A 55,841-nucleotide genomic window follows, 5' to 3' on the forward strand; every position below is an offset into this window, starting at 1 on the left:
CAGCCGCAGGTGTGATCGAACTGCTCCGATTCGAGAAGGAGTTTGCGCACGATGCGGAGGCGGAGCGGATCGCTCAGCGCCGCCAGGACCGTCTCCAGGCGGATGTTCGCCACGGTCGGCTCCGGGAGCGGGGGCGGGAGGTCCGGGGGGTCGGGGAGTGCCGTGATGGCGGGGCGTCCGTTTTCGGTGGTCCGGGGGGTCATGGATGGGTCCTGGGGGTCCTCGGTGCGTGGCTCTTTGTACGAGTCCAATCGTACTGCATGTTAAGTTCGACTCAAGTCGTACTGAGCGTTTGCCGGGAGGAGCTGTCGTGGTGGGGAGTCGGGCGAGGGCGGTCTCGGGTGCGCGGGAGGCCGATGGAGGGGCAGGCGGCGTCGCCACCCGGTGGGTGTGGACCGCCGCGTGGCCGGTGACCGCGGTGTTCGTTCTGTCGAACGCGGCCACGCCGCTGTATGTGCGGTGGCAGCGCGAGATCGGGTTCTCCAAGGGCACCCTGACGGTGATCTTCGCCTGCTACATCGTCGGGCTGATCGGTTCGCTGCTGGTCTCGGGCGTGGTCTCGGACCGGGTGGGGCGGAAGCCCGTGCTGCTGCCCGCGCTCGGGCTCGCGCTGGCGGCGTGCGCGATCTTCGCGAGTGCGTCGAGCGTGGCCGCGCTGATCGTGGCGCGGCTGTTCAGCGGGATCGCGGTCGGCGCCGTCGTCTCCGCCGGGATGGCGGCGGTGACCGATGTGGCCGGGCCGGAGCGGCGGCGGCTGGCGGCGCTGCTGGCCTCGTGCGCCATGGTGTTCGGGGCCGGGCTGGGGCCGTTGCTCGCGGGGGTGTTGGGCGAGGGCGTGTTCGTCCTGGAGGCGCTGCTGCTGGTGGCGGCGGTCCTGGTGGTGGTGCGGATGCCGTTGCGTGGTGCTTCGGCCGCGCCCGCACAGTCCGTGCCCGCGAGGCCTGCGCCTGCGAGGTCTGCGCCCGCACAGTCCGTGCCTGCGAGGTCTGCGCCCGCACAGTCCGCGCCCGGGAGGTTCGCGCCCGCGAGCGGCGCCTGGGTGCGGATTCCCGGGGTGCCTCGGGGGAGTGGTGGGGACCTCCTCATGGGGATCGCCGTCTTCGCGCCCGGCATCACCGCCACCTCCTTCGTGCTCTCCCTCGGGCCGTCGCTGCTCGCGGGGTTGCTGGACACCACCAGCCCGGTGGTCGCGGGAGCCATGGCCTTCGTGATGTTCCTCACCGCGACCGGTGCGCAGTTCGCGGTTCAGCGGCTGGACCGGCGGACGATCCTCCTCGCCGGTGCCGTAAGTACGACGATCGGCATGGCCGCGCTCATCGCCGCCGTCCGTGCGTCCTCCGTGCCGCTGCTCGTCGCCGCCGCGCTGCTGGCCGGGGCGGGGCAGGGGATGGGGCAGCTCGGCGGGTTGTCGCTGCTCAACTCCAGTGTTCCGCCGAGCCGTCTGGCGGAGGCCAACGCGGCGCTCAACGTCGGTGGCTATGTGCCCGCGGGCGTACTGCCGGTAACGGCGGGCTACCTCAGCGACGCGGTGGGGCTGACGGCGGGGGCGACTGTCTTCGGGGCCGTGCTCATGGCATTGGCCCTCGTCGGGGGCCTGGTGGTCCGCGCCGGCCCGCCGTCTGCCCAAAGGAAAGAGGCATGAGGGCATGGAGGGTGGGTAGACGGGACCCCAATCAGCCTATGCATGCAGCCGATACAGGGAGTGCGACGGTGAACGACACGGCACCCGCGACGATGTCGATGCTGACAGCAGCGGAAGCTGAGCAGGCACATGACGTTCGCGTAAGTGACATCGCAGTGAATGGAGTTGAGACCGCCGGTCCCGTCGACCTGCCCACGGTGGACGATCCGGCGAAGGTGGCGCCCAAGGACGCGCGGGCGCTGACCAAGACGTTCCTGGATCGGCTGACGGAGCTGGAAGAGGGGACGCACGAGTACCAGTACGTGCGGAACACCCTCATCGAGCTCAATCTGTCGCTGGTCCGGTACGCCGCCCGGCGGTTCCACAACCGCTCGGTGGAGATGGAGGACATCGTCCAGGTCGGCACCATAGGGCTGATCAAGGCGATCGACCGGTTCGACCTGACCCGTGAGGTGGAGTTCACGACCTTCGCCGTTCCGTACATCGTCGGCGAGATCAAGCGGTTCTTCCGCGACACCAGCTGGGCGGTGCATGTCCCCCGCCGGCTCCAGGAACTGCGGATCGACCTCGCCAAGGCGAACGAGGAGCTGTTCCAGCGGCTGGACCGGTCGCCCACCACGGCCGAGCTCGCGGAGCATCTGCGGTTGAGCGAGGACGAGGTCGTCGACGGACTGGTGGCCAGCAACGGCTATCTCACCACCTCGCTGGACGCGCCCGCGGACCAGGAGGGTGGCGCCGCGCGCGTGACCACGTACGCGGACCGGTTCGGCGACGTCGACCCGGCCATGGAGGCCGTGGAGAACCTGCAGGCGCTCAAGCCGCTGGTGGAGCAGCTCGGTGAGCGGGACCGCCGCATTCTGCAGATGCGGTTCGGCGAGGAGTTGACGCAGTCGGAGATCGGCGCCGAGCTCGGCGTCTCCCAGATGCATGTCTCCCGGCTGCTCAGCCGTGCGCTCGGCCGACTGCGGCGCGGAATGCTCACCGAGGAGTAGGCCCGCCAGGAGCAGGCCCGCGTACGAAGCGGAGTAGGTCCGCGTACGCAAGGGCACTGCCGCCGCGCTGCTGATCACAAGGCCGCTGATCACAGCCGATCACAACAGAACACGACCGAAGGGGCCCGGCCGGAGATTTCTCCGGCCGGGCCCCTTCGGTCTGTGCTGTGGTTTATCCGTACCGTCTTCGGGTTACCAGCGGTACCACCGTCCTCGCCGCCCGCCGACTGTCGGCCGGGCGATGAAGCCGATCAGCCAGACGGCGAGCACGATGACCGCGATCCACCACAGAGCCTTCAGCGCGAATCCGGCGCCGAAGAGCAGCAGAGCGAGAAGAAGAACGACAAGCAGGGGGACCATGATTACCAACCTCCTCGCCGCGCCGGGTACCCCATCGGGAATCCGGCACACCTGATCAATTCATGCTGTTTCGAACACTCGGTTACTCCTGGTGGCCGGATGGCGTGGCGTCCCACGGTGAGCGGAGGCAGGCTGGAAGGGCAGAGGTCAGAGGGTGATATGTCATGATCCAGCCAGCCGATATCCGTGAGTGGCGCGACCAGGATGTCGTCGATGAGCAGGGCCGCAAGATCGGGGTGCTCGAGGCGATCTACGTGGCCACGTCCACCGACGAACCCGCCATGGCCACCGTCCGCACCGGGCTGCCCACCCGTCACCGTCTGGTGTTCGTCCCCGTGGACGACGCGGTGGTGGGGCCGGGCTATGTGAAGGTCTCCTACGCGCGGTCGCTGGTGAAGAAGGCACCCTCGCTCGGCGTGGACGATGTGCTGCCCGCGGAGCGGGAGGGGGCGATCTTCCAGCACTACGGGAAGACGTACCAGTCCGGTCCGGGTGGCGGGCGGCAGCTCGCGCGCCGCTGATGGCCGAGGACGCTTGACGACCGAGACGACCGAGACGACCGAGACGACCGAGACGACCGAGACGACCGAGACGACCGAGACGACCGAGACGACCGAGACGATCGAGGAGAGGTGTCGACGGTGGCGCTCTTCCTGTTCCTGGTGATCGTGGCCATCGCGCTCGGCCTCATCGGCTGGGTGGTGCACGGGCTGGGCTATCTGCTGATCATCGGCGTGGTGGTGCTGGTGGTCGACATCGTCCTCGGGCTGGTGCGGCTGGCACGGCGGGGCCGGCGGCGTCGGCTCCGATGACGGGACGCGCCGAGGCCCGCGTCCCGTTCGGGGCGCATGCCATCCCGTACGCCCCCGGCACGCTCCGGCCCTCCTGCGACGGCGACCCGGCGGCGGCCGACCGGCGGGTCCTGGAGCACTACCGGCTGTGGAAGACGTACTTCCTGCGGTCGGGCGACGAGGCGGGCGGCCGGGGCCGCCGCGCGGTGTTCACCCCCGACGCGGCGCACCCGTTCGTGGCCGAGGCCCAGGGCTACGGACTGGTGATCACCGCGCTGATGGCGGGCGCCGACCCCGACGCCCACGCCCTCTTCGACGGCATCCTCCGGCATGTCCTGGCCCACCCCTCCGTGAACCACCCCGATCTGCACGCCGCCCAGCAGGACGCCGAGGGCCGGGACGTCGGGGGAGGGGACTCGGCGACCGACGGCGACCTCGACATCGCGTACGGGCTGCTGCTCGCGGCCCGGCAGTGGGGCGGCGGCCACGGCGGCTACGACGGCTACGGCGGCCACGACGGCTACGACGGCCGCGGCGGCCACGACGGTTACGACTACGAGGCGCTCGCGGTACGGCGGATCGACGCCGTCATGGAGTGCGAGGTGCACCCCACCACCCGGCTGACCAAGCTCGGCGACTGGTCCTCGGGCCGCTATGACGAGATCTCCCGTACGTCGGACTGGATGCCGGACCACTTCCGGGCGTTCCGGGCGGCCACGGGCGATCCGCGGTGGGACGAGGTGCTGGACGCGCATCTGTCGCTGGCCGGGGCGCTGCGCGCCCGCCATGCCCCGGCCACCGGGCTGCTCCCCGACTTCGTCGTGGACACCACGTCCGGCGAGCCGAGGCCCGCGCCGGGGCAGGTCCTGGAGAGCCCGCACGACGGCGACTACCACTGGAATGCCTGCCGCGACCCCTGGCGGCTCGGCGCCGACGCGGTGACCAGCGGCGACGTACGCACCCGGGCGGCCGCGCGCGAGCTCAGCCGCTGGGCGAGGGCGGCGACGGGCGGTGATCCCGGGCGGATCCGGAGCGGATACCGGCTCGACGGCACGGCCTATGGGGACCCGGGCTCGCCCGCCTTCTTCGCACCCTTCGCGGTCGCCGCGCTGACGGAGGGTGAGGGCGAGGGTGAGGACGAGGGCGGGGACGAGGGCGAGGGCGACTCAGGGGCCGAGGGGGCGCAGGGCTGGCTGGACGCGCTGTGGGCGCGGATGTGCGCCTCCCCGCCCGATCCGGCCCGCGCCTACGCGGAGGGGGCGCGGCTCCAGTCGATGCTGGTGGTCAGCCACAACTACTGGGTGCCGTAGGCGCGGCCACCGTCTCGCACAGCGACTCCAGGGCGTCCCGCGCCGGGCAGTCGGGCAGCGCGGAGAGGGCCGCGCGGGCGGCGTCGGCCTGACGGGCGGTCTCCTCGCGGGCCCCGTCCAGGACCGGATGGGTGCGCAGCCGCGCCACCGCCTCCGCGCGCCCCGCCCGCCCGGCGGGCCCGGTGAGCAGCTCGTAAAGCTCCCGGTCCGAGGGGGCCGAGGGGTCCGCGGGGTCCGCAGGGTCCGAGGGGTCCGCGTCCCGTGCCAGCAGCAGGACGGGCAGGGTGGGGCGGCGGGCGGTGGGGGTCGCCACCTCGTCGGCGAGATGGCTCGCCACGCCCAGCCGTTCGCCGTACCGCGCAAGTGCGTCCGCGACTCTCGGGTCCGCGCCCGAGGCCAGTGCGCCCAGCTGTCCCGAGACGGCGGTCAGTGAGCCGGTCCGGCTCGCCAGTACGTCCAGATGGTGCTCGACGGGGTCGCGGCCGTCGCGCGGTCCGGTCGTCTCCAGGATCTGGCCGGTGACCTGCCGCCGGAACGCCTGGGCCTGGATCCGTACGGCCTCCGGCCCCAGGTCGGCCAGGATGTGCGAGGCACGGGCGAAGAGGAAGTCGCCGGTGAGCACCGCCACCGTGTTGTCCCAGTTGGCGTCCGGGCGCGGGGCGTCACGCCGTACGGCCGCCTCGTCCCGGACGTCGTCGTGGTAGTGCGTGGCCAGATGGGTCAGTTCGACGACCACGGCGGCGGGCACCACGCCCGGGGCGCCGGGGTCGCCGAACCGCGCCGCCAGCAGCACCAGCAGCGGCCGGAGCCGTCGCCCGGCCGTGCGCGTCAGTTCCCGCGCGGTCTCGGTGATGAACGGCACATCGCTCTTGGTGGCCCGCAACAGGCCCTCTTCCACCGCCGCTTGGCCGGCCCGGAGGCCGTCCGCCAGCGCGTGGTCCCGCACGGTCGGCTGCATGGACAGAAATGTCTCATATGTCGCCACTGGCGGGCTTGAGGGCGTGTCATCGGCGGCTGGTTTCAGGACGTCGTCGGTAAGTGGTCCCAGGACGACGGATCAGGGGTCCGGCGCGGCCGGGATCCTGGCCCGGATGCGGCTTCCCTGGCCGGGGCGGCTGTCCACGTTGAGCGTGCCGCCCACCTCGCGGGCCCGCTCCCGCATGGAGAGCAGCCCGAGATGGCCGGGGAAGGAGCCCTTGCAGTCGAAGCCCACTCCGTCGTCGGCGACCGTCAAGGTGACGGCGCCCGGCTCGTTGAGTAGATGGAGCCGTACGTTCCGGGCCTGCGAATGCTTGGCGACGTTGTGCAGCGACTCCTGGGCGATCCGGTACAGGGCGTGTTTGGCCTCCGGTGTGGTCTCCGGTTCGGCGTCCAGCTTCGCCTCGGTGGCGATTCCGTACCGGGCCCGGAGCGCCTCGACATGCTGGGTGAGCGCGGCGACCAGCCCCTCGGTCTCCAGCGATTCGGGCCGCAGCCGGCACAGCAGGGTCCGGGTCTCGGCGATCGCGGCGTCCGCGAGCCGCCGTATGTACTCGATGGGCTCGGCGAGTTCGGCCAGCTCGGCGAGGTCCACGACCTCCCCGGCGGTCTCGTGCCCCGCCACCGGATCGACCCGACCCGGTGCTTCCGCATGACTCGCCGTCCCGGTCCGGCCTTCCACCGGCTCCGCGCTGTCGATGTCGCGCTCCAGCATCTCGCGGGCCGTACGGGCGCCCAGCGCGATGCCGTAGAGCGCCTGTGAGACCGAGTCGTGGAGCTCGCGCGAGATGCGATGCCGCTCCTCATGGACGGCCTTGTCCTGGGTGGCCGCCCGCTGCCGGTCGTTCTCCACCGCGCAGGACGCATGCCCCGCGATCACCTCCAGGAGGGTGATGTCCGCCTCGCCGGGGTCGCGGCCGGGCGGGAAGTGGCAGCACATCGCGCCGATCGCGGTGGATTCGCGCAGCAGCGGCCAGGCGGCCACCGCGCCCCGCGCGGGGCCCTCGCCGTCCGCGCCGGTACGGCCGCCGCCGTGGATGACGGGCGCGGCCCCGCCGATCGCCTCCAGCGCCGGTTTGCGCGACGGCGGGGTGTGGCCGTGGCCGCCGCCGACCAGGCGCAGATTCGCCGACGGGCCGGGCTCCAGCAGATAGACCGTGCAGCTCGCGGCGCCCGTACGGGCCACCGCGCCCGCGGCCAGGGAGTCCAGGGTCCGCCGTACGCAGGGGCCGGAGGAACGGGGGAACACCGAGGGGCCGGACGAACCCCAAGGGGAACCGGAGGGCCCAGCGGACCCCGAAGTACCAGCGGCCCCAGTAGTCCCAGAGGCTCCGGCGGCTCCGGCGACCCCAGCAGTCCCAGCGGCCCCGGCGACCCCAGCGGCCCCGGCGACCCCAGCGGCCCTGGCGGCCCCAGCGGCCCCGGCGAACCCCGGCGGCCCCAAGGACCCCGAAGCCCCTGACGCCCCGGCGAACCCCGAAGGCCGCACGGCCCCCGGCGCCCCTGATGCCCCCGGTGCCCCCGGTGCCCCCGGTGCCCCCGGTGCCCCCGGTGCCCCCGGTGCCCCCGGAGCCTCCGGAAGTCCCGAAGACCCCAAGGACTGCAAGGACCCCGAAGACCCCAAGGACAAGCCCCCGGAACCGTTGGTGCCCGGCCCGGCCGCCGCCGACGCCAGCCGCCGCAGATGCTCCCGGTGCCGGATCTGGGCGACCGCATGGCCCGCGGCCGCCGCGAAGAGCCCCACGGTGCTCACGTCGGCGTGGGTGAGCCGGCGCCCGCCGCCGCGGTTCGCCACCTCGATCACCCCCACCGGGTGGCCGCGCACCAGCAGCGGCGCGTCCAGCACCGAGGCGGGGACCGCGTGCCGGGGGTTCCGGCCGCGCCGGCGCGGCCGCCGTTCGTCGCCGGAGACCGTGGGCCGGCCGGCGCGGATCGCCTGGCGGGCGGGGGAGGAGCCGCCGGGCGTCAGCGGTCCGCTCGGCGCGGTCCACGGGGCGCCGTCGGTGGCCCGTATCGTCAGGACGTCGCCCGGCTCCAGCACCATCACCCGGGCCATATCGGCGCCCAGGAGCTCCCGCACCCGGCGGGCGATCAGCCGGAGCGTCGCGTCGGCGGTCTCGCCCGCCAGGATGTGTTGGGTGACCTCGGCGAGCGCGGTGCCGCTCCGTCTCCGCCGGGTCGGGGTCCACCGTGTACTGATCACGCCGACCACCACTGCTCCCTCGTCGTCGACTCCACTGCTTCCGGAGGAGTGAGCTCACCCGCGGGCACCAGGCCGGACTGCACCGCGTAGACCGCCGCCTGGGTCCGGCTGTGCACCCCGAGCTTGGTCAGGATGTGGCTCACATACGTCTTCACCGTCTGCTGGCCGATCCGCAGATCGTGGGCGATCTCCTTGTTGGCCTTGCCGCGCGCGAGCATGGTCAGCACCTCGGTTTCCCGCTCGGTGAGCTGCTCCGGGCCGCTGGGCTCCCTGACCTGGCCCATCAGCCGGGAGATCGCGGCGGGGGAGACATGGATCTGGCCCGCGGCCGCGGCCTTCACCGCGTTGCGGAGGTCGTCGGCCTCGGCGTTCTTCAGCAGAAAGCCGATGGCGCCCGCCCGGACGGCGCCCATGACCATGGCGTCGTCGAGGGAGCTGGTCAGCGCCACCACCTCGACCTCGGGGAGGTCCTGGCGGATCTCCGCCGTGGCCGATACGCCGTCCATCACCGGCATCAGCAGGTCCATCAGGACGACGTCGGGGCACAGCTCCCGGGCCAGCCGTACGGCTTCCCGGCCGTTGGTCGTCTCGCCGACCACCTTGATGTCGTTGTCGAGGCCAAGGATCATGCGCAGGCCCTGCCGGACCACCGCATGGTCGTCTGCGATCAGCACGCGAAGCGCCACTTGGTTCACCTGCCCATGGAGTACCCCGCCGCACGAGCGGAGACATACGCGGAAACGGTCGCGATCAGCGGTTCGAAGAGGGGAAGGGCCAGCAGGACGAGGACGCCCGCCGCCCATCCGCCCAGGACGTCACTCACCCAGTGGGTGCCCAGATAGACGGTGGTCAGACCGACGCCGACGGCCATCACGCAGGCGACCAGCGCGCCCGTCCGCCGGTGGTGACCGGCGAGATAGGCGAGGGTGCCCCAGACGACGACGGCGTTGGCGGCGTGACCGGAGGGGAAGACCATGCCGCCGTGGAAGAGCTCGGCGGACCCGGGGGTCCGGGCGTCGTACGGGCCCAGCCGCCCGGTGAGGATCTTGACGGCGCCGACGCTCGTGTTGAGCAGCAGCAGCGCCACTCCCAGGACCAGCGGCGGACGCGGGCTCCGGGTCCGGCCGCCGCGCCAGACGGCCCAGGCCAGGGCGGCCAGGGCGGTGGGGCCGCGCTGGCCCGCGATGACGAAGGCGTCCAGCGCCGGCCGGACCCGCGGCCACTGTTCGTACGGCTTGAACAGGGCCACCTGCCAGTCGAACCGGACGAGCTGCGAGCCGGTGAGGACGGCCGTGAGGACCGCCGCGTAACAGGCGGCGGCCACCAGGAAGGCGATCGTGCGCCCGCGGCTCAGCGGGCATCGGATCCGTCCAGGGATTCGCATGAGGAGGGAACCCGTCTCGGTAGCTCCGCGATTCCATCCGAAGGGGGATTTGTCATTCCATTTGGCCCCCGGCCAACCCGCCCCGGATGGTCCCGCCCCCGGCCAACCCGCCCCGGATGGTCCCGCCCCAGGTGGTCCCGCCCCAGATGGTCGCCCCCATCCGTACGGGCTCATCCAGGTGAACCCGGCCCGTAGGCGAAACGTGAAACGCAAACGGCCCCCGCACCAGAGGGGGCCACCGCCGCACCCGAGGGGGCCACCGCCGTACCGAAGGCGGGCACGGGTCAGATCAGCCCGTCACTCACTCCTCCGGCCCCTCCGGCTGCGCGGGTTTGAAGCCGAATTCGGCGGCCTTCGCGACCGCCTCCAGCTGCGAGCGCGCCTCCAGCTTCTCCAGGATCCTGCGCACATGCGTGCGCACGGTGGCGTAGCTGATGCTCAGCCGCTCCGCGACGGCCCGATTGTCCAGGCCGTGGCTCATCAGCGTGAGGATCTCCTGCTCGCGCGGGGTCAGGCTCTCCAGACGCCCGGTCTGCTCGGCGGTGGACCGCGCGTCCTCGCGGTGCCGTGCCAGCACCTCCACCAGCGTGCTGGCCGGGATGAGGGTCTCGCCCTCGGCGGCCGAGCGGATGGCGGACGCGATCTCGTCGCCGCTCGCCGACTTCAGCAGATAGCCGCAGGCGCCCGCCTCCACGGCGGCCAGCAGCGCCGAGTCGCTGGCGTCGGCGCTGAGGATCACGATGGCGACGGACGGGTCATGGGCCCGGATGCCGCCGGCCGCGTCGGCCCCGGTGCCGTCGGGCAGCCGGAAGTCGACCAGCGCCACATCGGGCTTCATCTCCTTGGCCATCGGCACGGTCTCGGCGACCGAGTCGGCCCAGCCGACCACCGTCAGATCCGAGTACTCGGCCAGCAGGGCCCACAGCCCCTCGGCCACCACCCGGTGGTCCTCGACGATCAGCACCTTCGTCAATTCGGGAGGTGCGGTCACGGCTGCGGGTCCCCTTCGGGGGAGTCGGGGGAGTCGGGGGTGGCGAGCGGCGCGCCCGGGGGAGTGCCGAGCGGCACCCAGAACTCCACGGTGGTGCCGGAGCCGGGTTCGCTCTCGATCCGGCACCAGCCGCCCGCGATCTGGGCCCGCTCCTGGATCAGGGAGAGCCCGAGGTGGCCGGGGCGGGACTCCACCTCGAGCGGGTTGTAGCCCTCGCCGTCGTCGACGATCCGCACCAGGCAGCCGTCGTCGAGCCCGAGCAGCTGCACATGGACCGTCTTGGCGTGGGCGTGCTTGCGCACGTTCACCAGCGCTTCCTGGGCGGTCCGGTAGATCAGCGCCATCGTCTCGGCCGGGGGGTGGGCGGTGAGCCGGTCCTCCAGCCGGTAGGTGACGCCGGTCTCGGTGCGCATCTGCTCCAGCAGGCCGCGCAGCGCCCCGGCCAGGCAGCCGTGCTCCAGGCTGGACGGCCGCAGGTCGAAGATCAGCTGGCGCAGCCGGCTGAGCGAGAGCTTCAGGGTCTCGTCCAGCTTGTCCATCACCCGCTGCTCGTCCGGGTCCCGCAGCCGCCGGCGCAGCTGCTGGAGGCGGAGGCTGGCGGCGGTGATCACCTGGATGGTGTCGTCGTGGATGTCGGCGGCGATCCGGCCGCGCTCGGCCTCCTGGGCGTGGACCAGATGGCTGAGCAGCGCCTGGCGGTCGCGGTCGGTGACCTCCAGCAGCTCCAGGCTGCGCTCCAGGACGAACTGGGCGCGCTGCACCTCGGTGATGTCGCGGATGGTCAGGACGGTGAGCAGGCCTTCCTCCGTACGCAGCGGACTGATGCTGACGTCGGCGGGGAACTGCTTGGCGTCGCTGCGCCGCCCGACCAGCTCCATGCTGTGGCCGACCGGCTCCTCGAGGCTGTCGTCCCATTCGCGCAGCGAGACGGTGAGCGGCTGGTCGGGCAGCAGCGCCTCCACAGCCCGGCCGATCAGATGGTCGCGGTCGTAGCCGAAGAGCGCCTCGGTGCGGTGGTTGGCCGCCTGGATCCGGCCGCTGGTGTCCACGATCAGCATCGCGTCCGGGGAGGACTCGATGAGCTGGCGGAACCGGCTCTCGGCCGCCCGCAGCTGGCTGAGGTCGGCGACGAACACCACCCCGCGGGGCTGCCGGCCCTGCAGATGGCCGCCGCTGAACTGGGCGGGGAACTCGCCGCCGTCGCGACGGCGGCCGCTCATCGCGGACGGCGTGGTGAAGACCCGGCCGATCAGCTGCTCGGAGGCGGTGCGGTAGCGCTCGGGGACGAGGTCCCGCAGCCGCTTGTCGCGCAGCTCCGCCGAGCTGTAGCCGAACATGTGCCGGATGTGGGCGTTGGCGTACTCGATCCGGCCGCGCGGGCCGACCACGAGCACTCCGCAGGGGGCGTGGCTGAGCAGCTCCAGGTACGAGTCCTCCAGGCGGTTGCCGACCAGGTCCTCGAACCGCCAGGAGGCGCGCTCGGCGCGGCGCAGCGGTTCGGCGCAGTCGGCGAGCAGCTCCGCGGACATGCTGAACTGATCGCGGGCGGCCCGGATGATCGCCTCGAGGATCTCCTCGGCGGGGGTGCCCTTGACCAGATAGCCGCTGGCCCCGACGGCGAGCATGTTCAGCACGGTCTCGCGTTCGCCGTGGGCGGACAGCGCCACCACCCGGGCCTCGGGGACCTGGTCGCGGATGGCCCGGACGCTGCCGGGGGCGTCGCCCCGGGGCATGTGCACATCCATGATCACGACTTGCGGGCGGTGGTCCACCGCCGCGCGCACGGCCTGCTCATGGTTGATGGCCAGGCCCACCAGCTCCAGGTCCGGGTGGGAGTCGATGAGGTCGGCGAGCGCCTCGCGGACGGCCGGGTCGTCATCGGCCACCACAACGGCGATCCGGTTGTCGCCCATCGCTACCCACCTCCCTTGAGGACGGCGCCCTGCAGCTCGCGGGGCTCGAGTTCATCGCGCCGGCAGTGCGCCAGCGACGGCATGACCGCGGCCAGCGGCGCGACCAGCACGTTGTAGTGGCTTCCGATGCGGTCGCAGACGGCCACCGCGGTCGCGGCGTCCCAGACCGCGGCCCAGAAGGCCCAGTCGTGTTTCTTGTGGTTCCGCGCGGCGTCCAGGGCGGCCCGGCGCGCCACCGAGGCGGCGACCAGAATCCGGTACCGCTCCTCGGGCGTGGTGGTGCGGTGGACCACTGCCCAGCCCTCGGCGCGGGTCTGGCTGGACGTCTGCTTCCACAGATCGGCCACCCGGTCGATCTCCTCCGGGGAGAGGTCCTCGATATGGGTCAGGAATTGTAGGACTCTTCGTGAGTTAGGGCCGAAAACTACGCTCATAGGACACTCCAGGACGCATGGTACATCTACGGAACTGGTGAGCCGCCCGGGTGAGCCGCCCCGAGGCCGTCGGCGGCCGGTCGCTCCCTGGAACGTGGGCCTGTCCCGCCGCCGTGTCCGCCGCTTCCCGCCGCTTCCCGCCGCTTCCCGGCGGGCGGCCCGGCCCGGCCCACGTTCTCCCTCGGCGCCACTCGCGGTCCCTAATCCCCGCGGCCCTGGGACATGTTGATGCTCGCCCTGGCGACGCCACCGCTCTTCTGGCCGATGAGCTGGAAGGACACACCGCTCTCATCCGCCGGAGTGATCTTGTACGAGCCCACGGCCGCAGCCTTGCCCCGGCTGTCCACCTGGAAGGTCCCGATCTTGCGCTGGGCCTTCGAGCCCGAACCGGCGTAGGCGGTCACCGTCTCGCCCGGGGCGAACCCCGCGACATAGAAGCTGAGCGTGGTGCCCGCCCTGCCGCCGAAGGCGCTGGGCTCGGCGGACGGGCTGTACGGCAGCACGGTGAAGCCCGAGCGGACCACGGCCCGGCTCTGGTCGCCGATCGCCATCAGCGTCTGCCGCCCCTTGAGGCCGAACGGCACGTTGAACGCCACGTCGCGGATCTGGCCCATGCCGTTGGCCTGGGCGGTGAAGGCCGGCAGACCGCCGGTGGAGTTGATGTAGACCAGCACCCGTTCGCCGGGCGCGAACTTGTTGGCGGACAGCGTGATCCGCTGGCCGGCCTTGAGCGCGTACGGCTTGGACTTCATCGACGGGTACATGGCCAGCATCTGGAAGGGTGCGGTGGCCGTGGTCTTGCTGCGCTTGCCCACCAGGACCAGGGTGCTGGAGCCGGTCGGGGCCACGCCCACCTTGATCGCCGCATGGGCGACGCCGCCGCTGCCGTCGGTGCGCAGCGTGGTGACGGGGATGCCGGTGGTCCGTCCCCAGAAGACGTCGATCGGCTCACCCGGGCGGAAGCCGCGGGCCGAGACCGTCACCACGTCGCCGGGGCGGCCCACCAACTTGTTGATCTTGGCGGTGCCGACCGCGCCACCGGTGATCACCTTGGCCTCCGCCGTCTTGCTGCTGCCGCGCTGCTGGGCGACCAGCGTCGCGGGCCGGTTGCCCGCGGTATCGGGCATGGTGAACCGGGCGTAGATCGACCCGAACCGGTCCGAGCGCACACTGCCGATGGCGCGGCCCTTGGTGTCCGACTTCCGGGCCTTGATCAGGATGTCCACGGTGGCCTTCTTGTCGAAGCCACCGCCCTCGACCGCGGCGCTGCCGCCGGGGGTGACCAGACCCGGGTTGATCACGATGATCGGGCCGGACGCCTGGGGGACCCGCTGATTGCCCAGCTTGATGGTCTTGGGCTGCTTGGGCGGGCGTATCTCCTGCTCCTGCCGGGAGTGCTGCTCCTTCTTCGGGGCGCTGCCGCCTCCGCTGCCGGTGGTGTTCAGGGCGCCTCCGAAGCCGCCGCGCGCGACCACCTGGACGAGCGATCCGACGATCGCGAAGACCACGAGTGCGAGCAGGACGGTCTTCCAGGTGAGCTTTTTCTTCTTCTCACCGTCGGGGGTGTTCTCCTCGTTCTCGGGATCATCCCTGTCCTCCGGAACATCCCAGTCGTCGTCGTACTCAGGCATGGCCTTCACCTCCTCTTCCCATGGCTACTGCACACGGTAGATTTCCAGCTTGATATTGCCCTGGGTTTCCGACCAGACGCGGGTGGAATTGCGCAGCGCCTGGAGAATCCAGTTCTCCCGGCCGTCGGAGTTGTTGGTCATCATCGATTTGCGCATCTTGTTCGACATGATGATGTAGTCGACGTTCTGCCATTTCTTCTTGAAGAGCTTGTCGCGCACATCCGGGTCCGACGAGGCGTTCCAGTGGGAATGCGCGTACGGGTAGAACGGGCGTACATCGTGCAGTTCACCCCACAGGTCGTCGTCCATGATGATGCGCGAATTCGGCGGTACGTGCTTGCGCACCCAGGCGATCTGGGCATGCTGCATTCCGGTGAGGTTGATCTTGGACTGGTATTGGTCGGCGATCTGCGTACGGCCCTCGGTATTGGTGTGGACGAGATATCCGGAGGCCGGTGACACCAGCAGCAGAACGGCGACGAACGACGGTACGGCGACCCGGGTCAGAGAATGCGCGCCGCGCATGAACCGATTGGCGAACGAGCCCTTGAGCAGCCGGTCGGTGATCATGCCGATATTGAGCGCGAGCATCGGGATCAGCGGAGTGACGTAGAAGTCCAGCACCACGCTGCCGCGCACCAGGTAGAAGGCGTATCCGAAGGCCAGCGTCCCTGCGATCAGGAAGCCCAGGTTGCGCCTGCGGTCCCGGGTGCCGATCCACAGGCACATCACCATCGCGCACACCCCGGCGATCAGCAGGAACTTGTCCCGGACCAGCCAGCTGGTCTGCAGCAGACCGGTGTGGCTGAAGAGGGTGCCCTGGTTGCGGTTGAGCTGCCACCACAGGGTGTAGAGCAGCGAGACATGGTCCGCGGGCGGGTTGTTCAGGTCGAAGTCGAAACCGCTCGGCAGCAGCTCGTTCTTGAGCAGTGCGTAGGTCACGTAGGCGCCGATCGGGGTGGCCGCGGCGAACGGCCAGAGGGTGCTGGTGAACCGGCTGCTGGCCGACCCCTTGACCCTTCGGTAGAGCAGATACATGAAGCTGGGCACGAAGAAGATCGCGTTCTCCTTGGTGATCAGCGCGATCCCCAGCGCCAGTCCGCCGCCGAACACCGATCTGATCGTGACTTCTCGCCTGAGCAGCATGAACAGGCTCAGCAGCAGCCAGAGCATCATCAGGTTGTCCAGCAGGACCTGCCGCTGGAAGTAGACCGCGATCGGCGAGACGTTGAAGAGGAACGAGGTGACGGTGGCGGCCAGCACACTGCCGGACAGCCGCCGGGTGATCTCGAACAGCAGATAGACGGCGACCACATGCACCAGCAGCATCAGGAACCGTCCGGTGTTGATCGCGTTCCCGAAGGTCTCGAACTGCTTCGGCAGCGGGAAGATCCACCCGGCCAGGGTGATCCAGCCCAGCGGGGCGTGGTCGTAGTCGTAGGTGTACGGGGACAGGCTGGTCTCCCGCACCACGGACCACGCCCGCTGCATGTAGATGCCCTCGTCGGTGAGGTAGAGGGGGTAGCGGAACAGGTGGTAGCCGTGGGTGAGCAGCCCGGTCAGCAGGGAGGCGACCAGGGCGATCCTGCCCTTGTTCCCCAGCGGCGGGAACCAGCCGCGCTCCACGGAGAACCGCGGACGGCGGCGGCGCGGACGCCGCGCGGGGGCCTCGGTGTTCTTGTCCGCGGCGGTGTGCTTGTCCGCCTCGGTGTTCTTGTCCGCGGTGTTCCGGCCTTCCGCGTCGACGGCCGCCGGCCGCGAGGGCGTGGGGTTATCCGACACGCGACTCCGCCTCCTCGGTGGTGGCCCGGTGGGCGCCTACGTGCTGTGTCTTCTCCCAGTCGTGGCGGCCGAGCATCTCCCGCCGCATGGCCCGCAGCGCGGCGTACGCCAGCACCATCTGGAAGGGGAACCAGGCGATGGCCATGCGCACGATGGCCTTCGGCGAGGCCTCGAGGCCGTGGGCACCGGTGAACTCGTACAGGCCGACCGCCTGGACCAGAAAGTGCGCGGCCAGCAGCAGAACGGGCAGATAGGAGCAGAGCGCGATCAGCACCGGCACCTTGAGGATCAGAATCATGCCGAGCGAGATCGGCAGATAGATGCCCAACAGCGCCTGTCCGCGCGGGAACGCCAGGACGTAGAAGGCGAGCCAGCGCTGTTTGCGCGTCGGCATCTTCTTCCAGGTGCCCTTCTTCAGGGTCTGCATGAAGCCCTGGCTCCAGCGGGTGCGCTGGCGGATGAAGTGGCCGAGGGTCGGCGGGGTCTCCTCCTTGGTCACATACCGGTCGTCGTAGACGACGCGCACCCGCTCGCCCATGGCGGATATCCGCAGCCCCATGTCGGCGTCCTCGGTGAGGTTGCGGTCGTCCCAGCCGCCGAGCCGCAGCAGCAGCTCACGGGCGAAGAAGACGGTGTTGCCGCCGAGCGGGATCGAGCCGTAGTGGGCGTGGTAGTGCAGCCGGCTCTTGAACCAGAAGAAGTACTCCAGGACATTGAGCGTCGAGTACCAGTTGGACTCGTAGTTCATCAGCTGCACACCGGCCTGGACCACCTTGACCTTCTCCTGGACCATCACGGTGTTCACCAGGGAGAAGATCTCGGGGTGGATGTCGTCCTCCGCGTCGAAGATCGTCACCACTTGGTTGGCGGTGTGCGGAAGGGCCGTGTTGAGGCCGTGCGGCTTGTTGATCGGCTTGTCGTCGAACACCACGACCCGCACATTGTGCAGCCCTTTCCGCTTCAGGTCGTCGATCTTCTCCTCGGCCTTTTTGATCGTGCCGTCGTCGTCCTGTGAGCAGATCACGAAGACCTCCAGCAGTTCGGCCGGATAGTTGGCCCGCACCACGCGCTCGATGGTGCTCTGGATGACGTCTTCCTCATGCCGGGCGGGCAGCAGGACACTGAAGGAGATCTGGGGCGGCAGGAATTCATCCGGCGCCCGAGCCTTCCGTTCGGCGTCCGCCCGGTCCCAGGTGTAGAGCATGAGATAGAGGACATGGGCCGACTGCACGGTGAGCAGGATTGAGACCACGATCAGCACCAGGTAGACGATGGCGACAATCATCGGCTCCGCCTCCCCCAGACCCAGCCGGTACTCGACGCGAAGTTGACCGCGAAAGCCGCCGCGATGCCGAGGCCGTTCGCCAGCAGCAGATGCATTCCGGTGCGCACCAGTGACCAGACGATGAGCACATTGACCCCGAGCCCGCCCAGGACCGAGACATTGAACTTGATGAATCGTCCGAGGGATGGCGTGGCCACCGCGAAGGTCCACCGGTCGTTCAGCAGGTAGTTGTGAACGACGGCGATTTCCACCGCTATCGACGACGCCACCAGCAGCGGCAGTCCGGCCCAGTGATAGAGGACGAAGAGGACCACCGTGTTCACGACCACACCGCCCCCGCCGACCACCGCGAAACGCAGGGCCAGACCGGGCATGCCCGCCATCGGGTTCCGGACCTGGCGGACTCGGAACAGCATTCCGGCCCGCCTGCGGGCATTACGGTCGGTGCTGTCCGCCTCTTCGCCCGGCTCTCCGGTGCGCTCGCTGAACGTTCGGAAACGCTGCATCGCGACTCCCTCGACAGGAGGCTCTTATCGCCGTTGACCCAAGAGTGCGTCACCCGAAAAGGAGGTAGTACCCGCGCCCGGGGGAGCGGGTGGTACACCTTCGGCGGACCCGTCCTATCCCCCGTATTGGGGAGAGCCGGGGCCGGGGTATCCGGACCGGTCCCCCAAAGAAGGGACGGGACGCTCACCCTCTCGCGGGTGCCAGTACCTGCGGGGGATGCCCAAAGATGAAATGGGCCGGACGGCCTTGCGTCCCGTGCGAGGAGAGTAGGTGACGTAATGTCAGGTCACGTGATGTCACGCCATCCATTCGCCGGCCGGGCCGGAGCGGTCATCGCCGTGATGACACTCGCACTGGCCACGCCGGCTGCGGCAAGTGATTCCGATTCCAGTGGGTTGCACGATTCCGGTGGGCTGCACGATTCCGAATGGGCGCTGACCGCGCTCAAGGCGGAGCGCGCCTGGAAATTCAGCAAAGGGGCCGGAGTGACCGTGGCGGTCATCGGCACCGGGGTCGACGCCTCCCATCCGGATCTGCGCGGCCGCGTGGTCCGCGGAAAGGATTTCGCGGGCGGCACCGGCGGCTTCGGCACCCGGGACGGCGGCAAGTCGGCCGAGCAGTCCACCCATGCCGCCGGAATCATCGCCGGCACCGGCCGCAATTACCGCGGCGACGGGGTGTACGGGCTCGCGCCCAAGGCCAAGGTGATGCCGCTCGGCGTCTACCGCGACGGAAAGCCCCTCGCCGACCCCACCGCGAAGGCCATCCGGCACGCGGTGGACCATGGCGTGCGCGTCATCGACCTGGCCGTCAACTTCAAGCGGCCGACCCCCGCACTGCGGTCCGCGGTGAAGTACGCCGTCGGCAAGGACGCCGTGATCGTGGCCGGTGCGGGCGACAACGGCAAGATCGGCAACCGGCCCACCTATCCGGCCGCCCTCCCCGGAGTGGTCGCCGTGGTGGCCACCGACAAGAAGGGCGCCGTCTGGACCTCCTCCCACCACGGCGGGAAGACCCTCCTGGCCGCCCCCGGCGTCGCCATCCTCACCACCTCCGGCGACAACGACTACTGGACCGGCGACGGCACCGGCTTCGCGGCGCCCTGGGTCGCGGCGGGAGCCGCGCTGCTGCGCTCGGAGCACCCCCGCTGGAACGCCAACCAGGTGGTCCAGAAGCTGATCGACACCGCCGACCGCAAGGGCTCCTCGGGCCATGACCCGCGCTATGGGTACGGGGTGATCGCCCCGGCCAAGGCGCTGGCGGACCGGGCCGCGCCCCCCGCCTCGACCGAGCTCTCCGCGCCCCGCCGCCATCCGTCCGCCACCCCGGACTCCGCCGCCCCCAAAACCGAGGGGGATGAATCCGCCCTGGTCACGATAGGTGTGGTGGCCGGGGTCCTGGTGCTGCTCGCGATCCTGGCGGTGGTGCTCATCAGCCGCCGCAGGCCGCCCGACAACTCCCACCGCGGCTGAGGCCGGGCAGGACTCGCCATGATCACGAAACTGTGCGGCCGCGACCGCCGCCCCCGCCCGCCGGTGCGTGCCCGCACCTCCCGGTGGGCGGGGCGGGGTGTCGCCCAGCTGATCGTGATGGTGCTGGTGGTCGAGGTGGTGATGGCGGCGACCGCCGTGCAGGCCCTGTTCGTGGGCCCGGTGCGGCCGTCCGCCACCAAGCCGTCGCTCCCCGTGGCCAAGCCGTTCTTCCCGGCCACGACGCGCTTCTACGTCGACCCCCACAACCCGGCCGCGACCTGGGTACGGGACCATCCGCACGACCGGCGGGCGGCGGCCATCGCCCGGCGGATCGCCGCCGAGCCCCAGGCCGCCTGGCTCACCGAGACCAATGAGTCTCTGATCGAGGAGCGGGCCCGCAACCTCGTCCGCACCGCCGCCGCCCAGCGACGGCTGCCGGTGCTGGTCCCGTACACCATCCCCCAGCGCGACTGCCAGCAACTGAGCTCCGGCGGCGCCGGGGACACGGACGCCTACCGGCGCTGGAGTGACGCCCTCACCCGGGGTATAGGGAACGGGCGCGCCATCGTCATCCTCGAACCGGACGCGCTCGCGCATATGAGCTGTCTCAAGCGGCGGCAGCAGGCGGATCGGTTCGCGGCGCTGGCGTACGCGGCGCGGGCGCTCCAGCGGGGCGCGCCCCGCGCCCGGGTCTACTACGACGCCGGGAACTCCGGCTGGCAGCCAGCGCGGACCATGGCCGAGCGGCTGCGGCGCGCCGGTATAGAGCGGTACGGGGACGGGATAGCGGTCAACGTCTCCAACTTCAACGCCACCGCCGACGAGGTGCGCTACGGGCTGTCCGTGATCCGGGAGCTGCGCCGGCCCCGGCTGGGGGTCGTGGTGGACACCAGCCGTAACGGGGCGGGGCCCACGCGTAATCATCGTTTCTGCGATCCGCCGGGCCGCAAGCTGGGCAGGCCCCCCACCGCCGCCACGGGCATCCCCGGGGTCGATGCCTTCCTGTGGGTCAAGCAGCCGGGCCAGGCGGACGGCTGTGCCGCCGGTGCGGGGATGTTCGTCCCCCGCTACGCGTACCGCCTGACGCGCTGACGCTCCCCCGGCCCCTCCTGACCAGACCAGGGGCGAGTCCGGCGGATAGTGACGCCTGCGGCGGCCTGCTCCCCTCCCCGCCCCTCCCCAAAACCGGGTCTCCGTCCCAGCCCCCGGGGTCCAGGGGCGGAGCCCCTGGTGACGGGAAGGGGCGGGGAGGGGGCAGATCTGCCGGACACCCCCTAAGGCGCCGGTCACTTCGTGATCGGCGCCTTTTGCATGCCCTGAGGGCTGCCTGGGCGGTCCCTGGGCGGCTGCTGAGGGCTGCCTGGGGCCTCCAGAGCAGCTCCTGAGCCCTCAGGCCACCCGCCTAAAACGGACATAACCCATATAAAACGGCCGAATTCCTCTACCTCAACTGAGGTAGGCGGAATTCGGCCGTTTGGTGTGCCCGGAATTCCCGCAATTGAGGTACGCAGATTTCAGCCAGGTGTACGGCGATTCCGACCGCGGTCACTCCCTAATGTCGTGAAGCGAAAGGACAAGCCCCGAAGGAGCTCCAATCGATGCACAGAGTTCTCGTCGTGGAGCACCACCCATTGGTGTTGAGTGCTCTCGCCGATCTCGTTGTCGAGGAGCCCGGACTGGAGCTATCCGGAATTGCAGGGTCGGCCCGAGAAGCAATTTCTCTGGCCAACCACATGCAGCCGGATGTGGTGCTGATCGACGTGGATGAGCCCAGCTGGCAAGCGCAGCGGTTGGTCCGCCTGATCGGCGAACTCCTACCGTCCGCGCGGATTGTCCGGCTGACCGCAGTCTCCGACCCGCAGATGGAATGTCTGGAATCTCCGACGAACAACCCCAGCGTCCTGAAAACCGCAGTACCCGATTTGCTCAGGAGCATCTCCGAATGAATTCCCCCATGGACCAGAACAACGCCCCGACCACCGAGACCAAGCGTGCGCCGCGCTCGCAGCGTCTCCGCTTCGGTATCGCCGCGGCCGTCGTCGCTGCTGCTGCCGTGGGTGGCACGGTCACCGCTTTCGCGGTGAACAACTCCGACGGCCAGTCGGCCACCACCACCTCCGCTGCCAAGGCTTCCGGCGCGGGCGCCGAGGGCCCCCTGTCCACCAAGAAGGGCGACATCGTCGACTCCGACGGTAAGAAGGTCGTCCTGACCGGTGTGAACTGGTTCGGTTTCGAGACCGGCACCTACGCGCCGCACGGCCTGTGGACCCGTAGCTGGGAGTCGATGCTGGACCAGATGGCCAAGCAGGGCTTCAACACCATGCGTCTGCCGTACGCGAACGACATGTTCAAGTCGTCCGCCAAGCCCGACGGCATCGACTACCACAAGAACCCCGATCTGAAGGGCCTCACCCCCCAGCAGATCATGGACAAGATCGTCAAGGGTGCCACCGACCGTGGTATCCGGGTGATCCTGGACCAGCACCGTCCGGACCAGTACGGCCAGAGCGAGCTGTGGCACTCCCAGAGCCTCTCCGAGAAGCAGTGGATGGACGACTGGGTCAAGCTGGCCAAGCGCTACAAGAACAACGACCGGGTGATCGGCGCCGACCTGCACAATGAGCCGCGTGGCCAGGCCACGTGGGGCGACGGCAACCCGAAGACCGACTGGCAGCTGGCGGCCACCAAGGCCGGTAACGCCATCCACAAGGTCAACAAGAACTGGCTGATCTTCGTCGAGGGCACGGACCGCCACAAGAACGAGCAGTTCTGGTGGGGCGGCGACCTCCAGGGTGTGAAGAAGCACCCGGTGAAGCTCAAGGAGTCGAACAAGGTCGTCTACTCGGCCCACGACTACGGTCCGGGCGTCTACAACCAGAACTGGTTCATGGCGAAGGACTTCCCGAAGAACATGCCGGCCATCTGGGAGAAGCACTGGGCGTACATCAAGAAGCAGAACATCGCCCCGCTGCTGCTCGGTGAGTTCGGTGGTAAGAAGACCGCCGGTAAGAGCTCCGAGGCCGTCTGGCAGAACGCCCTGATGGACTACCTCAAGAAGCACCAGATCAGCTACACCTACTGGACCTGGAACCCGGACTCGGGTGACACCGGCGGTGTGCTGAAGAACGACTGGAAGACGATCGACAAGAACAAGATGAAGATGCTGGCCAAGTACCAGACGCCGCTCCTGGAGGCGAAGAAGGGGAAGTAAGTCGGAGTAACCCCTTCGGTACACCGCCGATGACCACATAGCTGATCACGGCGTTGGCAAGCAGCGAGGGCCCGCAGGCAGTGCCGCCTGCGGGCCCTCGTCTTGTGTTTTTCCCCGGAAGGGAAGCGGGGCGGCCGCCCGGCGGGTTTCCTTCCCGGGCCGCGGACCGCGCCCGCGGACCGGCCCCCACCCCAGGGAGGCCGATGATGAAGCCCCATCCGGCGACCGGCCGGCTGCTCTTCCCCCTGGTCGCGCTCGCCGTGATCGCGGCCGATCAGCTGAGCAAGGCGATGGCGCTGGCCGCCTGGAGCGGCACCGTGGGGCCGCAGGCCCGGTTCGGGCCGTTCTGCGCGCTGCTGGTGCGCAACACCGGGGTGGCCTTCGGGCTGGGCCAGAGCCGGCCCGCGCTGATCGTGGTGATCACGCTCGCGGGCGCGGTGGCCACGCTGGGCGCGGCCGGTGCCGGACTGCGGGTCCGCGGCCGGGGCGCGGCGCTGGGCCTGGGGCTGATCGCCGGGGGAGCGATGGGCAACGGCGCCGACCGGATGGTCCGGTCCCCGGGCCCGCTGCGCGGCGCCGTCATCGACTGGATCACGCTGGACGCGCGCGGGCCGGTCTTCAACCTCGCCGATGTGGCCCTGATCACCGGGACCCTGCTCACCGCGGCCCTGCTGCTGCGCAGACCCTCGCGCGCGTACGAACGGACCGCCCGCCCGGACACGAGCGGTCCGGGTGCGGGGCTCGATCCGGTGGCGGTCAGCCTCCCGCCTTGTGCACCGCGCCCTGATCGGCGTCCCGATCCGCCCCCGGCGCCGTCCCGGGGACCGTCTCCGTCTCCATCGCCTCGGCCGGGATCGTCTCCGTCCCCGGGATCGCCTCGTTCGGCATCGCCTCGGCCGGGATCGTCTCGGTCGGCATCGCCTCCGGCGGCACCGTCTCCGTCCCAGGGATCGGCTCCTGCGGCGCCCCCTCCGCCCCCGGCTCCCGGCTCTCCCGCTCCGCGAGGGACTCCGCGAAGTCCCTGAGCCGGTCCAGCACCGCCTCGTCGATCGTCGCGTGGGCGGCCAGCGCCTCGCTGATCCGCTGGTAGACGGCGAGCTCCCGGGCGCAGCGGTGGCACTCGGCCACATGGGTGCGCACCAGGGCCGCGGCCGGGGCGTCCAGCTCCCCGTCCAGATACGACTGGAGCATCGGCGCGCCCAGGGGACAGCGTGGGGTCCGGGGCCCGGCGTTCCGCGTGGTCCCCGTGGTGCGTGTGGTCCGCCACCATGTCCATCTGCTCATGCGCCACCTCGCTCCGATTCCACTCCCGCGGCCAGCAGCTGGTTCCGGATCCGCTTGCGCGCCCGGTGCAGCCTGCTCATCACCGTCCCCTTGGGGACGTCCAGCACCTGTGCGGCCTCCGCGTACGACAGTCCGTCCACATGCACCAGCCGCACCACCTGCTGGTCCCGCAGCGGAAGCGCCGTGAACGCGGCGTCCACTGCCTCGTCGAACGTCGTGTCCACCACCAGCTCCTCCGGTGTCGCGTCCCGGGCCGGGATCAGCCGCTCCAGCTCCGTGTCCGGGTCGTCGAGCAGCCGGGGCCGGCGCTGGCGGCGCCGGCTGACCTCCGCATGCCGCATGATCGTCAGCAGCCAGGCCCGTGGATGTCTCCCGTCAAAACGGCCGACTGCCCGGTACGCCCGTAGTAACGTGTCCTGCACGAGATCCTCGGCGTCGGCTCGCTGAGTGGTCAGTGACATGGCCACGCGCAGCAGCACCTCGACCTCGGGCAGCACATACTGAGCGAACATGCGCTGCTGATGGGCGTCCGGGTCAGCCACGGGGTGCCTCCTCGGATCCGGATCCCCCGGGGACGCGAAGCACGACATATCACACTCTGTGTAACATCTCGCTCACCGCGCCGCATGGGTTGATCGGCGATCCGAGTGGCAGGTCAGACGTTCGGGTGGCAGCTCAGACGTTCAGGGAGACCAGGCGCTTTCCGTCGGCCGTACGGACCTCGAAGCGTTCGATGTCGGAGCGCTTCATGCCCGCGCCGCCGTGCGCCCACAGCGGACCTCTCGCCTCCGCCTTGGGGCTGTCCTCGATCCCGTAGCCCCACTCGGGCACGGACCAGGTCATCATCGTCTGCTCATGGCCGTCCTTGGAGACCGCGATCAGGCTGCAGTCCAGGGGGCCCTTGAGGTTCTTCAGCCGGAGGACGGCGTCGGTGCCCCACATCTTGTCCTCCAGCGCGACCGCCGCGTTCACCTTGGTGCCCGGGTCGGTGCCCTGCACCTTGTCGGGCATTCCGGCGAAGAGGGCGCTCTCGCTGGGGGCGGCCGTGACGGAGCTGTCCGAGCCGCCGGAGGTGACCGCGATCGTGCCGACCGGGCCGCCGACGATCAGCACGGCCGCCGCCGCGACCAGGTAAAGACCGCGCCGCCGCCGCTTGGCGCGGGACGCGGCGACCTCGCCGACCATGCGGTTGAACAGGGCCGGACCGGGGCGCGCGGTGAGGGTCTCGATGGCGTTGGGAGTGGCGCTGAAGGCATGCGGAGTGTGGCCCGTGAGCTGGGTCCGCCCGGGGCTGCCGTGGATCCCGGGGATGTCGGCGGCCAGATCGGCCAGCAGTGGTTCCAGTCCGGTCAGCTCGTCCAGCTGCCGTCCGCACTGGTCGCAGCCGGCCAGATGCTCCTCGAAATAGGTGGCGTCCGCCTCGTCGAGCACGCCGAGCACATACGCGCCAACGGCGTCATGTCCCGGGTGGTGCGTCTGCGCTGTCATGCCGTTACTCCTCTCTCCTCGAGCGCGAGCTTCATCGAGCGCAGCGCGTAGAAGACCCGGGACCGTACCGTCCCGCTGGGTATGCCGAGGGTCTGGGCCGCCTCGTTGACGGTCCGCCCCTTGAAGTAGGTCTCGACCAGCACCTCGCGATGGGCGTCGCTGAGGTCCTGCATCGCGTCGGTCAGGGTCATGAGCCGCAGTGCACGGTCGATCTCGTCCTCCGCGGGCATGAGTTCCAACGGGGAGGGGTCGACCTCCTGCGGCCGGGCCTGCCGGCTGCGGTGTCCGTCGATCACGATCCGCCGGGCGACGGTGACCAGCCAGGGCCGGATGGAGCCGGTGGCCCGGGACAGCTGGTCGGCGTTCCGCCAGGCGCGCACCAGGGTCTCCTGGACGACGTCCTCCGCACGGTGCCGGTCGCCCGCGACCAGACGCAGTACGAACGCGAGCAACGGCCCGGCGTGCTCCTCGTAGAGCGCGCGCATGAGTCGCTCGTCCGGCGTACCACGCCTGGATCTTGACGGACGCTCATCGGCCACGGCGGCGTCGTCGTGCACCTGAACCTCCAGGACCTGACCTGAGTTGGACAACATCAACGGACGACTCCCGGTCTGAGCCCCGGGGGGGATCGGCGGCCATGTCGGCCTCTTCCCCCTTCACTACGCACGGGGGGAGGCAGCCGCTCAACGCGTCGCGAAGAATTTCCGATCAGGCGTCAGGGGGCGGGTGTCAGGCGCCAGGGGTCAGGGGTCAGCGGTGAGGTACGGGCGCGGAGAGGGGTCAGGAGACCATCGCGTTCAGCAGCAGGGGCTGCACCTTGCCGTCGAGCATCGCGCCGAGCCCCTCGACCGCGCAGACGTCGGGGTGGTCGGCGATGTTCAGCGGCATCCCGGTGGCCTCGCGCAGCATCGTGTCGAACCCGGGCAGCACCGCGCTGCCGCCCGCCAGCATGATGCCGCGGTCGGCGAGGTCGGCCACCAGATCGGGCGGACAGCGGCGCAGTACGGTGCCGATGGCGTCCAGCACCCCGGTCAGCGGGGTACGGATGGCGGTCCGTACGCCCTCGACATCGATCCGTACGGTCCGGGCGAGCCCCGTGGCCACGTCCCGGCCGTGCACCTCGGTGCTCTGTACGGCCTGGGCGCCGTCCGCGCCGCCCGCGCCGTCCTTGACGATCAGATGCAGCGGGCGGACGGCCTGGCTGGGCAGCATCAGCGCGTGCTCGTTGCGCAGATGCTGGATGACGGCGTGGTCCACGGTCTCGCCGCCCACCGGCACCCGCTCGGCGGCCACGATCGAGCCCAGCGACAGGACCGCGACCTGGGTGGTGGCCGCGCCGCACACCACGATCATCGTCGCCTCGGGCTGTTCCACCGGAAGACCGCAGCCCACGGCGGCGGCGATCAGGGTGTCGACCAGCTCGACCCGCTTGGCGCCGATCCCGGTGAGCGTCTCCATGGCGGCGCGCTGGGCGAGCGGATCGGCGTCGTGCTGGACGCAGACGGCGGCGCTCACCAGCGGACGGCGCCGCCATGCGCGGCGCAGCTTGTTGCCCAGCAGCAGCCGCAGCATCCGCTGGGCCATCTCGATGTCCACGACGGTGCCGTTGGAGACCGGCCGGACCACCCGGATATGCGCGGGCGTCCGCCCGGTCATCCGCTGCGCCAGCGCGCCGACCGCGATCAGCCCGCCGGTGTGGGTGTTCACGGCGGCCACGGTCGGCTCGTCGACGATGAGCCCGGTGCGCCTGAGGTAGACGCGCGTCCTGGCCGCGCCGAGGTCGACGGCGATGGAGCAGCGGCGCAGTGCCTCGAGGCTGATGGTCATGGCAGGTCTCCCCTGTGGGCGGCGTGGCGGGCCGCCGCCCGGCGGCCCTCCGCTCTCATCGTGTGGGGACGATCAGGCCCGCTGCCCGTGGGGCTGAGCCGGTCGGGGGAGCGACTGCCCCCTGGGCTCCGCGCGGTGGATCTTCGCGGGCCCGCGACTCCTGGCGCGGCGCGCCCCCGGTTACGGCCGGCCCGCTGTGGCCGCGCCCCGCATCGGATGCCGGATGCCGGATGCCCCGGGCGTCAGCCGCTGATGTCGCGGGCGCGAAGATCCACCGGCGAGGACCCGGGCCGTCTACTTCGCGTCCGCGTAGCACTCCACCGCCGCCATGGTGAAGGGGAACCGCACCGGGGTCGGTCCGAAGGCGATCCGGCCGGCCGTCTCGCCCGCCTCCGCGATCGCCTCCCGGACCGCGTCGGCCTCCGTCTCGGGGCAGTGCACGATCACCTCGTCGTGCTGGAAGAAGACGATCTCCGCGCGCAGCCCCGCCCCGGTCAGCGACCGCCGCAGCGCGGCGAGCATCAGCAGGGCCCAGTCGGCGGCGCTGCCCTGCACCACGAAGTTCCGGGTGAAGCGGCCCCGGGCGCGGGCGCTCGCCGTGCTGCCGTACGACGGCTCCTCCTGGTCCCGCGGCAGCCCCGCCTCGTCGGCCGTCTCCTCGGCGGCGCCGCCCACGGGCGGGCAGGTGCGGCCCAGCCAGGTGCGCACCAGCCGGCCCTCCTCACCCGCGCGGGCCGCGTCGTCCACGTACGCCACCGCCGCCGGGAAGCGCCGCCGCAGGGCCGCGAGGTGCTTCAGGCCGTCGCCGGAGGTCTGGCCGTAGACCGCGCCCAGCAGTGCCAGCTTGGCCTGGTCGCGCCGGCCGGAGAAGGCGCGGTCGGACAGCGTCGCGTACAGGTCCCGGCCGCTGCCCGCGACCTCCATCAGACCGGGGTCGCGGGAGATCGCGGCGAGCACCCGGGGCTCCATCTGGTCGGCGTCGGCCACCACCAGCCGCCACCCCGGATCCGCCACCACCGCGCGCCGCACCACCTTGGGGATCTGCAGCGCTCCGCCGCCGTTGGTGGTCCAGCGGCCGGAGACGGTGCCGCCGGGCAGATACTCGGGGCGGAAGCGGCCCTCGCGCACCCAGGACTGGAGCCAGGCCCAGCCGTGGGCGGTGTGCAGCCGGTAGAGCTTCTTGTAGCGCAGCAGCGGCTCCACGGCGGGGTGGTCGATCCGCTCCAGCTCCCAGGCGCGGGTCGAGCCGAGCGCGATGCCCGCGCGGGCGAACGCCTTGACGACCTCGGCGGGCAGATCGGGCCGCACCCGGGTGCCGAAGGCGCGCGACACCTCGTCGGCCAGCTCGGCCAGCCGCCGCGGCTCCAGACCGCCCGGATAGCGCTCGCCGAGCAGCTCGTCCAGCAGCTCCCGGTGGCGGTCGGCCCGCCACGGCACCCCGGCGCGCCGCATCTCGGCGGCGATCAGCATCCCGGCGGACTCGGCGGTGGTCAGCAGCCGCATCCGGTCCGGGTACTCGGCCGCGTCCGTACGGACCAGCTGGCCCGCGTACACCTCGAGCAGCGCGTCCAGCGGATCGGTGCCCGGCGGCAGCGGCGGCGGACCGGGCTCGAACAGCGACGGCTGGCCCCCGGCCGCCCGGGGCGGCGGGTCCTCGGGGACGGGCAGCCCGCGCAGCCGCGCACGGGCGGCGGCGAGTGACCGCGGCGCGCCCGAGCGCCCCTCATGGCCGAGGAGCAGCGCCTCGGCCGCCTCGATGTCATAGGCCCGCTCGACCCGGACCCCGGCGGCCAGCAGCCGTGGATAGACCTCGGCGGTGGACCGCCACACCCACCGGTCGGCCTCGGGGCGGGACCGCACGGCCTCGGCGATCCCGCCCTGCTCCGCCGTGACCTCGACGACCGGTCCGGCGGCCCTTCCCCCGGGGTCGAGCGGGCAGAGACGAACACCCCCGTGGTCCGTCTCCGCCGCCGCCCATCTCATGCCCGGGATTCTGGCAGGGGGGTGTGACATCGCTCCGATGTCCGAGGCCCGCTCAACCCTGAGGGGGACCCGGACGTCATTCATGACGACTGCTCTTCTTCACTCCGGGCAGAAGATCCCGGGTGTCGGGTGATCATGCCGATACGCATGGTGCACGTGCATCTGCCTGTGCATCTACCTGCGCATACGCAGATGCATTTGCCCATGCGTTCGCAAAGGAACGCAGCTATGATCCCGGACAGTTGACAGCTGCACGCATGCACGAACAGTGGAGAAGCCCTGTGCGCGACCACCCCTACAACGGCATGGCGGCCGCGGACCTCCGGGGAGTCGTCTGGCAGAAGAGCAGACACAGCAACTCCCAGGGGTCGTGTGTCGAGTTCGCCAAGCTGCCCGGTGGGGACGTGGCCGTCCGCAACTCCCGGTTCCCCGACGGACCGGCGCTGATCTACACCCCGGCCGAGGTCGAGGCGATGCTGCTCGGGGCGAAGGACGGCGAGTTCGACCATCTGGCGCACGATCCGGCAGGTCTGGGCTGATCGCCGCGGACGCGCGACACTGGTAGTGGCGATCGGGGGGACCCGACCCATGTGAGACGGCGATGAACGGCTCGGTCCGTGTCGGACGTGTACTCGGGGTACCACTGCGGATGCACTGGAGCGTCCCGGTGCTGATAGTGCTGCTCGCTTACGGGCTCGGCCGCGAGACGCTGCCCGCGTGGACCCCCGGCCGGACCGGTGCCGTCTACGCCGTCGCCAGTGTCGTCGGCGCCGCGCTGCTGATGGGCAGCCTGCTGCTGCACGAGGCCGCGCACGCGGTCGCCGCCCGCAGAAGGGGCGTCTCGGTGGAGGACGTGACGCTCTGGGCGCTTGGCGGCATGACCAAGATGGGACGGCCCCGCACCGCCGGGGTCGCGTTCTGGGTGGCCGTCATCGGGCCGCTCACCAGCCTGGTCATCGGCGGTGTCGCGGTCGGCGCAGGGATCGGGGTGCACGCGCTCACCGGATGGGGTGTGCCCACGGCCGTGCTGATCTGGCTGGGCTGGGCCAATCTGCTGCTGGGCGTCTTCAATCTGCTGCCCGCCGCGCCGCTGGACGGCGGACGGGTGGTGCAGGCCGTGATCTGGTGGCGCACCGGGGACCGGGAGCGCGCCGAGCGGGCGGCGGGGCGCAGCGGCCAGATCCTCGGTGTGGTGCTCATCGCCGCCGGCTGGATCTCCTTCCTGCGCGGGAACAACGGCGGGCTGTGGCTCTCGCTCATCGGCCTCTTCATGGTGATCATCGCCAACGCGGAGCGGCAGCGGGCCGGGGTCAACACGGCGCTGCGCGGGGTGCGGGTGGTGGACGCGATGTCGGCGCCGGTGGCCGCCGGGGCCGACTGGCTGACCGTGGGGCGGTTCATCGACGACGTGGCGGCCCACGCCCGGCACTCGGTGATGCCACTGCTGGACTTCGAGGGCCGGCCGAGCGGGGTCGTCCAGCTGCGCGCGCTCGCGGCGGTGCCGGCCGAGGCCCGGGAGGAGCGGCGGGTGCGCGATGTGGCGATACCGCTGGCGCGGTGCACCGTGGCCGTGCCCGATGAGCTGCTGAGCGAGGTGCTGGAGCGGGCGCGTCCGGGTGGCGGCGCGCTGCCGGTGCTGGTGGTGGACCACGGGCGGCTGGAGGGGATCGTCACGATGCACGATGTGAACCGGCTCTTCCAGCTGCACGGCCTGGGCATCACCACGGCCCCGCCGGAGTCGACCCACCCATGACGGGCGGTGGCGTATGCCTGCGCGTCCCCAAGCGTCCCTGCGCGTCCCTAGGCGTCCCTGCGGGTTCCTGCCGCGTCCCTAGGTGTCCCCAGGCGTCCCTGCGCGTTCCTGCCCCGTCCCTACGCGTCGGGGAGCCGGAAGACGGCCCAGACGATCTTGCCGCGCGGGGTGCCCGCCAGCGGCTGCCAGCCCCAGCCGTCCGTGAAGGACTCCACCAGATGGAGCCCGCGCCCGGACTCCTCGCCGCACCCCGCCTCGCCCGCCACCGGCCCCACCTCGCTGGGGTCGCGTACGGCGCACACCAGCCGTGAGGGGCCGCGCATCAGATGGAGCCGCACCGGCCGCTCCGGCTCACCGGTCGCCGCGGTGCCGGACAGGGCGTGCCGGAGGGCGTTGGTGACCAGTTCGGAGACGACGAGCGCCACTTCGTCGAGGAGTTCGGGGATGTTCCACTGCCGCAGGGTCGAGCCGGTGAACTGCCGGGCCCCCTTGACCGCTTCATAGCGGGCGGGCAGGGCGCAGGAGACGGATCCGGAGACGGCGGAGGGATCGATGGCGGCAAGCCCTTGCCACAAGGGTTCCAGCAGGGTCGAACCTTCGCTCCCCATGCGAGCACTCCTGCATCCGTGGCCGTGACGAACTCTGGCCAGATTTCGTACCAGCTAGCACGTGCGCACACCCTATGGTTCCGAATGCGCACGTCAGATGCAAGGGCAAATGCACGTGCACGTGAGCGGGTTGGTCCGATCCGCTCGGTTTTGCCAGTATTTCTGACTCCGTACACTGACGTGCGTCATCGGGTTGAGTGACGAAGCGCCTACGGCGTGAAGCCCGAACAGTGGCAGACTTCGCCCTCAGGGGCTGCGGGGGCGCCGTTCGCAAGGATGCTTTCCGTACAGGGAGGATCGCGGAAATGGCCGCAGGCGAGTCGAGTGGATCGGTGGTGCGCCGCATCCTCCTGGGCTCTCAACTCAGGCGGTTGCGCGAAGACCGCGGCATCACCCGCGAGGCGGCGGGCTATTCGATCCGGGCTTCCGAATCCAAGATCAGCCGGATGGAGCTGGGCCGGGTGAGCTTCAAGGCGCGGGACATCGAGGATCTGCTGACGCTGTACGGAGTCACCGACGACGCGGAGCGCGCGGCGCTGCTCGGGCTCGCCCGCGAGGCCAATGTCGCCGGGTGGTGGCACAGCTACGGCGATGTGCTCCCCGGCTGGTTCCAGACGTACGTCGGCCTGGAGGGCGCCGCCTCCGATATCGCCTGCTACGAGGTCCAGTTCATCCACGGTCTGCTCCAGACCGAGGGCTACGCCCACGCCGTGGTCACCCGCGGGCAGCCGCAGGCGTGCTCCGACGAGGTGGACCGGCGGGTGGCGCTGCGGCTGGAGCGGCAGAAGCTGCTGGTCTCCGAGCGCGCCCCGGCGTTCCACGTGGTCCTGGACGAGGCCGCGCTGCGCCGCCCGTACGGCGGACGCGGTGTGATGTCCGCCCAACTGCGCCATCTGGTCACGGTCTCCGAACAGCAGAACGTGAGGCTCCAGGTGATGCCGTTCTCCTTCGGCGGGCACGCGGGGGAGAGCGGGGCGTTCACCCGGCTGCGCTTCCCGGAGTCCGACCTCCCCGACATCGTCTATCTGGAGCAGCTCACCAGCGCGCTCTATCTGGACAAGCGCGATGAAGTCGCGCATTACGAGCGGGTGTTGGAGCGGCTCGGTGCGGACAGCCTCTCTCCCGAGGAGAGCCGGGATTTGCTCCGGGCGCTCCTTCACGACGCCTGACCCGTCAGTAGGATGACGTGTGGTCAGGAATACCCCCCACACGTGCGCGGCTGTCGGGGACCGGCACCGCGTCCTGAAGATAGGGATGGCATGTCCTACTTCTCCGAGTTGGCACTTCAGTTCATCGACGGCGAGTGGCGCGGCGGAAGCGGTTCCTGGGACATCGTCGACTTCAACCCCTACAACGGGGAGAAGCTGGCCTCCATCACCGTGGCGACCGTCGAGGAGGTGGACCTGGCCTACCGGGCGGCCGAGCGGGCGCAGCCGGAGTGGGGCGCCACCAACCCCTACGCGCGGCGGGCGGTCTTCGAGCGGGCGCTGCGGATCATCGAGGACCGCGAGAAGGAGCTCTCCGAGACGATCATCGCGGAGTGCGGCGGCACCCATGTGAAGGCGGGCTTCGAGCTGCACCTCGCCAAGGAGTTCCTGCGCGAGGCGATCCACCTGGCGCTGCGGCCCGAGGGCCGCATCCTGCCGTCGCCGGTGGACGGCAAGGAGAACCGCCTCTACCGGCTGCCGGTGGGCGTGGTCGGCGTCATCAGCCCGTTCAACTTCCCCTTCCTGCTGTCGCTGAAGTCGGTGGCCCCCGCGCTGGCCCTCGGCAACGCCGTCGTCCTCAAGCCGCACCAGAACACCCCGGTCTGCGGCGGCGGTCTGGTCGCCAGGATCTTCGAGGAGGCCGGGCTGCCCGCCGGGCTGCTCAATGTCGTGGTCACCGACATCGCGGAGATCGGCGACGCCCTGATCGAGCACCCCATACCGAAGGTGATCTCCTTCACCGGCTCGGACAAGGTCGGCCGGCATGTCGCCACCGTGGCCGCCTCCCACTTCAAGCGCACGGTTCTGGAACTGGGCGGCAACAGCGCGCTCGTCGTGCTGGACGACGCCGACCTGGACTACGCGGTGGACGCGGCCGTCTTCAGCCGCTTCGTCCACCAGGGGCAGGTCTGCATGGCGGCCAACCGGGTGCTGGTGGACCGGGCGGTCGAGCGGGAGTTCACCGAGAAGTTCGTGGCCAAGGTGGAGACCCTGAAGGTGGGCGATCCGGTCGACCCCACCACCCATATCGGCCCGCTGATCAACGAGGGCCAGGCCGAGGCGATCACCCAGCTCGTGGACCAGACGATCGCCGAGGGGGCCACCGCGCTGGTGCGCGGGCGGACCGAGGGCACCCTGATGGGGCCGACCGTGCTCAGCGGGGTCCCGGAGGGCTCGGCGATCCTCGGCCAGGAGATCTTCGGCCCGGTGGTGACGCTGATTCCGTTCGACGGCGACGACGAGGCCGTACAGATCGCCAATGACACCGACTACGGGCTCAGCGGGGCCGTGCACACCGCCGATATAGAGCGCGGGGTGCGGTTCGCCCGGCGGATCCACACCGGCATGATCCATGTGAACGACAGCACGGTCCACGACGAGCCGATCGTGCCGTTCGGCGGGGAGAAGCACTCCGGTCTCGGGCGGCTCAACGGGGAGTCGATGATCGAGGACTTCACCACCACCAAGTGGATCTCCATACAGCACGGCCGGAGCCAGTTCCCGTTCTGAAGGAACGGGGTCGGCTCGCGGACAGAAGCTGACCGCAAGCCTTCCTAACGTGGGGTTCATCGAAGGGCGCCGGACCCGGGCGCCCTCCAGATGAGAGGCGGCAGCCATGCCCGTGATCGTGAACCCCGAGGCCTGTCAGAACGAGTGCGGCGCGCTGCTGGTGTACCTGGACGCACAGCGCGGCGGCATCCGGCGCTCGGTGCACGGCCTGACCGAGGAGCAGGCCCGCAGCGTCCCCAGCGCGAGCGCGCTCTCGCTGGCCGGGGTGCTCAAGCACGTGGTCACGGGCGAGCGCGGCTGGCTGCGCGTCCTCCAGGGCAAGGCGGGGGACCCCAAGGACCAGATGGCCGAGTGGGAGCACACCTTCGAGCCCACCGAGGACGAGACGGTGGAGGCGCTGCTCGCCCTGTACGACGAGGTGGCGCGGGAGACCGAGGAGGCCGTACGGGCCCTGCCGTCGCTGGACGAGACCTTCGAGGCGCTCCGGCTCCCCTGGGACGAGGGCGGCACCCGCACCTGGCGCTGGGCGGTCCTCCACCTGATCGAGGAGGTGGCCCGGCACGCCGGTCACGCCGACATCATCCGCGAGACGATCGACGGCAAGGGCGCCTTCGACCTCGTCTTCGAGACGGGGGCGATGCCGGAGCCCGACTGGTCGGTCCTGGAGCGGTGATCCGCCCGGCCCGCCGACCCCCTAGCCTGGTCATCGCGGGGGTCGGGACCAGGATGGAGACGAGCGGGCGATGTCAGCGATCCGGCTGCTGGTGCTGGGGGCCGTGCGCCAGCACGGGCGGGCGCACGGCTATCAGGTCCGTAACGACCTGGAGTTCTGGGGCGCGCACGAGTGGTCCAACGCCAAACCCGGGTCCATCTACCACGCGCTGAAGCAGATGGCGAAGCAGGGGCTGATGCGCGCGCACGACGTCGCGCCGAGCACGGTCGGCGGGCCGCCGCGGACCGAGTACGAGCTGACCGAGGCGGGCGAGGAGGAGTACTTCCGGCTGCTGCGGGAGGCGCTGCTGCGCCATGACCAGAAGATCGACGAGCTGACGGCCGGGGTGGGTTTCATCGTGGACCTGCCACGGGACGAGGCGATCGCCCTGCTCAAGCGGCGGGTGGCGGCGCTGGAGGAGTGGCGGGCCGAGGTGACCCGGCACTGGACGCCACCGGACGGCACCCCCGAGGAGTGGGGCCATATCGGCGAGATCATGAAGTTCTGGGTGCACTCCGCGGACAGCGGCGCGGAGTGGACCCGTGGGCTGGTCGAGCGGCTCGAGGGCGGGGCGTATGTGATGGCGGGCGAGGGGGAGCGCTCGGTGGAGGTGCTGCCGGACGGCGTCACCAACCCGTACGCCGAAGCGCCCGGCGAGGACTGAGGCGACACCATGCGGCTCGAGGGCGGCTGACGGCCGCCCCTGTCTCAATCGAGCGTAAGCAAGTTTGACTAGCTGGGGCTCGGGCAGTACCTTCCGGCATGCGTAGTCAAACTTGACTACGCGGTACGGAGAAGAGCATGAGGGAGAGGGGAAGACCTTGGCCGACAGCGATCCCGCGATCGTCGTCGAGGGACTGCGGAAGACCTACCGGGACAAACAGGCCCTCGCCGGACTCGATCTGACCGTCCCGCAGGGCACCGTGCACGCCGTGCTCGGCCCCAACGGCGCGGGCAAGACCACCTGCGTACGGATCCTGGCCACCCTGCTGCGGCACGACGGCGGCCGGGCCGAGGTCGCCGGGTACGACGTGCTGCGCGACCCCGACGAGGTCCGCTACCGCATCGGCCTGGTCGGCCAGCACGCCGCGGTGGACGAGGAGCTGAGCGGACGGCAGAACCTGGAGATGTTCGGCCGCCTCTACCACCTGGGCGGCCGCCGGGCGGCGGCCCGCGCGGACGAGTTGCTGGAGCGGTTCGGCCTCGCCGGAACCGGCACCAAGGCCGTCGGCCGGTACAGCGGCGGGATGCGCCGCAGGCTGGACCTCGCGGCGAGCCTCATCATGCGGCCGCGGATCCTCTTCCTGGACGAGCCGACCACCGGGCTCGACCCCCGGGGCCGTACGGAGGTGTGGAACGCGGTCCGCTCGCTGGTGGACGGCGGTACGACCGTGCTGCTCACCACCCAGTACCTGGAGGAGGCGGACCAACTCGCCGACCGCGTCTGCGTGATCGACGGCGGACGGGCCATCGCCGACGGGACCGCCGACGAGCTCAAGGCCCGGCTCGGCGGGGACCGTATCGAGGTGGTGCTGCGCGACGCGGGCCAACTGACCGCCGCCGCCTCGGTCGTGGCCGGGGCGACCGGCGCCGCCGAGGTCGCGACCGACCCCGACCGGCGGCGGCTCGGCGCGCGGGTCACCGACCGGGTGGCCGTGCTGACGGAGACCGTGAGGGCGCTGGCGGCGGCCGGGATCGAGGCGGAGGACATCGTGCTGCGCCGCCCCACGCTCGACGAGGTCTTTCTGCACCTCACCGGGGAGCCGAGCACGGCGGACACGGCCATGACGGACACTGCCGGGGAGGAGACCCTCGTATGACCACCGCGACCCTCATCGACTCCTGGACCATGACCCGCCGTGGACTCGCCCACTGGGCCCGGCAGCCCGTCCAGGTCGCCGTCCAGCTGGTCTTCCCGGTGATGATGCTGGTGATGTTCGCCTACTTCCTCGGCGGCGGGATGACCGTCCCGGGCGGCGGCGACTACAAGGAGTACCTGGTGCCCGGCACGTTCGCGCTCACCATGGTGTTCGGCCTCGAAGGGACGATGCTCGCCATCACCCAGGACCTCAACAAGGGCGTCATCGACCGCTTCCGCTCGATGCCGATGGCCCGCTCGGCGGTTCTGGTCGGGCGCAGTGCGCTGGACATGCTCCAGTCGGCGCTCGGGCTGCTCGTCCTCCTCGGGGTCGGGCTCGCGATGGGCTGGCGCTGGCACGGCGGGCCCGGCGACGCGCTGCTCGCCGTCGGGCTGCTGCTGTGGCTGCGCTTCGCGATGCTGTGGCTCGGCATCTTCCTGGGCATGGCCGCCGGGCGCCCGGAGATGGTGCAGGCCGTGCAGATCCTGGTCTGGCCGCTGGGCTTCCTCTCCAACGTCTTCGCCTCGCCCGAGACCATGCCCGGCTGGCTCGGCGCCGTCGCGGTCTGGAACCCGATGTCGGCGACGGCCACGGCGATCCGCGAGCTGTTCGGCGGCCCCGGTGGCGGTGGTGACTCCTGGGCCGCGGACCACGCCCAACTCCTCGCCGTCTGCTGGCCGCTGGCGCTGATCGCGGTCTTCCTCCCGGCCGCGGTGCGGCGTTACGGGCGGCTCAGCCGCTGACAGCGGCCCCGGATCCGCGAGCCGCGCGGGTCACACCTCCACCGGTCGTCGCCGGTTGCGGATACGGTGCAGGTATGGGGAACGACAGGTCGGGCACGGGGGCGGAGACGGTGAGCGGGCCCGGATACGCCCTGCTGCTCGCCGCCGGCCCGGTCGGCAAACAGCGACTGATGGACGCGGCCGCCGCGCTGCCCCAGCTCGCCGCCGTATCCCCGGCGGCGCTGCTGGGCACGCCCGGCGGCGCCAGTGTCGTCCAACTCGTGGACCCGGCCGACCCGCAGACCGTACTGACGCATCTGCGGACCGCCGCCGCGCACCCGGGCCCGGTGCTGGTTCATCTCGCGGGCCAGCTCACCCTTGACGCCAAACAACGGCTGCCGCACCTGGCGTTGGCCCGTACGACGCCGAGGACCGCCCGGTACACGGCGCTGCCCTGGCACTGGCTGGCCGCCGAACTCGGCCGGCGGCCGCCGGGCAGCACCGTCGTGGTCGCCGATCTGGTGGCCGACGAGACGGCCTGGCCACCGCTGAGCACCGCCGGCCCGTCCGCCCTCGCGGCCGGGCTGACCCTCTACGGCACGGTGGCACCCGCCCCGCCCAAGCGGCAGCTGGCGACGCCGGACTACAGCCGGGCGTTCGCCGGACTGCTGCGGGCCGCCGCCGAACGCCCACCACTCGCACTGCTCCACCAGCGCGCCGCCCTGGAGGCCGGGCTGGGCCCCGGCCCCGAACTCCTCCTGGACGGCACTGGGCCGGGCGAGGCGTACCCGGCCCCGGACGCCGCTTCTGGCGTGGATGCCGCCGCATGGGCCGGGCAGGCCGGGCAGGCCGGGCCGACCAGGGCCGCTGGACCGATCGGGCAGTCCATATCGGCTGGGCAGACCGGAGAGATCCGGCCGACCGGGCGGACCGGGGCAGCCGGGCAGGCCGGACCGAGCGAGGCCACCGGGTCGGCCGGACTGGCGGCGGCCTCGCCGCCGCCCATGCCGCCCGGCCCTCCAGAATCGTTCCGCCCCGCCGACCAACCACCGGCGCCCCCGGCGCTACGTGCCCCCGCGCCCCCGCCGCCCGGGTGGGCGCCCGTGACCGATCCGCTCGCCTCGACGCACGCGGCGATATTCGAGGCGGCCAACGCGGGGCGGCACAGCGAGGCGGCCTCGATGGCGGCCGCCTGGGAGCAGGAGGCGTTCCGGACGGCCGGTCCCCGGTCCGACGAGGCGATCCACTGGCTGGAGGTCCGCGCCGATCTCTCCCGTATCGCCGGAGACCCGGCCCGCGCCTGCGAGCTGTGGCTCGCGGTGGCCGACGCGCGGCTGGGCAACGGGGAACCGGCCGAGCACCCCGAGGTCGAGGGGGCCGTGGACCGGGCGCACCACCAGTGGCAGTTCGTGGCGGACCGGGTCAGGGCCGGTGCCCTCGCCCCGCTGCTGATCGAGCTGCGGGGCCGGGTGCCCGGCCGCAGACCCGGTGCGCTGGAGGCGGTCCGGCGCCGGGCCGAACTGCTCCGGGCCCCGGCCCGCACGCGCTGACCGCCGTCGATCCGGGACCGGAGACACCGGGACCGGAGACACCGGGCTCAGTGGTGGAACGCCTTGGCGACCTTCCCCATGGGCGCGGGCTGTGACCGCAGCTCCGGCAGCAGCGACCCCAGGTCGCCCAGGAAGAGATCGGCGAGGTCTTCCGAGAAGCCGTTGCGGCACACCACCCGCAGTACGGACAGGTCCTCCCGGTTGGGCGGGAAGGTGTACGCGGGCACCAGCCAGCCGCGTTCGCGCAGCCGCCGGGAGACGTCGTAGACGTCGAAGTCGCGGATCCCCTCCGCCGTGGTGAACGCGAACACCGGGAGCTGATCGCCGCGGCTGAGCATGGTGAAGTCCCCGAACGCCTCGATCCGCTCGGCGAGCGAGCGCGCCACATCGCGGGTCTGCTGCTGGACGGCGCGGTAGCCCTCCCGGCCCAGCCGTACGAAGGTGTAGTACTGGGCGGCCACCTGGGAGCCGGGACGGGAGAAGTTGAGCGAGAACGTGGGCATGTCGCCGCCGAGGTAGTCGACGCGGAAGACCAGTTCCTCGGGCAGCGCGTCCGTCGTACGCCACAGCGCCCAGCCCACCCCGGGGTAGACCAGGCCGTACTTGTGGCCCGAGGTGTTGATGGAGGCCACCCGGGGCAGCTGGAAGTCCCACAACAGGTCCGGGTCGAGGAACGGCGCGACCATCGCGCCCGAGGCGCCGTCCACATGCACCGGGATGTCCAGGCCCGTGCGCTCCTGGAGGTCGTCCAGCGCCCGGCACACCTCGGCGACGGGTTCGTAGGAGCCGTCGAAGGTGGAGCCGAGGACCGCGACGACCCCGATGGTGTTCTCGTCGCACAGCTCGGCGGCGGCCTGGGGATCGAGGTGGAACCGGTCGCCCTCCATGGGCACCTGCCGGGCCTCCACCTCCCAGAAGTCGCAGAACTTCTCCCAGCACACCTGGACATTGGTGCCCATGACCAGATTGGGGCGGGCGGTGGCCGGATAGCTCACCGGGTTCCGCTTGGCCCAGCGCCGCTTGAAGGCCATTCCGGCCAGCATGCACGCCTCGCTCGACCCCGTGGTGGAGCAGCCCACGACCGCGTCCGGGTCGGGGGCGTGCCACAGATGGCCGAGCATGGTCACGCACCGCCGCTCCAGTTCGGCGGTGCGCGGATACTCATCCTTGTCGATCATGTTCTTGGCGAAGCAGTCGGACATCAGCCTGCCCGCCTGCGGCTCCATCCACGTGGTGACGAACGTGGCGAGATTCTGGCGGGCGTTGCCGTCCAGCATCAGCTCGTCATGGACGAACTGATACGCCGTCGTGGGCGCCATCGGCCCGTCCGGGAGGCAGTGGCGCGGGGGTCTGCCGGTCATTCCGCTGACCGGATTGGCCTCGCCGTAGAGCGGATTGATGGAGAAGTCGGGGCTTTCGTCGAGGTCGCGTCGGCCGGGAGTGCCTTTGTGAAGTGCCACCTTCGTTAAATTAGGGGCATTTCACCGATAAACCCCGGACCCGCGCCGTGCCCCTACCCCGCGCTGCTCAGCGACAGCTTCGCCGCGAAGCCGAGGAACGCCGTGCCCGCGGCCGCCGAGAGCCCCGCCCGCAGCCGCCGGCGCCGCCGGAAGGTGGCCGCCAGATACGTACCGCTGAAGATCAGCACCGACAGATAGGTGATGCTGAACAGCTGCGCCCAGGCGCCCAGCGCCACGAAGGACAGCGCGGGATGGGCGTAGTCCGGATCCACGAACTGCACGAAGAAGGAGATGAAGAAGAGGATCGCCTTCGGGTTCAGCAGGCTGATGACCAGCGCCCGGCGGTACGGGCGCTCGCCCTCCGCGGATCCCATGGCCGTATCCCCGGCCCCGTCCGTGCCCCGCGCCTCCGCCGCGCTCCGAGCCGCCTCCGCGGTCCCCGGGCGGCGGCGCCACAGGGCCCGCGCCCCGCGTAGCATGCCCACCGCCAGCCAGGTCAGATAGCCCGCGCCCGCGAACTTGACCACCGCGAAGAGCACCGGGCTGGTGTGCAGCAGCGAGGCCACCCCGCCCGCCGACAGCGCCATCAGTACGGTGTCGCCGCACAGCACCCCGGCCGCTGCCCGATAGCCGGTACGCGGGCCGCGGCGGGCCGCGACCGACACCACGTACAGCGAATTGGGGCCCGGCAGCAGGATGATCAGCGCCAGACCGGCCAGATATGTCGAAAGATCGGTTATCCCCAGCACGATCGGCAGGATGACAGTGGTCCGCCGCGCCGCCCAGTCGGTTTCGCCATCCGGACTTGCACCTCACGCGACGTGAGGGAGCACCGTGGAACCCGTACCGAACGGAAAGAGAGCGGATTCGGCCATGAGCTATTCCGTGGGACAGGTGGCGAGCTTCGCCGGGGTCACGGTGCGCGCGCTGCACCACTACGACGAGATCGGGCTGTTGCGCCCCGGCGCCCGCAGCGCGGCCGGGCACCGGCGTTACGACGACGCCGACCTCGACCGGCTGCAGCGGATCCTGTTCTACCGGGAGCTCGGCTTTCCGCTCGAAGAGGTGGCGGTGCTGCTCGACGACCCGGACATCGATCCGCAGGCCCACCTGCGGCGCCAGCACCAGCTGTTGTCCGACCGGATCGAGCGGCTGCGGAAGATGGCCGCCGCCGTCGAACGAGCCATGGAGGCGCGGAAGATGGGCATCAATCTGACCCCCGAGGAGAAGTTCGAGGTCTTCGGGGACTTCGACCCGGACGAGCACCAGGAAGAGGTCGAGCAGCGCTGGGGGAACACCGAGGCGTACCAGGAGTCCCAGCGCAGGGCCGCCACGTACACCAAGGAGGACTGGAAGCGGATCCAGGAGGAGGCGGACGGACTCAGCAACCGGTTCGTCGCGCTGATGGGCGCGGGCACCCCGCCGACGTCGGAGGCGGCGATGGACCTCGCCGAGGAGCACCGGCAGGGGATCAGCCGGAACCACTACGAGTGCGGCCATGAGATGCACGCCTGCCTGGGCCGGATGTACGTCTCGGACCACCGCTTCACGGAGAACATCGACAAGGCCGGGCCGGGGCTGGCCGTCTACCTCCGGGACGCGATCCTCGCCAACGCCGAGCGGCACGGCTAGGGGGCGTCGGACGAAGCTTGGCGCCTGCGGCGGGCTGCTCCCCTCCCCGCCCCTTCCCTCAACTGGGGCTCCGCCCCAGACCCCGGGGTCCAGGGGCGGAGCCCTTGGTAGCGGGAAGGGGCGGGGAGGGGAAAGAAACGCGGGGCATCCCTGGGCGTCGCGACCAAGGGCGGGACTCCTGGGCGGAGGGAACCAAGGGCACGCACACGGCGTTGATAGCTTTGGGCGGCACACTGCGAAGAACACTCAGTCCGCCCCAACCCTGCGGCCGGGCCTCGCACGAGCCTGCATTCCTCGACCCAGGAGCCTCCCCCGTGAACACCCTCGCGCTCGGCCCTCAGTGGCTGGACCCGGACTATCTGATCGAGACCTTCGGTCTGCTCGGCGTCCTGGCCATCGTTTTCGCGGAGTCCGGCCTGCTCATCGGCTTCTTCCTGCCGGGCGACTCGCTGCTGTTCACCACCGGCCTGCTGGTGACCACCAATGTGATCAAGCAGGATCTGTGGCTGGTGTGTGTGGCCGTGGCGGTCGCCGCGATCCTCGGTGACCAGGCCGGATATCTCTTCGGCCGGAAGGTGGGGCCGTCGCTGTTCCGGCGCCCCGACTCCAAGCTCTTCAAACAGGAGAACGTGGAGAAGGCGCATGAGTTCTTCGAGAAGCACGGGCCCAAGTCGCTGATCCTGGCCCGCTTCGTGCCCATCGTGCGGACGTTCACGCCGATCATCGCGGGCGTGAGCCGGATGAACTACCGCTCGTTCATCATCTTCAACGTCATCGGCGGTGTGCTGTGGGGCACCGGCGTCACGCTGCTCGGCTCGGCGCTCGGGAAGGTCGACTTCGTGCATCAGCACATCGAGCTGATGCTGATCGCGATCGTGCTGCTGTCGATCATCCCGATCGGGATCGAGTTCCTCCGGGCGCGCGGCAAGGCGAAGAAGGAGGCCGCCGAGCAGCCGGAGCCGCAGGGCCCGGCCGCGGGCTCCCCCTCCCAGGGGCCGCGCGGGCGCCACGCCAAGCGCTGAGCGGGCCTTTCACCAGGCTTCACATCCCTCACACACCGCCCCCACTTCCCACCCGGCGGTCACCGCCCCGCACAATGGGCTCCGGTGGCCGCCGATGTTGCATCCTTGGCTGCTGGGAAACATACGGGGAGGGCTGGTGAGGAGCGAGAAGACGTGAGGTCGGACCGTCAGCAGACGCCGCGTGCCGTGAGCGCGGCGGAGACGGACACGGGGGAGCAGCAGAAGCCGCTGTCCGACGAGGCGCACAGCGCCTTCACCCCGCCCCTTGGCATACCCCTGCCGCCGCCGCCCGAGGACGAGCACCCGACATCGGAGTTCGCCGTCCCCGACGGACTGACGGCGGAAGCCCCCACCGAGCCCGAGTGCTCGGCGTTCGTGCCGCCCGCCGGGGTGAAGACCCCCTCGAACAACCAGACCACCGGCGGCTTCCCCGTCATCACCCCGCCGAACGGCATCCCCGTCGTCCGGCTGACCAAGGACACCCCCTGGCAGGACCGGATGCGCACGATGCTGCGCATGCCGATCAGCGAGCGTCCGACGCCCGAGCGCGTCGAGCGGCAGGACGAGACGGGCCCGGCCGTGCCGCGTGTGCTCGACCTCACCCTCCGCATCGCCGAGCTGCTGCTCGCGGGCGGTGAGGGGGCCGAGGACGTCGAGGCGGCGATGCTCGGCGTGGCGCACGCGTACGGGCTCGACCGCTGCGAGCCGACCGTCACCTTCACCCTGCTGTCGGTCAGCTACCAGCCCTCGCTGGTCGACGACCCGGTCACGGCCAGCCGGACCGTACGGCGCCGGGGCACCGACTACACCCGGCTGTCCGCGGTCTTCCGGCTCGTGGACGACATCACCTCGCGGGACGACTTCACGCTGGAGGAGGCGTATCGGCGGCTCGCCGAGATACGCCGTAACCGCCACCCCTACCCCGGCTGGGCACTCACCGTGGCCGGTGGCGGGCTGGCAGGCGCGGCGAGCATGCTGGTCGGCGGTGACTGGCCGGTCTTCTTCGCGGCGGCCCTCGGCGCGATGCTCGGCGACCGGCTGGCGTGGCTGGCCTCCGGGCGCGGGCTTCCGGAGTTCTACCAGTTCGTGGCCGCTGCGATGCCGCCCGCCGCGATCGGGGTGGCGCTCAGCCTCGCGAACTTCGGGGTTCAATCGTCCGCCGTGATCACCGGTGGGCTGTTCGCGCTGATCCCGGGGCGGGCGCTGGTGGCGGGTGTCCAGGACGGACTGACCGGCTACTACATCACCGCGGCGGCGCGCCTGCTGGAGGTCGGCTATCTGATCGTCGGCATCGTCTGCGGGGTGCTCACGGTGCTCTACGGGGGCCTTCAGCTCGACGCCAAGCTCAACCCGGAGGCGGCGCTGCGCCATGTGGAGCGGCCGTACATCCAGATCCTGGCGGCGATGCTGCTCGCGCTGACCTTCTGCATCCTGCTCCAGCAGGAACGTCACACCGTGCTGTTCGCCACGCTCAACGGCGGGGTCGCCTGGGTGGTCTACGGCGCGCTGGCCGACACCGCGGGCGTTCCGCCGGTGGCGGCCACGACCGTGGCCGCCGGGCTGGTCGGCCTCTTCGGCCAGCTGCTCTCGCGCTATCGATACGCCTCGGCGCTGCCGTACGTCACGGCGGCGATAGGCCCCCTGCTGCCCGGTAGCGCGACCTACTTCGGGCTGCTCGCGCTGGCCCAGGGCAACCTGGACCGCGGCATTCCACACCTCACCCAGGCGGCGGCACTGGCCCTGGCGATCGCCATAGGGGTGAACCTGGGAAGCGAGGCCGCGCGCCTCTTCCTGAAGATGCCCGGCACGGACGCCGACCCCTCCGGCCGCCGCGCCGCCAAGCGCACACGGGGCTTCTGACCGGGCCCGGGGCGTCGTCCCGGGCCCGGAGACCGCTGCCGCCCCGGCCCGGCCCGGAAACGCGGGAGGGCGGGGCATCCGTACGGTGCCCCGCCCTCCCGGCGTGATCAGGACTCAGTGGCCGCCGGCGGCCTCGAGACGCTTGATGGACGCCTCCACCTCGGCCTCGGCCTCGGCGCGGCCCACCCAGTTGGCCCCCTCGACCGACTTCCCCGGCTCCAGGTCCTTGTAGACCTCGAAGAAGTGCTGGATTTCCAGGCGGTCGAACTCTGAAACGTGGTGAATATCACGCAGGTGCTCCACCCGGGGGTCGGAGGCCGGTACGCAAAGCAGCTTGTCATCGCCGCCCGCCTCGTCGGTCATCCTGAACATGCCGATGGCACGGCACTTGATCAGGCAGCCGGGGAACGTCGGCTCGTCGAGAATGACCAGTGCGTCCAGCGGATCACCGTCCTCGCCGAGGGTGTTCTCGACGAAACCGTAGTCCGCGGGGTAGCTGGTCGACGTGAAGAGTCGCCGGTCAAGGCGGATGCGACCCGTCTCGTGGTCCACCTCGTACTTGTTCCGCGAACCCTTCGGGATCTCGATGGTGACGTCGAACTCCACGGGTGGCTCCTCCATGATCAACACATACGTCTGGTGATTAAGTGTCCCCCACGCAGGTGTGTGGTGGCGAAAGGGGCTGGTCGGTCGTGCCTGAAGCCCGATCGTGGCAGGTCAGGGAGTGGCTGAGCCACCGGCTGAGCCGTGGGCGACGCGAGTTGGACCGGATGCGCGGGCGTGGGCTGCGCGAGTGGAACCGCGTGCGCGCCCGGGTCCGGCGCGAATGGCGCGGTACGCCCCGCGAGCAGCAGCGGACCTGGCAGCTGGTGGCGGTCTCCGCCGCGACCGGCCTGGTCGTAGCCGTGGTGTCGGTGCTGGTGGCCGGCCCCTGGGACGGCGGCCGGCGGACGGCCGAACGCGCCCGCGCCGCCGAGGACGGTGCCCCGGGCGGGCGGCACGGTGGCCCGGAGCGGCCCGCGCCCAGCGCCTCGCCCGTCCTGGCGGCGCTCGGCGCGCGGCCCGCGCCCCGGTCGCCGGACAGCGGCGGCGACGCCGTGCCGCCGCCCACCGGGGCGGAGCTCGCCGACACGCTCGAACCGCTGCTGAAGGACCCCGCGTTGGGCGGTGAGCGCTCGGTGGCGGTGATGGACGTGACCACCGGTCAGCAGGTGTTCGGCGTCAAGGCGGGCACGGCCGCCATCCCCGCCTCCACGATCAAGCTCGCGACCGGTGCCGCGGCCCTCTCCGCCCTCGGCCCGGACCACCGCATCAGGACCAGCGTCGTGGCGGGCGCGGGAAAGAACGACATTGTGCTCGTCGGCGGCGGCGACCCGACGCTCACCGCGCGGGCCGTCAAGGGGGACGACCACCCCGCCGCACTCCGCCAGTTGGCCGATGACACCGCCCGCGCCCTGAAGAAGCGCGGTGCGGGCCCCTACCGGCTCGGCTACGACACCTCGCTCTACTCCGGGCCCGAGCTCCACACCATCGGCCCCAACGAGAACCTCTCGCCCGTCGTCCCCCTGATGGCCGACGAGGGCCGTAAGGACGACAGCGACCACGGCCCGGCCCCGCGCGCCGAGGACCCGGCCACCGACGCCGCCGGATCCTTCGCCGCGATGCTGCGCGACCGCGGCGTCGAGGTGAAGGACGAGCCCCGGGCCCGCGAGGCCGCCAAGGGCGCCCGTACGGTGGCCTCCGTCCGCTCCCAGCCGCTGTCCTCGCTCGTCGAGCGGATGCTGACCACCAGCGACAACGACATCGCCGAGGCCCTGGCCCGGCAGACCGCCCTCGCCGCGGGCGAGCCCGCGAGCTTCGAGGGCGGCGCGAAGGCCGTGACCCAGCGGCTGCGCAAGCTGGAGCTGCCCCTGGGCGGCGTCCGGATCGCGGACGGCAGCGGGCTCGACCGCGCCGACCACGTCTCCGCCGGGCTGCTCGCCCAGGTGCTGGTGCGCGCCGCCGACCGCGACCACCCCGAACTGCGGTCGCTGCTCACCGGGCTGCCGGTGGCCGGTTTCACCGGCACCCTGCGCACCCGCTACGCCCAGGACGCGGTCGGCCGCGGCGTGGTCCGCGCCAAGACCGGCACCCTCACCGGGGTCAACAGCCTCGCGGGCTCGGTCGTGGACGCGGACGGCCGGCTGCTGGTTTTCGCGTATCTGACCAACGGCACCACCGACGCCACCGGCGCCCAGCGCGCCCTGGACCGGATGGCCTCGGCCCTCGCCAACTGCGGCTGCCGCTGAGCGGAGGGGTGACCCGGACACCGGGCGGCCGCCTGTGCGGACCCCGGTGTCCTCCCGGATGCGGCGCGGGCCACGTACCGTGAAGCCATGACGAGCATCGGTGGTGTGGAGATGGTCGACTGGAATCTCGCGGTCGCGACCGCGACCCGGCTGGTGCGCCCAGGGCCCGAGGTGAGCCGCGAGGAGGCGCGCGCGGTCGTCGCGGAGCTGCGCCGACACGCCAAGTCCTCGGAGGAGCACGTCCGGGCCTTCACCCGGATGGCCGTCTCCGGCGGACCGGCCTCCGACACCCCCGTCCTCGTCGTGGACCGCGCGGGCTGGATCAGGGCGAACGTGGCGGGCTTCCGGCAGATCCTCAAACCGCTGCTCGGCAAGGTGCAGGACCGGCGCGGCGGACTGCCCGGCGGGGCGGTGCTGGGCGCGGTCGGCGGCAAGGTGACCGGGGTCGAGCTGGGGATGCTGCTGTCCTTCCTGGCCTCCCGGGTACTCGGCCAGTACGAGACCTTCGCGCCCTCGACCCGTGAGCTGCCCGGCTCCCCGGGCGGCGGCCGGCTGCTGCTGGTGGCGCCCAACATCGTCCATGTCGAGCGCGAACTCGACGTGGCCCCGCACGACTTCCGGCTGTGGGTCGCGCTGCACGAGGAGACCCATCGCACCCAGTTCACCGCCGTGCCCTGGCTGCGCGACCACATCGAGTCGGAGATCCAGGCGTTCCTCGGCGAGACCGACGTGGATCCGGCCACCCTGCTGGAGCGGGTCCGCGAGGCCGTCCAGTCGCTGAGCGGCGGCCGTCCCGCCGACGAGGGGGACGAGGCGGACGGGCGCGGCGCGCCCAGCATCATCGAGCTGGTCCAGACCCCGGCCCAGCGGGAGATCCTGGCCCGGCTGACCGCGGTGATGTCGCTGCTGGAGGGGCACGCCGACTACGTGATGGACGGGGTGGGGCCGGAGGTCGTGCCGTCCGTCGCGGAGATCCGGGAGAAGTTCCAGAAGCGCCGGGCGAGCGGCGCCGGCCGCCTCGACCAGGCGCTGCGCAAGCTGCTGGGGCTCGACGCCAAGCTGCGGCAGTACCGTGACGGGGAGCGGTTCGTACGGGCCGTGGTGAACCAGGTCGGCATGGACGGCTTCAACCGGGTGTGGACCTCGCCCAACACCCTTCCGACCAAGGCGGAGATCAGCAAACCCGCCGAGTGGGTCGCGCGGGTGCACCGCAAGGCGGAGTCCTAGAACCGGCACACCCCCGGCACACGTGGAAACGGACGAACGCCCCCTTTAATCACTCGTCCGAGGGACCGTTGGCGACGGGTAGGCGTGCGATGCTCGGGGAACAGCTCGCTTCTGTCACCATCGACATACGCAGCGTGACGAAAGGCTCGTACCGCTCGTACTCCTCGCACCCCCCGAGGCACCCCCTCGAATGACAGATGGGAAACGGACATGGGTCCCCATCCAGCGGTCGCCGCGATACGCCTCGCGGTCCGCCGCGTCCTCCACGACATTCTCGTCGCCCACTCGGCCGCGCCCTCGGCCACCTCGTCGCACTCCGCTCCCCCCTCCCCCTCTTCGGCGTCCGCCGCCCCCGGCCCCCGCGGCTCCGCCCCCCGGGACGACGCACCGCTCGTGCTCGCCGCCTGCTCGGGCGGCGCCGACTCCATGGCGCTCGCCTCCGCCCTCGCCTTCGAGGCCCCGCGGGCCGGGCTGCGCGCCGGCGGGGTCACCGTCGACCACGGTCTCCAGCAGGGGTCCGACGCCCGCGCCGCCGAGGTCACCGACCGGATGCGGGCCCTGGGCCTGGCGCCGGTCGAGGCGATCGGCGTGTCCGTCGGCCGGAGCGGCGGTCCCGAGGCCGCCGCCCGGGATGCCCGCTACACCGCGCTGGACGCCGCCGCCGAGCGCCACGGCGCCGCCGCCGTGCTGCTCGGCCACACCCGTGACGACCAGGCCGAGACGGTTCTGCTGGGCCTCGCCCGCGGCTCCGGCACCCGCTCGCTGTCCGGTATGGCCTGGGTCTCCGGCGCCGGCGGCCGCTACCGCCGCCCCTTCCTCCAGCTGGACCGGCACACCGTCCGTGAGGCGTGCCTGGCCCAGTCGCTGCCCGTCTGGGACGACCCGCACAACGTGGACCCCTCCTACACCCGCTCCCGGGTCCGCCATGAGGCGCTGCCCATCCTGGAGAAGGCGCTCGGCAAGGGCGTCGTGGAGGCGCTCGCCCGCACCGCCCAGCTCTCCCGTGACGACGCCGACGCCCTCGACGCCTGGGCCGCCCGCGCCGAGGCCGATGTGATGACCACCGCACCGGCGGCGGCCGGCGGTGCGCAGGCCGTGCACCTCGACACCCTCGGCCTGCACGGACTGCCCACCGCCGTCCGCCGCCGGGTGCTGCGCCGGGCGGCCATCGCCGCGGGCGCGCCCGCCGGTTCGCTCTTTGCCCGCCACATCGAAGAGGTGGACCGGCTGATCACCGGCTGGCGGGGGCAGCGGGCCATCAACCTCCCCGGCCGCGTCGAGGTCCGCCGGGAGGGTGGCAGACTGGTCATCCGGCAGGGCTGATCCGCCCGAGCCAGTTGAGCCGGTAGTCGAACGAGAGTGGCGCGGGTGGACGACAAGGACATGGGCACCGACCTCAAGTCGGTCCTCATCACCGAGGATGAGATCAACGCGAAGCTGGCCGAGCTGGCCGCCGCCATCGACGAGGAGTACGCGGACAAGGATCTGCTGATCGTCGGCGTGCTCAAGGGCGCGGTCATGGTGATGGCGGATCTGGCGCGCGCCCTCTCCACGCCCGTCACCATGGACTGGATGGCCGTGTCGTCCTACGGCGCGGGCACCCAGTCCTCCGGGGTGGTGCGTATCCTGAAGGACTTGGACACCGACATCAAGGGCAAACACGTCCTGATCGTCGAGGACATCATCGACTCCGGACTGACGCTGTCGTGGCTGCTGTCGAACCTGGGCTCGCGCGAGCCGGCCTCGCTGAACGTCTGCACCCTGCTGCGCAAGCCGGAGGCGGCCAAGGTCGCCATCGAGGTGAAGTGGGTCGGCTTCGACATTCCCAGTGAGTTCGTCGTCGGCTACGGCCTGGACTACGCCGAGAAGTACCGGAACCTTCGGTTCGTCGGCACCCTGGCTCCGCACGTCTACGGCGGCTGACGGGCGCCGCCGCCCCCCTGGGAACCTGGCGGGGTTTTCCGCCGTTGGAGCTGGGGAAGGCGGTTTTGTTAACAGTCCACGGCGGCGTCGGGTGACAATGCTGGGGTACCGTCCGAAGGTCAGTCTTTTTCGAGACTGAGGATTACACAGCTCATACACCGCAAATACACCGCAATACACCGCACGCACAGGCGCCCCTCCAGGGCTGCCGTGCCTCACTGTGGCAGGAGGGACGGGGCGGCTTCGCCCCGTATGGATGGACGTGAAGCGCTACTTCCGTGGGCCGGTCATGTGGATCGTGCTGGCCGTCCTCGCCGTGGTCGTGTTGATGCAGGTCGTCGGCTCGTCCGGCGGCTACAAGTCGGTGGACACCAGTCAGGTCGTCAAGGCGATCAACCAGAACCAGGTCCAGTCCGCCGAACTGACGACCGGCGACGAGCACAAGGTAAAGATCAAGCTCAAGGACAACGTCGCCAAGATCTCGGGCAGCGACAAGCTCCAGGCCACCTACATCGGTGACCAGGGCGTCGATCTGGCCAAGACTCTGCAGGCCAACGCCCAGAAGCAGGGCGGCATCCCCGACGGGTACAACGTCTCGACGTCGAAGCAGAACCCCTTCGTCGGGATTCTGCTCTCGCTGCTCCCGTTCGTGCTGATCGTCGTGGTCTTCCTGTTCCTGATGAATCAGATGCAGGGCGGCGGCTCCCGGGTGATGAACTTCGGCAAGTCGAAGGCCAAGCTCATCACCAAGGACACGCCGAAGACGACCTTCACCGATGTGGCGGGGGCCGACGAGGCGGTCGAGGAGCTCCAGGAGATCAAGGAGTTCCTGCAGGAGCCGGCGAAGTTCCAGGCCGTGGGCGCCAAGATCCCCAAGGGTGTGCTGCTCTACGGCCCGCCCGGTACGGGTAAGACGCTGCTCGCGCGCGCCGTCGCGGGCGAGGCGGGTGTCCCCTTCTACTCGATCTCCGGCTCCGACTTCGTCGAGATGTTCGTGGGTGTGGGTGCCTCCCGCGTCCGCGACCTGTTCGAGCAGGCCAAGACCAACGCCCCGGCCATCGTCTTCGTCGACGAGATCGACGCCGTCGGCCGGCACCGCGGCGCGGGCATGGGCGGCGGCCATGACGAGCGCGAGCAGACGCTGAACCAGCTGCTCGTCGAGATGGACGGCTTCGATGTGAAGGGCGGGGTCATCCTGATCGCCGCCACCAACCGGCCCGACATCCTCGACCCGGCGCTGCTGCGCCCGGGGCGCTTCGACCGGCAGATCGCCGTCGACCGCCCGGACATGCAGGGCCGGCTGGAGATCCTCAAGGTCCACCAGAAGGGCAAGCCGGTCGCCCCGGACGTCGACCTGTCGGCCGTCGCCCGCCGCACCCCCGGCTTCACCGGTGCCGATCTGTCGAACGTGCTGAACGAGGCCGCCCTGCTGACGGCCCGCAGCGACGGGAAGCTGATCGACAACCACTTCCTGGACGAGGCGATCGACCGCGTCGTGGCCGGTCCGCAGAAGCGGACCCGGATCATGAGCGACAAGGAGAAGAAGATCACCGCGTACCACGAGGGCGGCCACGCCCTGGTCGCGGCGGCGTCTCCGAACAGCGATCCGGTGCACAAGGTCACGATCCTCTCCAGAGGCCGGGCCCTGGGTTACACCATGGTCCTGCCGGACGAGGACAAGTACTCGACCACGCGCAACGAGATGCTGGACCAGCTCGCCTACATGATGGGCGGCCGGGCGGCGGAGGAGCTCGTCTTCCACGACCCGACCACGGGCGCGTCCAACGACATCGAGAAGGCCACCACCACGGCCCGCGCGATGGTCACGCAGTACGGCATGACCGAGCGGCTCGGCGCGATCAAGTTCGGCTCCGACAACTCCGAGCCGTTCCTCGGCCGTGAGATGGCTCACCAGCGCGACTACTCCGAAGAGGTCGCCGCGCTGGTGGACGAGGAGGTCAAGAAGCTCATCGAGGCCGCGCACAACGAGGCGTGGGAGATCCTCGTCGAGAACCGGGACGTCCTGGACAACCTGGTGCTTGCGCTGCTGGAGAAGGAGACGCTGAACAAGGAGGAGATCGCCGAGATCTTCGCCCCGATCGTGAAGCGCCCGGCCCGCCCGGCGTGGACCGGCTCCTCGCGGCGTACGCCATCCACCCGCCCGCCGGTGCTCTCCCCCCGGGAGCTCGCCCCGGCGAACGGTGCCCAGCCCACCTCGGCGGCCTCGCTCACCAAGGCCACGGCGCCGGAGGACGGCGCCGAGCGGCCCGAGGAGTCGGGCTCCGGCTCGGAGAACTGATCCCGCCACCGGGGGCGGCTTCCGTCCCTGGTGGCCCCGGAATGAATGCCGCGTCCACCAGGTTCTAGCCTGGTGGACGCGGCATTTTCGCGTCCGTGTGCATGTACGTGAGGAACGAGGCAGCTCCATGACCGACCCGGTGACGCTGGACGGCGAGAGCCCCATTGGCGTGTTCGACGAGAAGCGCGCCGAGAACGCGATCCGCGAGCTGCTGATCGCCGTCGGCGAGGACCCCGACCGGGAGGGGCTGCGCGAGACGCCGGGCCGGGTGGCCCGTGCGTACAAGGAGATCTTCGCGGGGCTGCGCCAGGAGCCGGAGGACGTCCTGACCACCACCTTCGACCTGGGCCACGATGAGATGGTGCTGGTCAAGGACATCGAGGTGATGTCCTCCTGCGAGCACCATCTGGTGCCCTTCGTGGGCGTGGCCCATGTGGGCTATATCCCGTCCCACGACGGCAAGATCACCGGGCTGTCCAAGCTGGCCCGGCTGGTGGATGTCTTCGCCCGCCGCCCCCAGGTCCAGGAGCGGCTGACCACTCAGATCGCCGACTCCCTGATGCGGATACTGGAACCGCGCGGGGTGATCGTCGTGGTCGAGTGCGAGCACATGTGCATGACCATGCGCGGGGTGCGCAAGCCCGGCGCCAAGACCCTCACCTCGGCCGTCCGCGGCCAGCTGCGCGACCCGGCCACCCGGGCGGAGGCGATGAGCCTCATCATGGCCCGCTGAGCGGCATGAGCCTCACCACGGCCCGCTGAGCGGCTCTCCGGGCCTCCCACACGCCTGGCGGGCCCTCCGGGGCGCGCCTCAGGCGCGGGCCGCCGCGCTCGGGCCGTTGCCGTCGTTGTCGTCGTCCTCCGGGAGCTTGAGCACCCGCTCCAGGAAGAACGCGGCCGCCACCACCCCCGCGCCCGCCAGGACCGAGCCCCCGGCGTAGAACGCCTGGTCGCGGCGGGCGGGCACATCGAGCTGCTCCATGGCCAGGAAGACGCCCACCCCGCCGTACATCCCCGCGATCAGGGCCGCCACCAGTGCGCTGGCCTGCCCGAAGACCACCGCTCGGGCGGCCACCATCGGGTCCACGCCCTTGGCGTCGGGCTCCCGCTCCCGCTGGGCGCGCAGCCGGGCCCGCAGCGACAGGGCGGTGGCGGCCAGCACCACCGCGATCAGGGCCAGCACGATCGGCGCGGCCACCGGGACGCTCGGCAGCGACCCGAAGGTGTCCCACAGCCGGGCTCCCGCCCACGACACCACACCGGCCACGGCGAACAGCCCGACCAGCACCCCGATCCGAAGTTGCTTCACCGAGCGGTCGCCCCTCAATCCAGTACGTACCAGCGTCTCCCGGAACCTATCCGGATCAACGTCTACTCGGGCAGTCGCAGTTCCAGATCGACGCGGACCCGGACCCCGTCCTGGCCCACCGCCGCCAGCAGCCCCGCGACCGTCCCGCGCCCGGGGACCTCGGCCTGCGGATCCACGTCGTTCCACGGCACCAGGACGAAGGCGCGCTCATGGGCGCGCGGATGCGGCAGGGTCAGCTGCGGGTCGTCGGAGACCACGTCCTGGTACGCCACGATGTCCACGTCGATGGTGCGCGGGCCCCAGCGCTCGTCCCGCACCCGCTCGAACGCCTCCTCGATGGCGTGGCCGCGCTCCAGCAGCGAGGACGGCGGCAGCGTCGTCTTGATCAGCACCACCGCGTTGAAGTACGTGGCCTGGGTGCCGGACTCCACGCCCCACGGATCCGTCTCGTACACCGGCGACACGGCCTTGACCCGCAGACCCGGGGTGTCCTCCAGCGCGTCGATCGCGCCCTGGAGGGTCTCCAGGCGGTTGCCGAGGTTGCTGCCGAGCGAGATCACCGCCCGTTTGGGGTTGCTCAACGTCACATCGGCGGCGTCCACCTGCTCCACCACGGAGGCGGGAACGGGCTGCACGGTCGGGTCGCTGCTGCTCATACTCGGCTCCGGGTGATGGTGATGGTCACGTCGTCGAAGGGCACGGTGATCGGGGCCTGCGGCTTGTGCACCACGACCTCGACCTCCCGCACCACGTCGTGCTCGAGGCACCGGTCCGCGATCCGTTGGGCCAGCGTCTCGATCAGATCGACCGGCTCACCCCGCACCACGTCCACGACCTCCTCCGCCACCACGCCGTAGTGGACGGTCCTGCCGAGGTCGTCGTCGGCCGCGGCGGGCCGAGTGTCCAGGCCGAGCACGAGGTCCACGACGAAGTCCTGGCCCTCCTCGCGCTCATGGGGCAGCACACCGTGGTGTCCGCGAGCCCTCAGGCCGCGCAGCGCGACACGATCCACCTGAACCACTCCTGCTGGTCGTCGGTACGCGGGTGCGTCCCAGCCGGAACGCACCACCCGTCCCCTGCCGTATGCGGGGGTACCCGCCTCGAATCTACCTGCGAGCTCCGGCGGCACTCGCCCATGGGGTGGGCGGCACTCGCTGCCGACGCTCCGCGCCACAGCCTCCTACCCCCACCTCGCGGGGCGCGAACTCCGGTGGGCTCAGCCCGGCAGCAGTCCGTCGTCGGCGGGGCCTTCGGGGCCGCCCGGCTCCTCGTCGTCGCTCTCCGCGAGCACCGGGGAGCCGTGGTGCGCCCAGACCTTCCAGCCGTCCTCCGTCCGGCGGAACACGTTCGTGGCCACGACCAGCTGGCCCACCAGCGGGCCGAGCTGGCCCTCCTCCTCCGCGGGGGCGCCGCTGAGGATGTTCTCGGTGCA

Annotated in this window: 55 protein-coding genes and 1 pseudogene (2 of these 56 only partly in view); 29 read left to right on the forward strand and 27 right to left on the reverse strand. The window is 71.0% G+C overall.

Annotated features, from left to right (window positions below; all coding sequences use genetic code 11):
• Window positions 1-203, reverse strand: the 5' portion of a protein-coding gene (locus J2Z30_RS31750; RefSeq protein WP_044573141.1) for an ArsR/SmtB family transcription factor. The gene continues 184 nt to the left of window position 1, outside the view; the window shows 203 of its 387 coding nt (coding positions 1-203); its start codon is at window positions 201-203; its stop codon lies off the left edge, out of view.
• Between the two features lie 107 nt (window positions 204-310).
• On the opposite strand from J2Z30_RS31750, the gene J2Z30_RS31755 reads away from it, so the two are divergent.
• Together J2Z30_RS31755 and J2Z30_RS31760 are read left to right on the forward strand one after the other, a co-directional pair.
• The gene (locus tag J2Z30_RS31755) at window positions 311-1,642 is read left to right on the forward strand and encodes an MFS transporter (RefSeq protein WP_372453340.1); all 1,332 of its coding nucleotides are present in this window, start codon (window positions 311-313) and stop codon (window positions 1,640-1,642) included.
• A gap of 92 nt (window positions 1,643-1,734) precedes the next feature.
• The gene (locus J2Z30_RS31760) at window positions 1,735-2,634 is read left to right on the forward strand and encodes an RNA polymerase sigma factor SigF (protein WP_209468931.1); all 900 of its coding nucleotides are present in this window, start codon (window positions 1,735-1,737) and stop codon (window positions 2,632-2,634) included.
• A gap of 192 nt (window positions 2,635-2,826) precedes the next feature.
• Here J2Z30_RS31760 and J2Z30_RS31765 read toward each other — a convergent pair whose 3' ends face one another.
• The gene (locus J2Z30_RS31765; RefSeq protein ID WP_020870302.1) at window positions 2,827-2,994 is read right to left on the reverse strand and encodes a hypothetical protein; all 168 of its coding nucleotides are present in this window, start codon (window positions 2,992-2,994) and stop codon (window positions 2,827-2,829) included.
• Window positions 2,995-3,158: 164 nt separating this feature from the next.
• Here J2Z30_RS31765 and J2Z30_RS31770 point away from each other — a divergent pair, with 164 nt between their 5' ends.
• Genes J2Z30_RS31770 through J2Z30_RS31780 form a run of 4 tightly spaced genes read left to right on the forward strand, consistent with a single transcriptional unit; the run spans window position 3,159 to window position 5,095 of the window.
• On the forward strand, window positions 3,159-3,515 hold the full coding sequence (locus tag J2Z30_RS31770) for a PRC-barrel domain-containing protein (protein ID WP_044573146.1): 357 nt from the start codon (window positions 3,159-3,161) through the stop codon (window positions 3,513-3,515).
• A 13-nt stretch (window positions 3,516-3,528) separates the two neighbouring features.
• Window positions 3,529-3,660: a hypothetical protein gene (locus J2Z30_RS51080; RefSeq protein WP_281062772.1), complete on the forward strand. Its 132-nt coding sequence runs from the start codon at window positions 3,529-3,531 to the stop codon at window positions 3,658-3,660.
• Entirely contained in the window at window positions 3,636-3,806 is a 171-nt protein-coding gene (locus tag J2Z30_RS31775) for a hypothetical protein (protein ID WP_209468922.1), read from the forward strand. The genes J2Z30_RS51080 and J2Z30_RS31775 overlap by 25 nt, the downstream gene beginning before the upstream one ends.
• A complete protein-coding gene (locus tag J2Z30_RS31780) occupies window positions 3,803-5,095 on the forward strand; it encodes a glycosyl hydrolase family 8 (protein WP_044573149.1) in 1,293 nt (430 codons plus the stop codon). The genes J2Z30_RS31775 and J2Z30_RS31780 overlap by 4 nt, the downstream gene beginning before the upstream one ends.
• On the opposite strand, the gene J2Z30_RS31785 is transcribed toward J2Z30_RS31780, so the two are convergent.
• From J2Z30_RS31785 to J2Z30_RS31835, 11 genes are all read right to left on the reverse strand, one after another.
• Window positions 5,070-6,053, reverse strand: coding sequence for a polyprenyl synthetase family protein (locus tag J2Z30_RS31785; protein WP_044573152.1), 984 nt, complete (start codon window positions 6,051-6,053; stop codon window positions 5,070-5,072). The two genes, J2Z30_RS31780 and J2Z30_RS31785, sit on opposite strands and share 26 nt — an antisense overlap.
• Before the next feature lie 99 nt (window positions 6,054-6,152).
• Entirely contained in the window at window positions 6,153-8,276 is a 2,124-nt protein-coding gene (locus J2Z30_RS31790) for a GAF domain-containing protein (RefSeq protein ID WP_209468923.1), read from the reverse strand.
• On the reverse strand, window positions 8,273-8,962 hold the full coding sequence (locus J2Z30_RS31795) for a response regulator (protein ID WP_037955385.1): 690 nt from the start codon (window positions 8,960-8,962) through the stop codon (window positions 8,273-8,275). Before J2Z30_RS31795 ends, J2Z30_RS31790 begins: the two co-directional genes overlap by 4 nt.
• A gap of 5 nt (window positions 8,963-8,967) precedes the next feature.
• On the reverse strand, window positions 8,968-9,660 hold the full coding sequence (locus J2Z30_RS31800; RefSeq protein WP_052701477.1) for a phosphatase PAP2 family protein: 693 nt from the start codon (window positions 9,658-9,660) through the stop codon (window positions 8,968-8,970).
• A gap of 301 nt (window positions 9,661-9,961) precedes the next feature.
• Window positions 9,962-10,651, reverse strand: coding sequence for a response regulator (locus tag J2Z30_RS31805; RefSeq protein ID WP_044573170.1), 690 nt, complete (start codon window positions 10,649-10,651; stop codon window positions 9,962-9,964).
• Entirely contained in the window at window positions 10,648-12,564 is a 1,917-nt protein-coding gene (locus J2Z30_RS31810) for a PAS domain S-box protein (protein WP_044573172.1), read from the reverse strand. The genes J2Z30_RS31805 and J2Z30_RS31810 overlap by 4 nt, the downstream gene beginning before the upstream one ends.
• 2 nt (window positions 12,565-12,566) lie before the next feature.
• Complete coding sequence (locus J2Z30_RS31815) at window positions 12,567-12,998, reverse strand: hypothetical protein (protein WP_044573182.1); 432 nt, start codon at window positions 12,996-12,998, stop codon at window positions 12,567-12,569.
• Window positions 12,999-13,198: 200 nt separating this feature from the next.
• Window positions 13,199-14,629 carry a hypothetical protein gene (locus J2Z30_RS31820; RefSeq protein WP_044573185.1) on the reverse strand — a complete coding sequence of 477 codons (1,431 nt, stop codon included), beginning with the start codon at window positions 14,627-14,629 and terminating at the stop codon, window positions 13,199-13,201.
• Window positions 14,630-14,653: 24 nt separating this feature from the next.
• Window positions 14,654-16,411: a glycosyltransferase family 39 protein gene (locus tag J2Z30_RS31825; RefSeq protein WP_308280144.1), complete on the reverse strand. Its 1,758-nt coding sequence runs from the start codon at window positions 16,409-16,411 to the stop codon at window positions 14,654-14,656.
• Window positions 16,401-17,696, reverse strand: coding sequence for a glycosyltransferase (locus tag J2Z30_RS31830; RefSeq protein ID WP_044573189.1), 1,296 nt, complete (start codon window positions 17,694-17,696; stop codon window positions 16,401-16,403). Before J2Z30_RS31830 ends, J2Z30_RS31825 begins: the two co-directional genes overlap by 11 nt.
• Window positions 17,693-18,202, reverse strand: coding sequence for a GtrA family protein (locus J2Z30_RS31835; protein WP_044573192.1), 510 nt, complete (start codon window positions 18,200-18,202; stop codon window positions 17,693-17,695). The genes J2Z30_RS31830 and J2Z30_RS31835 overlap by 4 nt, the downstream gene beginning before the upstream one ends.
• A gap of 396 nt (window positions 18,203-18,598) precedes the next feature.
• On the opposite strand from J2Z30_RS31835, the gene J2Z30_RS31840 reads away from it, so the two are divergent.
• The 5 genes and pseudogenes from J2Z30_RS31840 to J2Z30_RS51825 form a co-directional block, all read left to right on the forward strand.
• A complete protein-coding gene (locus tag J2Z30_RS31840) occupies window positions 18,599-19,675 on the forward strand; it encodes a S8 family serine peptidase (protein WP_245388667.1) in 1,077 nt (358 codons plus the stop codon).
• An 18-nt stretch (window positions 19,676-19,693) separates the two neighbouring features.
• Window positions 19,694-20,767 (forward strand): glycoside hydrolase family 6 protein, encoded by a 1,074-nt coding sequence (locus J2Z30_RS31845; protein WP_044573197.1) that lies wholly within the window; start codon window positions 19,694-19,696, stop codon window positions 20,765-20,767.
• A 506-nt stretch (window positions 20,768-21,273) separates the two neighbouring features.
• The gene (locus J2Z30_RS31850) at window positions 21,274-21,621 is read left to right on the forward strand and encodes a response regulator (protein WP_020870319.1); all 348 of its coding nucleotides are present in this window, start codon (window positions 21,274-21,276) and stop codon (window positions 21,619-21,621) included.
• Window positions 21,622-21,629: 8 nt separating this feature from the next.
• Window positions 21,630-22,886 (forward strand): glycoside hydrolase family 5 protein, encoded by a 1,257-nt coding sequence (locus tag J2Z30_RS31855; RefSeq protein ID WP_245388668.1) that lies wholly within the window; start codon window positions 21,630-21,632, stop codon window positions 22,884-22,886.
• 290 nt (window positions 22,887-23,176) lie between these two features.
• Window positions 23,177-23,497, forward strand: a pseudogene (locus J2Z30_RS51825) (signal peptidase II); the annotation flags it as partial.
• Between the two features lie 145 nt (window positions 23,498-23,642).
• Here the strand turns inward: J2Z30_RS51825 and J2Z30_RS31865 are convergent.
• From J2Z30_RS31865 to J2Z30_RS31890, 6 genes are all read right to left on the reverse strand, one after another.
• Window positions 23,643-24,170 carry an anti-sigma factor family protein gene (locus J2Z30_RS31865; protein ID WP_078956801.1) on the reverse strand — a complete coding sequence of 176 codons (528 nt, stop codon included), beginning with the start codon at window positions 24,168-24,170 and terminating at the stop codon, window positions 23,643-23,645.
• A complete protein-coding gene (locus J2Z30_RS31870) occupies window positions 24,167-24,712 on the reverse strand; it encodes an RNA polymerase sigma factor (protein ID WP_107073332.1) in 546 nt (181 codons plus the stop codon). Before J2Z30_RS31870 ends, J2Z30_RS31865 begins: the two co-directional genes overlap by 4 nt.
• A gap of 133 nt (window positions 24,713-24,845) precedes the next feature.
• Window positions 24,846-25,658: a zf-HC2 domain-containing protein gene (locus J2Z30_RS31875; RefSeq protein WP_044573212.1), complete on the reverse strand. Its 813-nt coding sequence runs from the start codon at window positions 25,656-25,658 to the stop codon at window positions 24,846-24,848.
• Window positions 25,655-26,251, reverse strand: coding sequence for a sigma-70 family RNA polymerase sigma factor (locus J2Z30_RS31880; protein WP_078956802.1), 597 nt, complete (start codon window positions 26,249-26,251; stop codon window positions 25,655-25,657). Before J2Z30_RS31880 ends, J2Z30_RS31875 begins: the two co-directional genes overlap by 4 nt.
• A gap of 187 nt (window positions 26,252-26,438) precedes the next feature.
• Entirely contained in the window at window positions 26,439-27,485 is a 1,047-nt protein-coding gene (locus tag J2Z30_RS31885; RefSeq protein ID WP_044573214.1) for a rod shape-determining protein, read from the reverse strand.
• A 294-nt stretch (window positions 27,486-27,779) separates the two neighbouring features.
• Window positions 27,780-29,468 carry a bifunctional 3'-5' exonuclease/DNA polymerase gene (locus J2Z30_RS31890; protein ID WP_044573217.1) on the reverse strand — a complete coding sequence of 563 codons (1,689 nt, stop codon included), beginning with the start codon at window positions 29,466-29,468 and terminating at the stop codon, window positions 27,780-27,782.
• A gap of 257 nt (window positions 29,469-29,725) precedes the next feature.
• On the opposite strand from J2Z30_RS31890, the gene J2Z30_RS31895 reads away from it, so the two are divergent.
• Both J2Z30_RS31895 and J2Z30_RS31900 read left to right on the forward strand, forming a co-directional pair.
• A complete protein-coding gene (locus tag J2Z30_RS31895) occupies window positions 29,726-30,007 on the forward strand; it encodes a DUF397 domain-containing protein (protein WP_044573220.1) in 282 nt (93 codons plus the stop codon).
• Between the two features lie 62 nt (window positions 30,008-30,069).
• Window positions 30,070-31,221 carry a site-2 protease family protein gene (locus J2Z30_RS31900; protein WP_044573228.1) on the forward strand — a complete coding sequence of 384 codons (1,152 nt, stop codon included), beginning with the start codon at window positions 30,070-30,072 and terminating at the stop codon, window positions 31,219-31,221.
• A gap of 119 nt (window positions 31,222-31,340) precedes the next feature.
• Here J2Z30_RS31900 and J2Z30_RS31905 read toward each other — a convergent pair whose 3' ends face one another.
• The gene (locus J2Z30_RS31905; protein WP_209468924.1) at window positions 31,341-31,829 is read right to left on the reverse strand and encodes an ATP-binding protein; all 489 of its coding nucleotides are present in this window, start codon (window positions 31,827-31,829) and stop codon (window positions 31,341-31,343) included.
• Window positions 31,830-32,134: 305 nt separating this feature from the next.
• On the opposite strand from J2Z30_RS31905, the gene J2Z30_RS31910 reads away from it, so the two are divergent.
• The 7 genes from J2Z30_RS31910 (at window position 32,135) to J2Z30_RS31940 (ending at window position 39,389) form a co-directional block, all read left to right on the forward strand.
• Window positions 32,135-32,998: a Sco1979 family transcriptional regulator gene (locus J2Z30_RS31910; protein ID WP_044573230.1), complete on the forward strand. Its 864-nt coding sequence runs from the start codon at window positions 32,135-32,137 to the stop codon at window positions 32,996-32,998.
• Window positions 32,999-33,088: 90 nt separating this feature from the next.
• On the forward strand, window positions 33,089-34,546 hold the full coding sequence (locus J2Z30_RS31915) for an aldehyde dehydrogenase family protein (protein ID WP_044573233.1): 1,458 nt from the start codon (window positions 33,089-33,091) through the stop codon (window positions 34,544-34,546).
• Between the two features lie 106 nt (window positions 34,547-34,652).
• Complete coding sequence (locus J2Z30_RS31920; protein ID WP_044573237.1) at window positions 34,653-35,219, forward strand: DinB family protein; 567 nt, start codon at window positions 34,653-34,655, stop codon at window positions 35,217-35,219.
• 70 nt (window positions 35,220-35,289) lie between these two features.
• Entirely contained in the window at window positions 35,290-35,922 is a 633-nt protein-coding gene (locus tag J2Z30_RS31925) for a PadR family transcriptional regulator (RefSeq protein WP_044573241.1), read from the forward strand.
• 157 nt (window positions 35,923-36,079) lie between these two features.
• Window positions 36,080-37,078, forward strand: a complete 999-nt coding sequence (locus J2Z30_RS31930; protein ID WP_044573246.1) for a daunorubicin resistance protein DrrA family ABC transporter ATP-binding protein — start codon at window positions 36,080-36,082, stop codon at window positions 37,076-37,078.
• On the forward strand, window positions 37,075-37,860 hold the full coding sequence (locus J2Z30_RS31935; RefSeq protein WP_044573249.1) for an ABC transporter permease: 786 nt from the start codon (window positions 37,075-37,077) through the stop codon (window positions 37,858-37,860). The genes J2Z30_RS31930 and J2Z30_RS31935 overlap by 4 nt, the downstream gene beginning before the upstream one ends.
• Window positions 37,861-37,934: 74 nt before the next feature.
• Window positions 37,935-39,389: a hypothetical protein gene (locus J2Z30_RS31940; protein WP_044573252.1), complete on the forward strand. Its 1,455-nt coding sequence runs from the start codon at window positions 37,935-37,937 to the stop codon at window positions 39,387-39,389.
• 47 nt (window positions 39,390-39,436) lie between these two features.
• Here J2Z30_RS31940 and gad read toward each other — a convergent pair whose 3' ends face one another.
• A complete protein-coding gene (gad, locus tag J2Z30_RS31945) occupies window positions 39,437-40,849 on the reverse strand; it encodes a glutamate decarboxylase (RefSeq protein WP_044573256.1) in 1,413 nt (470 codons plus the stop codon).
• 53 nt (window positions 40,850-40,902) lie between these two features.
• A complete protein-coding gene (leuE, locus tag J2Z30_RS31950) occupies window positions 40,903-41,598 on the reverse strand; it encodes a leucine efflux protein LeuE (RefSeq protein WP_044573259.1) in 696 nt (231 codons plus the stop codon).
• A gap of 124 nt (window positions 41,599-41,722) precedes the next feature.
• Between leuE and J2Z30_RS31955 the strand changes: the two genes are divergently transcribed.
• The 3 genes from J2Z30_RS31955 to J2Z30_RS31965 all read left to right on the forward strand — a co-directional run bounded on the left by J2Z30_RS31955 (window position 41,723) and on the right by J2Z30_RS31965 (window position 45,363).
• Window positions 41,723-42,481, forward strand: coding sequence for a MerR family transcriptional regulator (locus tag J2Z30_RS31955; RefSeq protein WP_044573261.1), 759 nt, complete (start codon window positions 41,723-41,725; stop codon window positions 42,479-42,481).
• A gap of 314 nt (window positions 42,482-42,795) precedes the next feature.
• Window positions 42,796-43,503, forward strand: coding sequence for a DedA family protein (locus tag J2Z30_RS31960; protein ID WP_044573263.1), 708 nt, complete (start codon window positions 42,796-42,798; stop codon window positions 43,501-43,503).
• A gap of 153 nt (window positions 43,504-43,656) precedes the next feature.
• Entirely contained in the window at window positions 43,657-45,363 is a 1,707-nt protein-coding gene (locus J2Z30_RS31965) for a threonine/serine exporter family protein (protein ID WP_044573266.1), read from the forward strand.
• 114 nt (window positions 45,364-45,477) lie between these two features.
• Here J2Z30_RS31965 and J2Z30_RS31970 read toward each other — a convergent pair whose 3' ends face one another.
• Window positions 45,478-45,969 carry an inorganic diphosphatase gene (locus tag J2Z30_RS31970; protein WP_014061662.1) on the reverse strand — a complete coding sequence of 164 codons (492 nt, stop codon included), beginning with the start codon at window positions 45,967-45,969 and terminating at the stop codon, window positions 45,478-45,480.
• 86 nt (window positions 45,970-46,055) lie between these two features.
• Here J2Z30_RS31970 and dacB point away from each other — a divergent pair, with 86 nt between their 5' ends.
• The 6 genes from dacB (at window position 46,056) to folE (ending at window position 53,833) form a co-directional block, all read left to right on the forward strand.
• Window positions 46,056-47,651 (forward strand): D-alanyl-D-alanine carboxypeptidase/D-alanyl-D-alanine endopeptidase, encoded by a 1,596-nt coding sequence (gene dacB / locus J2Z30_RS31975; protein WP_052701480.1) that lies wholly within the window; start codon window positions 46,056-46,058, stop codon window positions 47,649-47,651.
• 87 nt (window positions 47,652-47,738) lie between these two features.
• Window positions 47,739-48,878, forward strand: coding sequence for an Rv3626c family coenzyme F420 biosynthesis-associated protein (locus J2Z30_RS31980; protein WP_044573275.1), 1,140 nt, complete (start codon window positions 47,739-47,741; stop codon window positions 48,876-48,878).
• Window positions 48,879-49,088: 210 nt separating this feature from the next.
• Window positions 49,089-50,201 (forward strand): tRNA lysidine(34) synthetase TilS, encoded by a 1,113-nt coding sequence (gene tilS / locus J2Z30_RS31985; RefSeq protein ID WP_044573277.1) that lies wholly within the window; start codon window positions 49,089-49,091, stop codon window positions 50,199-50,201.
• A 60-nt stretch (window positions 50,202-50,261) separates the two neighbouring features.
• The gene (hpt, locus tag J2Z30_RS31990) at window positions 50,262-50,801 is read left to right on the forward strand and encodes a hypoxanthine phosphoribosyltransferase (protein ID WP_044581741.1); all 540 of its coding nucleotides are present in this window, start codon (window positions 50,262-50,264) and stop codon (window positions 50,799-50,801) included.
• A 256-nt stretch (window positions 50,802-51,057) separates the two neighbouring features.
• Window positions 51,058-53,100 (forward strand): ATP-dependent zinc metalloprotease FtsH, encoded by a 2,043-nt coding sequence (gene ftsH, locus J2Z30_RS31995; RefSeq protein ID WP_044573280.1) that lies wholly within the window; start codon window positions 51,058-51,060, stop codon window positions 53,098-53,100.
• A gap of 127 nt (window positions 53,101-53,227) precedes the next feature.
• The gene (gene folE, locus J2Z30_RS32000) at window positions 53,228-53,833 is read left to right on the forward strand and encodes a GTP cyclohydrolase I FolE (protein ID WP_044573283.1); all 606 of its coding nucleotides are present in this window, start codon (window positions 53,228-53,230) and stop codon (window positions 53,831-53,833) included.
• Window positions 53,834-53,911: 78 nt separating this feature from the next.
• Here folE and J2Z30_RS32005 read toward each other — a convergent pair whose 3' ends face one another.
• The 4 genes from J2Z30_RS32005 to J2Z30_RS32020 form a co-directional block, all read right to left on the reverse strand.
• A complete protein-coding gene (locus J2Z30_RS32005) occupies window positions 53,912-54,409 on the reverse strand; it encodes a DUF3180 domain-containing protein (protein ID WP_044573286.1) in 498 nt (165 codons plus the stop codon).
• A 62-nt stretch (window positions 54,410-54,471) separates the two neighbouring features.
• A complete protein-coding gene (gene folK / locus J2Z30_RS32010; protein ID WP_044573289.1) occupies window positions 54,472-55,065 on the reverse strand; it encodes a 2-amino-4-hydroxy-6-hydroxymethyldihydropteridine diphosphokinase in 594 nt (197 codons plus the stop codon).
• Window positions 55,062-55,421, reverse strand: coding sequence for a dihydroneopterin aldolase (gene folB, locus J2Z30_RS32015; protein ID WP_044573291.1), 360 nt, complete (start codon window positions 55,419-55,421; stop codon window positions 55,062-55,064). The genes folK and folB overlap by 4 nt, the downstream gene beginning before the upstream one ends.
• A 204-nt stretch (window positions 55,422-55,625) precedes the next feature.
• Window positions 55,626-55,841: the final stretch of a nuclear transport factor 2 family protein gene (locus J2Z30_RS32020; RefSeq protein WP_037964699.1), read on the reverse strand. The gene runs 270 nt beyond the window's last position; 216 of the gene's 486 nt are visible here — the last part of the coding sequence; its start codon lies off the right edge, out of view — the gene reads right to left on this strand; its stop codon occupies window positions 55,626-55,628.

The organism is Streptomyces iranensis (assembly GCF_017874715.1).
GTDB lineage: Bacteria > Actinomycetota > Actinomycetes > Streptomycetales > Streptomycetaceae > Streptomyces > Streptomyces iranensis.

What these genes read in the sequence shown, in the direction of transcription:
- J2Z30_RS31760 (WP_209468931.1), top strand. Translation starts at nt 1,735, where the DNA reads ATGTCGATGCTGACAGCAGCGGAAGCTGAGCAGGCACATGACGTTCGC.
- J2Z30_RS31765 (WP_020870302.1), bottom strand. Translation starts at nt 2,994, where the DNA reads ATGGTCCCCCTGCTTGTCGTTCTTCTTCTCGCTCTGCTGCTCTTCGGC.
- J2Z30_RS31770 (WP_044573146.1), top strand. Translation starts at nt 3,159, where the DNA reads ATGATCCAGCCAGCCGATATCCGTGAGTGGCGCGACCAGGATGTCGTC.
- J2Z30_RS31780 (WP_044573149.1), top strand. Translation starts at nt 3,803, where the DNA reads ATGACGGGACGCGCCGAGGCCCGCGTCCCGTTCGGGGCGCATGCCATC.
- J2Z30_RS31785 (WP_044573152.1), bottom strand. Translation starts at nt 6,053, where the DNA reads ATGCAGCCGACCGTGCGGGACCACGCGCTGGCGGACGGCCTCCGGGCC.
- J2Z30_RS31800 (WP_052701477.1), bottom strand. Translation starts at nt 9,660, where the DNA reads ATGCGAATCCCTGGACGGATCCGATGCCCGCTGAGCCGCGGGCGCACG.
- J2Z30_RS31810 (WP_044573172.1), bottom strand. Translation starts at nt 12,564, where the DNA reads ATGGGCGACAACCGGATCGCCGTTGTGGTGGCCGATGACGACCCGGCC.
- J2Z30_RS31815 (WP_044573182.1), bottom strand. Translation starts at nt 12,998, where the DNA reads ATGAGCGTAGTTTTCGGCCCTAACTCACGAAGAGTCCTACAATTCCTG.
- J2Z30_RS31820 (WP_044573185.1), bottom strand. Translation starts at nt 14,629, where the DNA reads ATGCCTGAGTACGACGACGACTGGGATGTTCCGGAGGACAGGGATGAT.
- J2Z30_RS31830 (WP_044573189.1), bottom strand. Translation starts at nt 17,696, where the DNA reads ATGATTGTCGCCATCGTCTACCTGGTGCTGATCGTGGTCTCAATCCTG.
- J2Z30_RS31835 (WP_044573192.1), bottom strand. Translation starts at nt 18,202, where the DNA reads ATGCAGCGTTTCCGAACGTTCAGCGAGCGCACCGGAGAGCCGGGCGAA.
- J2Z30_RS31845 (WP_044573197.1), top strand. Translation starts at nt 19,694, where the DNA reads ATGATCACGAAACTGTGCGGCCGCGACCGCCGCCCCCGCCCGCCGGTG.
- J2Z30_RS31850 (WP_020870319.1), top strand. Translation starts at nt 21,274, where the DNA reads ATGCACAGAGTTCTCGTCGTGGAGCACCACCCATTGGTGTTGAGTGCT.
- J2Z30_RS31855 (WP_245388668.1), top strand. Translation starts at nt 21,630, where the DNA reads ATGGACCAGAACAACGCCCCGACCACCGAGACCAAGCGTGCGCCGCGC.
- J2Z30_RS31865 (WP_078956801.1), bottom strand. Translation starts at nt 24,170, where the DNA reads ATGAGCAGATGGACATGGTGGCGGACCACACGCACCACGGGGACCACG.
- J2Z30_RS31875 (WP_044573212.1), bottom strand. Translation starts at nt 25,658, where the DNA reads ATGACAGCGCAGACGCACCACCCGGGACATGACGCCGTTGGCGCGTAT.
- J2Z30_RS31880 (WP_078956802.1), bottom strand. Translation starts at nt 26,251, where the DNA reads ATGTTGTCCAACTCAGGTCAGGTCCTGGAGGTTCAGGTGCACGACGAC.
- J2Z30_RS31885 (WP_044573214.1), bottom strand. Translation starts at nt 27,485, where the DNA reads ATGACCATCAGCCTCGAGGCACTGCGCCGCTGCTCCATCGCCGTCGAC.
- J2Z30_RS31890 (WP_044573217.1), bottom strand. Translation starts at nt 29,468, where the DNA reads ATGAGATGGGCGGCGGCGGAGACGGACCACGGGGGTGTTCGTCTCTGC.
- J2Z30_RS31895 (WP_044573220.1), top strand. Translation starts at nt 29,726, where the DNA reads ATGCACGAACAGTGGAGAAGCCCTGTGCGCGACCACCCCTACAACGGC.
- J2Z30_RS31900 (WP_044573228.1), top strand. Translation starts at nt 30,070, where the DNA reads ATGAACGGCTCGGTCCGTGTCGGACGTGTACTCGGGGTACCACTGCGG.
- J2Z30_RS31905 (WP_209468924.1), bottom strand. Translation starts at nt 31,829, where the DNA reads ATGGGGAGCGAAGGTTCGACCCTGCTGGAACCCTTGTGGCAAGGGCTT.
- J2Z30_RS31910 (WP_044573230.1), top strand. Translation starts at nt 32,135, where the DNA reads ATGGCCGCAGGCGAGTCGAGTGGATCGGTGGTGCGCCGCATCCTCCTG.
- J2Z30_RS31915 (WP_044573233.1), top strand. Translation starts at nt 33,089, where the DNA reads ATGTCCTACTTCTCCGAGTTGGCACTTCAGTTCATCGACGGCGAGTGG.
- J2Z30_RS31920 (WP_044573237.1), top strand. Translation starts at nt 34,653, where the DNA reads ATGCCCGTGATCGTGAACCCCGAGGCCTGTCAGAACGAGTGCGGCGCG.
- J2Z30_RS31925 (WP_044573241.1), top strand. Translation starts at nt 35,290, where the DNA reads ATGTCAGCGATCCGGCTGCTGGTGCTGGGGGCCGTGCGCCAGCACGGG.
- J2Z30_RS31935 (WP_044573249.1), top strand. Translation starts at nt 37,075, where the DNA reads ATGACCACCGCGACCCTCATCGACTCCTGGACCATGACCCGCCGTGGA.
- J2Z30_RS31940 (WP_044573252.1), top strand. Translation starts at nt 37,935, where the DNA reads ATGGGGAACGACAGGTCGGGCACGGGGGCGGAGACGGTGAGCGGGCCC.
- J2Z30_RS31955 (WP_044573261.1), top strand. Translation starts at nt 41,723, where the DNA reads ATGAGCTATTCCGTGGGACAGGTGGCGAGCTTCGCCGGGGTCACGGTG.
- J2Z30_RS31980 (WP_044573275.1), top strand. Translation starts at nt 47,739, where the DNA reads ATGACGAGCATCGGTGGTGTGGAGATGGTCGACTGGAATCTCGCGGTC.
- tilS (WP_044573277.1), top strand. Translation starts at nt 49,089, where the DNA reads ATGGGTCCCCATCCAGCGGTCGCCGCGATACGCCTCGCGGTCCGCCGC.
- hpt (WP_044581741.1), top strand. Translation starts at nt 50,262, where the DNA reads ATGGGCACCGACCTCAAGTCGGTCCTCATCACCGAGGATGAGATCAAC.
- ftsH (WP_044573280.1), top strand. Translation starts at nt 51,058, where the DNA reads ATGGACGTGAAGCGCTACTTCCGTGGGCCGGTCATGTGGATCGTGCTG.
- folE (WP_044573283.1), top strand. Translation starts at nt 53,228, where the DNA reads ATGACCGACCCGGTGACGCTGGACGGCGAGAGCCCCATTGGCGTGTTC.
- folK (WP_044573289.1), bottom strand. Translation starts at nt 55,065, where the DNA reads ATGAGCAGCAGCGACCCGACCGTGCAGCCCGTTCCCGCCTCCGTGGTG.